Below are 57,671 nucleotides of genomic sequence, written 5' to 3'. Positions count from 1 at the left end.
GCCCGGTGACCGACCAGCTGACCTTCGCCGAGCTGATCACCTCGGGCCGCTACGACCGGCATGTGCGGCGCTGCCGGCTGCACTACCGGCGCCGCCGGGACCTGCTGGTCGCGGCGCTCGCCGAGCGGGCGCCGCAGGTCCGGGTCACCGGGATCGCCGCCGGGCTGCACGCCGTCCTGCAGCTGCCGCCGGGCTCCCGTCCGGAGGCGGAGCTGCTGGAGCGGGCCCGCGCGGCCGGCCTGGTGCTCACCGGGCTCGACTGGTACCGGGCCCGGCCGGACGCCGAACGGGCCCTGGACCTGTCCGCCGCACCGGACGCCCGGCCGGACGCCGCACCGCACAACGCATCCGACACCTCGCCGAACGACACACCGGGCGACGCACCGGACGCCCCGCCGGCCCTGGTCGTCGGCTACGCGACCCCGTCCGACCACGCCTTCCCGGCCGCCCTGGACGCCCTCTGCGGGATCCTCCGCGAGAGCTGAACCACCCTCGGCGGCGGGCTACTTGTTGCGGTTGCCCAGCTCGAAGAGGAGCAGGATGAAGCCGGCGAAGGCATGGGTGGCGACGGTGTAGATCACCAGGCGGACGCCGATGCGGCGGTTGGCCTGCTTGCCCGCGTCGATGGTCTTGGCCGGCTTCGCGCGCACGGCCGCGGGTGCGGGCACCGCGGCGGCGGCGGGGGCGGGGGCGGGGGCAACGGCGGCGGGGGCGGACACGGCCCCGGTCTCGGTGGTGGTGGGATCGGCCATGGGGATCTCCTCCGGATGTCCTGACGTCGGGTCAGTGGTGCGGGGCGGCGGGGCCGCCGCCGAGGCAGAGTTCGCCGCCGGGGCTCTGCAGCAGGGTGTGCATGAAGAGCAGCTCGACCCCGGACGAGGAGTCGGCGGCGATGCAGTGCGGGGTGAGCGAGTCGAAGTGCGCCGAGTCGCCCTCGTCGAGCAGGTGGACCCGCTCGCCGAGGGTCAGCCGGAGCCGGCCGCGGAGCACGTACAGCCACTCCTCGCCCGGGTGGACCCGGACCACCGCGTCCTGCACGCCCGGGGGGACGTGCACGCGCAGCGCCTGCATCGCCCGGCCGGGCGCGCCGGCCCGCCGGTAGCCCCAGCCGCCGGCCCGGCCCGGTTCGATCGCGCCGCCGCGCACCACCGGGTCGGGCTCGGTGAACGCCTCGCCGAGCAGACCGGAGACGGAGGTGCCGTACGCGCGGGCGAGGCCGAGCAGGACGGGCAGGGAGGGCTGTCGGCGCCCGGTCTCCAGTCGGGACAAGTAGGCTGGGGAGAGACCGACCCGGGCGGCGGCGACCTCCAGCGTGAGGCGGCTGCCGAGCCGGTGCTCACGCAGCCTCAGGGCGAGGCCGGCCACCTCCGGCGTCTCGTGGTCGTCCGCGGGGGCGACCGGGACGGCGGCGGCGGGACTACCGGGTTCGGCGGGAGCGCCGGGGTCGGCGGGCGGACCGGCTGGGCTGGTGGTCATGTGCCCAGTGGACACCTCTTGTGCCGCCCGGGCAAACTTTTTGCCCAAGAGGCAAAAGGCCCCGGAGTCGAGGGCTACGGCCGGGGGATGTTCCGCAGATTGGACCGGGCCAGGTCGATCATCCGCCCGACCCCGCCCGCCAGCACCGTACGGCCTGCGGCCAGCGCGAAGCCCTTCAGCTGGGCCGCGGTGATGTGCGGCGGCACGGACAGCGCGTTCGGGTCGGTGACCACGTCCACCAGGGCCGGGCCGGGTCGTTCCAGCGCCTCCGCCAGGACCTCCCGCACCCGCGCCGGCTCGGTGACCCGCTTGGCCGGGATGCCCATCGCCCGGGCGATCCCGGCGTAGTCGACGTCCCCGTTGTCGACCTCCGACTCCGGGTAGCCGGAGACCAGCATCTCCAGCTTGATCATGCCGAGCGCGCCGTTGTTGAAGACCACGGTCTTCACCGGCAGCCGGTGCCTGGCCACCGTGAGCAGCTCGCCGAGCAGCATCGACAGCCCGCCGTCGCCCGACATCGCCACCACCTGCCGCCCGGGGAAGGCGAGTTGGGCGCCGATCGCGTGCGGGAGGGCGTTGGCCATCGACCCGTGCAGGAAGGAGCCGATCACCCGGCGGCGCCCGTTGGGCTGCAGGTAGCGGGCGGCCCAGACGTTGTTCATGCCGGTGTCGACGGTGAAGACCGCGTCCTCGGCGGCCACCTCGTCCAGCACCGAGGCCACGTACTCCGGGTGGATCGGCAGGTGCTTCCCGATGTCCCGGGTGTAGGCGCCGACCACGTCCTCCAGCGCCCGGTAGTGGCGGCCCAGCATGTCGTCGAGGAAGGTCCGGTCGGTCTTCCGCTCCAGCAGCGGCAGGACCGCCCGCAGGGTGGCCGGGACGTCGCCGTGCACCGCGAGGTCCAGCGCCGTCCGGCGGCCGAGCCGGGTGGCGTCGTGGTCCACCTGGACGGTGCGGGCCTGGGGCAGGAAGGAGTCGTAGGGGAAGTCGGTGCCGAGCAGCAGGACGAGGTCGGCGGAGTGCAGGGCCTCGTGGCAGGCGCCGTAGCCGAGCAGGCCGCTCATCCCGACGTCGTACGGGTTGTCGTACTGGATCCACTCCTTGCCGCGCAGGGAGTGCCCGACCGGCGCGCACAGGGTGGCCGCGAGCTCCATCACCTCGGTGTGCGCCTCGCGGACGCCCGCGCCGCAGAACAGCGCCACCCTGGGCGCGGCGTTGAGCACCCGGGCCAGCTCCTGCACCTGGGACCAGGGCGGGGCGGCGACGGCCCGTTCGGTGAGGAATTGGCTGCTGCCGGTCGGGGCGGCGGCGGACAGCGCCGCCACGTCGCCGGGGAAGGCCAGCACCGAGACCTCCCGGGCGCCGAGGGCGTGCTGGATCGCGATCCGCAGCAGCCGGGGCATCTGGGCGGCGGTGGAGAGCATCTCGCACCAGCCGCTGCAGTCGGTGAACACCCGCTCGGGGTGGGTCTCCTGGAAGAAGCCGGTGCCGATCTGGCCGGACGGGATGTGCGAGGCCAGGGCGAGCACGGGCACGCCGCTGCGCTGCGCGTCGTAGAGGCCCTGGACAAGGTGGGTGTTGCCGGGGCCGCAGGAGCCGGCGCAGACCGCGAGGCGGCCGGTCAGCTCGGCCTCGGCGGCGGCCGCGAAGGCACCGGCCTCCTCGTTGCGGACGTGCACCCAGGCGATGCCGTCCGTCCGGCGGATGGCGTCCACCACCGGGTTCAGGCTGTCGCCGACCACGCCGTAGACCCGCTCCACACCGGCCTGCCGGAGCACCGCCACCATCTGCTCGGCCACACTCACCACGGGGATCTCCTGCCGTCGGGGACTGCCGGGGACGCACGACACCAGCACCCTCCGCCGCCCCGCCGTCCCCCGCACCCGGGAGTGGCCCGTTCGGGTGAGGGGGGCGGGGGGAAACGCCAGAACGCCGGGCCTACTCGGCGGCGAGGTGGTCCGGGCCGGAGGAGATGCGACCGCCGGGCACGCCCGCCTGGGGCTGGCGGCGGGCCGGTTCGCGGCCGGGCGGCTGGGCGCAGCGCTCCTGCGCGGGCGGCGCGGTGGTCGGCAGCGAGACCGGCTCGCCGGCCTTCACCTGCACCGGCTCCCCGTCGTGCCGCAGGTGGATCACGTCGCCCCGGCGCAGCGTGTACGTGGTCTCGTCGTGGTCGATCCGCACCTGCAGCAGCTTGCCCCGGATCAGCAGCGAGAAGCCGATCCGGGTCAGCCCGGAGGGCAGCCTGGGCCGGAACCACAGCGCCTCGCCGTGGTCCCGCAGTCCGCCGAAGCCCGCCACCAGCGCGATGCAGGCCCCGGCGAGCGAGGCCATGTGCAGGCCGTCCCGGGTGTTGCCGCCGAGGTCGTGGAGGTCCATCAGGGCGGCCTCGGCGGTGTAGTCGTACGCGAGGTCGAGCTGCCCGACCTCGGCGGCGATCACCGCCTGGGTGCACGCGGAGAGCGAGGAGTCGCGGACGGTCAGCCGCTCGTAGTAGGCGAAGTTGCGGGCCTTCTGCTCGTCGGTGAACGCGTCGCCGCGGACCTGCATGGCGAGCACCAGGTCGGCCTGCTTGACCACCTGCTTCCGGTACAGGTCGAAGTACGGGTAGTGCAGCAGCAGCGGGTAGTTCTCCGCCGGGGTGTTCTCGAAGTCCCAGACCTGGTGGTCGGTGAAGCCGTCGGCCTGCGGGTGGACGCCGAGGTTGGCGTCGTACGGGACGAACATCGCCGAGGCGGCGTCCCGCCAGGCCGCCGTCTCCTCGGTGTCGACGCCGAGCGCCGCGGCCTCGCGCGGGTGCCGGGCGGCGGACTCGGCGGCGGCCAGCAGGTTCGTCTGCGCCATCAGGTTGGTGTAGACGTTGTTGTCGGCGACGGCGCTGTACTCGTCGGGGCCGGTCACGCCCTCGATCCGGAACCGGCCGGCGGCGTCGTGGTGGCCGAGCGAGCGCCACATCCGGGCCGTCTCGACCAGGAGTTCGAGCCCGTACTCGCGCTCGAACTCGACGTCCCCGCTGGTCCGGACGTAGCGGGCGACGGCGACCGCGATGTCCGCGCCGATGTGGAACGCGGCGGTGCCGGCCGGCCAGTACCCGGAGCACTCCTCGCCGCGGATCGTCCGCCAGGGGAACACCGCCCCGGCCAGGCCGAGCTGGACGGCGCGCTCGCGGGCCATCGGCAGGGTGGTGTGCCGCCAGCGCAGGGCCTGGGTGACGGCGGAGGGCAGGCAGTAGGTGAGCACCGGCAGGACGAAGGCCTCGGTGTCCCAGAAGCTGTGCCCGTCGTAGCCGGGGCCGGTCAGCCCCTTGGCCGGGATGGCGCGCTCCTCGCTCCGGGCGCCGGCCTGGAGGACGTGGAAGAGGGCGAACCTGACGGCCTGCTGGAGTTCGACGTCGCCGTCGATCTCGACATCGCTGGTCTCCCAGAACTCCCTGAGGTATTCGGCCTGTTCGGCGACCAGGTCGTCCCAGCCGGTGTACCGGGCGGCGGTGAGCGCGGCCTCCACCTGGTCCCGGACGGCGGGCAGCGAGCGGGTCGCGGACCAGCCGTAGGCCATGAACTTCACCAGCCGCAGCCGCTCGCCGGGGCGGAGCACGGTGGTGACGCTGATCCGGCAGTGGTCGTCCTCCGCCTCGGCGACGGTGTCCAGCCGGTCCGGCCCCTCGATCACATGGTCCATGCCGGCGGCGACCCGGATGCCGCTGTAGCGGGTGCGGTGCACCAGCACCGCCTTCGTCCCGCCGGCGTGGTTGGCCTCGGCGATCAGCGGGGCCTCCAGGACGGCGGCGGCCCGCGGGTCGCCGTCGGCGCCGCCGGGCAGCTGCTCATTGGCCACGAGTTCGCTCTGCAGCACGATCCGGACCGGGGCGTCCACCGCCTCCACGGTGTACTCGATCGCGGCGACCGCCCGCTGGGTGAGCGAGACCAGCCGGGTGGAGTCGACCCGGACGGTCCGCCCGGCCGGGGAGGTCCACTCGGCGGACCGCCGCAGCAGGCCGTCGCGGAAGTCCAACCAGCGGCGGTGGCTGACCAGTTCGCCGTACCGGAGGTCGAAGGGCTCGTCGTCCACCAGCAGTCGGACGATCTTGCCGTTGGTCACGTTGATGACGCTCTGGCTGGACTCCGGGTAGCCGTAGCCGCCCTCGCCGTACGGCATCGGGCGCAGCTCGAAGACACCGTTCAGGTAGGTGCCGGGCAGGCCGTGCGGCTCGCCCTCGTCGAGGTTGGCGCGCAGCCCGATGTGGCCGTTGGAGAGCGCGAACACGGATTCGGCGCGGGCCATCGAGGTGAGGTCGAGGCCCGGTTCGACGACCTGCCACGGGTCGACGACGAAGGGCTGCTCCTGGCCGCTCATGCCGGTGTCTCCTCGGGCTTGCCGGGGGCCTGCGGCCCGGGGTCGGGGATCAGTTCGGCGAGGTCCTGGACCACCACGGTGGCGCCGTCGCGGCGCAGTTCGGCGGCCTGGCCGACCCGGTCCACCCCGACCACCGCGCCGAAGCCGCCGGCCCGGCCGGAGGCGACCCCGGCCAGCGCGTCCTCGAACACGGCGGCGTGCGCGGGCTCGACGCCCAGGGCCCGGGCGGCGGCCAGGTAGGTGTCCGGCGCGGGCTTGCCCGGCAGTCCGTCCCGGGTGGCGACGAGGCCGTCCACGATCACGTCGAAGTAGCCCTCGATGCCCGCGGCGCGCAGCACGTCCCGGCAGTTGGCGCTGGACGAGACCACGGCGGTGGGCAGGCCGAGCGCGCGCAGCCGGCGCACGTAGTCGACCGAGCCCCGGTACGGGGCGACGCCCTGCTCGCGGATCATCCGCAGCACGGTGTCGTTCTTGGCCCGGCTGATGCCCTGCACGGTGCGGGTGCCCGGCGGGTCGGTGTCGGTGCCCTCGGGCAGCTCGATCCCCCGGCTGTCGAGGAAGGCGCGGGTGCCGTCGAGTCTGGGCCGCCCGTCCACGTACGCGTCGTAGTCGGCGACGGCGTCGAAGGGGGTGAACGGCCCGCCGGTGCGCGCGGCTTCGGCGCGCAGGAAGTTGTCGAAGGTGTCCTTCCAGGCCGCGGCGTGCACCGTGGCGGTCTGGGTGAGCACCCCGTCGAGGTCGAACAGGAAAGCGCGGATGTCGTCCGGTAGCCCCAGCATGGGTGCAGTCTTACCCCGCAGAGCGCGTTCGACCGCCCATTCCCGGCGGCGCGTCGCGGGAACGGGCGGCCGGGGCGGCACGGGCGGGACGCCCGTCGCCCGGGAGGCGTCCGGGGCCCAGGAGATGTCCGGGCCCCGGGGGGAGCGTGGGGCTCAGGGTGAGTCCGGGGTGGAGGTGAGCGCGAAGACCGCGCCCTGCGGGTCCCGCACCACCGCCATCCGCCCGGCCTGCATGTCGAACGGCGGCTGGACCACCGAGCCGCCGGCCTTCACCAGGGCGTCCACCGTGGAGTCGGTGTCGTCCACCGAGAAGTAGGTCATCCAGTGCGAGGGGGTGCCCGGCGGCAGGTACTCGGCGACCGGCTGCATGCCGCCCACCGTGTGGTCGCCGACGTTGAGCGAGTAGAAGCCGTCCATGCCCTGGACCGTGGCGGGGCGCAGGCCGAGCGCCTGCTGGTAGAACCGGCCGGCCGCCCCGGTGTCGGTGGTGTTGAGCTCGTTCCAGACCAGCGCTCCGGGCTCGTTGACGACGCCCGCGCCGATGAACTCCAGCTTCTGCCAGACGCCGAAGACCGCACCGGTCGGGTCCGCCGCGACCAGCATCCGGCCGGTGTCGCCCACGTCCATCACCGGGTAGAGGATGGTGCCGCCGGCGCCGGAGATGGCCTGCCCGGCCGCGTCGGCGTCGTCGGCGGCGAGGTAGGTGGTCCAGGAGACCGGGGGCAGCGGCTGCCCCTCCGGGCCGGAGCGGGCCATGATCCCGGCGACCGGCCTGCCGTTGAGCGAGCACACGGCGTAGCCGCCGAACTCGGGCGGGCCGACTTCGCCCTGCCAGCCGAACAGGTCGCGGTAGAAGTCGAGCGCGGCCTGCTGGTCGCTCGCCATCAGGTCCACCCAGCACGGGGTGCCGGGCTTGTACGGTGCGGTGACTACGGGCATTCCTGGGCCTCCAAGCGATGGTCCTCCGCCGGACGGGCCACCGGGCGCAGGCCCGCTCGGGCCGCGCGGCCGGACGGCCGTACACCGCCCACGATCGCCGTGCCTCCGCGATCCCGCCACCGGACGGCGTCCCACCGCCTCCCGCCGCCGCCTCCGGCCCCGCCGCGGGGCCGGGGCCGGGGCGGGTCAGCCGCCGGAGCCGTAGGTGGTGTTGTCGCAGATGTTGTCGTCCGCCGAGCGGGCGTCGGCGACGATGCTGCTGGGCAGCGGCTGCGGCACGGCGGGGGCGGACGGGCCCGTCGCCGGGGCGCTGCCGGAGGCACCCGGGGTGGTGGCGCCGTTGGCCGCCGCGAAGTCCTGGCCGACGATCACGGTGATCCCGGCCGAGGTGCTGGGCTCGACCACCGCGCCGGGGAACACCGCGGCGACCTTCTCCGCGTTCGCCTTCTGCCCGGAGCCGTACTGGACCATCGTGGTCGTGTACTTGAGGTTGTCGGCCCGGCCGACGGCGGTGGCGGTGAACTTGGCCGCCTTCAGCTGCTCGGCCGCCTTGCCGGCCATGCCGGTGGCGCTGGTGCCGGTGTAGACCGACACCTTGATGCTCTTGGTGTCGGCGAGCGGGGAGCCGGCCGCGGCGGCGTGGGCCGCGGCCGCCGGGGTGGTCGCGGTGGTCGCCGCCACGGCCGGCGGGGCGGTCGGGGACGGGGCCTCCGCCGGCTGCTCGCCGGTGGCGTTCTGGCCGTCGATGGTCTGGTCGGCCTTGAGGGTGGCCCAGAGCTTCTTGGCGTCCGCGTCGACGATGTCGATGTTCTTGTCCACGGTGCGGTAGCGCCAGGGCAGGGTGACGAACTTCAGGTCGTGCAGGTCGATGTTGCGCAGCGAGAGGCCGAAGGACATCAGCTTGTCGGCGCTGTCGAGCCCCGGGTCCACGGTGAGCGAGCTGGTGGCGGCGTTGGCGAGCGGCAGCAGGGTGGTCGGGTTGAGCCCCTGCTTCTTGATCTTGCTCGCCAGCGAGCTGATGAAGGCCTGCTGGCGCTTCATCCGGCCGATGTCGGAGCCGTCGCCGATGCCGTGCCGCAGCCGCACGTAGTCGAGCGCCTGCTGACCCTCCACCTTCTGCGGACCCTTCTTCAGGACCACGGCGCCCTTGGCGGGCAGCTTGTCGTTGAGGTCCTTCTCGTGGATGTCCTCGGGCAGGCAGACGTCCACGCCGTCGACCGCCTTGGTCATCGCCGCGAAGCCCTGGAAGTCCACCACCATGGTGTGGTCGACCCGGATCCCGGTGAGCTTCTCCACGGTGTTCTGGGTGCAGGCGGGGTTGCCCTCGTCGGTGCCGCCGACGGAGAAGGCCGCGTTGAACAGGTCGCTGTTCGAACCCTTGGTCCACTTGCCGTTGGGCAGCTTGCAGGACGGTATCGCCACCATCGCGTTGCGCGGTATCGAGATGCCCACGGCGTGCTTGTGGTCGGCGTAGACGTGCAGCAGGATCGTGGTGTCCGAGCGGGCGCCACCGTCCTCGCCGCCGCCGAGGTCGGAGTTGTTCTTGCCCCGGCTGTCGGAGCCGATCAGCAGCAGGTTGACAGGCTTGTTGCCGTCCGCGTCGGCCTGCGCCTCCGGCGGGCGGTCCTTCGCTATCGCGTCCGCGTCGAAGGACTTGATGTTGCCGTTGAGTTGGTAGTAGATCAGCCCGCCGGCACCCGCCAGCAGCACCAGCACGCCGGCGGCGGACCAGGCGACGATCTTCTTGACGTCCCGCTTCGGCTTGCGGGCTGCGGCCCTGGCCGCGGCCCGTCCGCCGCCACCGGCCGCGGCCGCACCGGCCTGGGCCGGACCCGCCTTGGCCGGACCCGGCTTGCCCTGGGCGGCCCGCCGGGCCTCGGCGCGGCCGCCGGGCCTGGGCCCGGGCACCGGGGCACCGGGTGCCCCGGACGCACCGCCGCCGGCACCGTCGGCCGTGAGCGCACCGGGCGCGTCGTCACCGCGAGCCGGACCCTCGCCCCACTGACCTGACATGCCTGAACCTTTCACCGGCGGACGCTGCGCCCTCTACGGCCGGACGCACTGCACACAGAGAGACGGTCGAGACCGCTCCCGGGTTGCATGTACGACGGTCGCAATAACCGACGAACACCCCCGGCTGCGCCGTCCGCGGCCCTCCGTGCGGGTCCGATGTCCCCCAACGGACCCGGCTTGGATCATACAAACCGATCGTCAGAACGCATCGTTCGCATGCTCTGCGTCACCGGCCGCGCCCCGTTCGCCGCCGGTGGAACGACGAAGGCCCGGGTCGGAGGTCTCCGGCCCGGGCCTTTCGCGTCGGTGGGGCGCCAGGGGCTCGAACCCTGAACCTACGGATTAAAAGTCCGCTGCTCTACCCATTGAGCTAGCACCCCGACACCGGGGACATCATGCCAGACCGGGCCGTCCCGTGCCGCCGAATACCACCCCGCGTCCGGGGCCCCGGGGCCGGGCGGGGGGAGCGTGACCCAGGTCACTTTCCGGGGGCCTTGGCCGGCGGGCGGGGCGCGTGTCACTATTTCTGCACGCCCACCCTGCCCAAAACCCGTTCCGGGGGCGGGTGTTGAGTGCCAGAACCGCCGGTCCGCGCAGGTCGGACCAGGTCTTCGGTCGGCACGGCAGTGATTCCCCTCGGTTCGTCCGTCACCCGCGTGTGCCTCGGCGTACGCACCCGCCCGGTGTCCGGTGCGGGTGTCCGGCCCGCGGCTGACGGCTGTGCGACGTCGCGGCGTGCACGACCCCCGCGACGAACCCCCCAGATCCACGCAGACGCCACGATTGGACAGGTGGAAGAAGAATGTCGGAAAGCGCCTTCCTGGAGAACTTCTACGCGGCCGTCGAGGGAACCGCCCGTGTGGTGGACGTGCCCTTCGAGCGCGAGACGGTGTGGCCGATCCTGACCGCCTACCAGGACGTGCTGCCGGAGTCGGTGATCTCCTTCCGGGTGCAGAACAGCCCACTCGGTGCCGATGACCTCGACTGCCGGTTCACCATGCTCCCCCGGGGCCTCGACCCCTACGCCGTCGCGCTGGCGAACGGCCTGGCCGAGAAGACCGACCACCCGGTCGGCAAGCTGCTGGCCGAGGTCCACGGCGAGCTCCCGATCGACAGCTGCGGCGTCGACTTCGGTGTCCGGGCCGGGTTCACCAAGACCTGGTCCTTCCCGACCATCGAGCGGCTGCTGACGGTCCGCGAGGTCGCCGCGCTGCCGTCGGCACCGGAGGGCATCACCGCCAACCTGGAGCTGTTCGACCGCTACGGCCTGTCGGACATCGTCAGCACCGTCGGCATCGACTACGGCAGCCGGACCGTCAACCTCTACTTCGGCGGCGGGGCCTCCGGCCGGGTGCCGCGGGAGACCTTCGCGCCCGAGGGCGTCCGCTCGCTGCTCGCCGAACTGGGCCTGCCGGCCCCGAGCGAGGAGCTGCTGACCTTCAACGAGAAGGCGTTCGTCATGTACGCCACGCTGAGCTGGGACTCCCCGAAGATCTCGCGGATCACCTACTCGGTCATGACGCCCGAGCCGCTGGCACTGCCGGTGACCGTCGCCCCGCAGATCGTCCGGCTGGTCCAGGACGCCCCGTACAGCACCGAGGGCCGCAACTTCGTCTACGGCGTGACGGTCACGCCCAAGGGCGAGTACCACAAGATCCAGTCGTACTACCAGTGGCGCCGGCCGGTCGAGAAGATGCTCGTCGCCGAGTCGTAACCCGTCGCGGAGTCGCAACCCGCGACACCCGCGGCACCCGCACCACCTGCGGCACCAGCACCACCCCGGGCCTGCCGGGGACCCGAACAGGGTCCCCGGCAGGCCCTTTTCCGTCCCGCCACCGGATTCCTTCCTTCCGAGAACTCTGGATGAGCGATCTCCATGCAGAAACGAAACGGGGAGCTGAGTTCGTTGTCCCTACCCGCCGCACCCGAGGGGTTGTCGGAGAACCGCGGCGCCCGGCCGGTCGGCACCGGCCGGGCCCGGGCCAAGGCGATCGTGCTGGGTGAGCACGCGGTCGTCTACGGAGCCCCGGCGCTCGCCCTCCCGCTCCCGCAGCTGGGCGTCACCGCCACCGCCGGGTACTCCGCGCAGTCCCCGGCCGACCCGGACGACTTCTCCCTCACCATGACCGGCTCCGAGTCCCGGCCCAAGCCCGCCCAGGCCTCCGACGGACTGCACCGGCTGACCGCCGAGTTCCGGGCCGCCATGGGCGTGCCCGACAGCCTGCACCTCGATGTGATCATCGACTGCGCGATCCCGGTCGGCCGCGGCCTCGGCTCCAGCGCCGCCTGCGCGCGGGCCGTGGTGCACGCGCTGGCCGACCTGTTCGAGCGCGAGGTCACCCCGCAGCTGGCGTTCGACCTGGTGCAGACCGCCGAGAACGTGGCGCACGGCCGGGCCAGCGGCGTCGACGCGATGGCCGTCGGTGCGACCGCGCCGCTGCTGTTCCGGGCCGGTCGGGCGGAGGAGCTGCCGATCGGCTGCGACGGCCTGTTCATCGTCGCCGACAGCGGCGTGGCGGGCCGGACCAAGGACGCCGTCGAGCTGCTCCGCGAGGGCTTCCGGCAGCGGCCGGGCACCCAGGAGGCCTTCCTGCGCCGGGCCTCCGAGCTGACCGGGACCGCCCGGACGGCACTCGCCGAGGGCCGGCCCGAGCAGCTCGGCGCCCAGCTCACCGACTACCACGAGCTGCTCCGCGCGGGCGGCCTGAGCACCGACCGGATCGACGGGATGGTCTCGGCCGCGCTGGCCGCCGGCGGCCTCGGGGCCAAGATCACCGGCGGCGGCATGGGCGGCTGCGTGATCGCCCTGGCCGCCGAGGAGTCGGCCGCGGAGGTCACCCGCGCGCTGCTCGCCGCCGGCGCCGTCCAGACCTGGTCCGTACCGCTGAGGGAGTACCCCGGCCATGGCCGCTGAGCAGCCGACCGCCACCACCCGCCCGCGTCCCGCCCCCGGCAGCGCCGCCGGGGACGCCACCGCGGTCGCCCATCCGAACATCGCGCTGGTCAAGTACTGGGGCAAGCGGGACGAGCAGCTCGTCCTGCCCTGGACCGACAGCCTCTCGATGACCCTGGACGTGTTCCCGACCACCACCCGGGTCCGGCTCGACCCCGGGGCCGGTGAGGACACCGTGACGCTGGACGGCGCGCCCCTGGAGGGCGAGCCGCGCCGCCGGGTGACCGCCTTCCTCGACCTGGTCAGGGAACGCGCCGGAAGCCCGCTGCGGGCCGTCGTGGACACCCGCAACACCGTCCCCACCGGCGCCGGACTGGCCTCCTCCGCGAGCGGCTTCGCCGCGCTGGCGACCGCCGCCGACGCCGCGTACGGACTCGGCCTGGACGCCACCGGACTGTCCCGGCTGGCCCGGCGCGGCTCCGGCTCGGCCTCGCGCTCCGTCTTCGGCGGCTTCGCGATCTGGCACGCCGGGCAGCCGGACCGCGGCGGCGACCCCGACCTCGGCTCCTACGCCGAGCCCGTCCCGGTGCCGGTGGCCGCGCTGGACCCGGCGCTGGTGGTCGCGGTGGTCGACGCCGGGCCGAAGGCGGTGTCCAGCCGCGAGGCCATGCGGCGCACCGTCGCCACCTCGCCGCTGTACCGGCCGTGGGCCGCCTCCAGCCAGGCCGACCTGGCCGAGATGCGGGAGGCGCTGCGGCGGGCCGACCTGGACGCGGTGGGCGAGGTCGCCGAGCGGAACGCGCTCGGGATGCACGCCACCATGCTGGCGGCCCGTCCGGCGGTGCGCTACCTCTCCGCGGCCACCCTGACCGTGCTGGACGCGGTGCTGGAGCTGCGCCGCGCCGGGGTGTCGGCCTGGGCGACCATGGACGCCGGACCCAACGTCAAGGTGCTCTGCCGGCGGTCCGAGGCGGACCGGGTGGCCGGGGTGGTCCGCGAGGCCGTCCGCGGCGGTTCGGTGCACATCGCCGGCCCCGGACCTGCCGCCCGGCTGCGGGACGCGGACGCGTGACCACCGGCCGCCCGCCGGTGGTCCGGCGCGCGCCGGGCAAGCTGTTCGTCGCGGGCGAGTACGCGGTGGTGGAGCCGGGCAACCCGGCGATCCTGGTGGCGGTCGACCGCCGGGTCACCGCGACCGTCACCGAGCCCTCCGGGGACGGGACGCTGGTCTCCTCCGACCTGCTCGCGGCGCCGGTGCGCTGGCTCCGCCGGGGCGACCGGCTCGACCCGGTCGGAGTCGAGGACGCCGACCGGGCCCGCCGGGAGCTGGCCCATGTGCTCGCCGCGCTCCGGACCGTCACCCGGCTGCTGGCCGAACACGGCCGTCCGGCACCGGAGCTGGACATCGCCGTCAGCAGCGAACTGCACCGGGACGGGGTCAAGTTCGGCCTCGGGTCCAGCGGTGCGGTGACCGTGGCGACCGTCGCGGCCGTGGCCGCCCACTGCGGTCTGGCGCTGTCGGCCGAGGAGCGGTACCGGCTGGCGCTGCTGGCCTCGGCCGAACTCGACCCCAAGGGCTCCGGCGGCGACCTGGCCGCCAGCACCTGGGGCGGCTGGATCGCCTACCGGTCGCCCGACCGGGCCGCCGTGCTCGACCTGGTCCGCCGGCGTGGCGTGGCCGGGGCGCTGGCGGAGCCCTGGCCGGGCTTCGAGGTGCGCCGGCTGCCGCCGCCCGCGGGGGTGGCGCTGGAGGTCGGCTGGACCGGCACCCCCGCCTCCACCACGGAGCTGGTGTCCGGGCTGCACCGCCGGTTCGTGGCCGCCAGCGCCGACCTGGTGCGGGCCGCCGCCGACGCGATCGAACACGGCGACCGGGCCGCGCTGCTGGACGGCGTCCGGCGCGCCCGCCGGGAGCTGGCCCGGCTCGACGAGGAGGCCGGGCTCGGCGTCTTCACGCCCGCCCTGACGGCGCTGTGCGACGCCGCCGAGGCCGTCGGCGGCGCGGCCAAGCCCTCCGGCGCGGGGGGCGGTGACTGCGGCATCGCCCTGCTGGAGCTGCCGGACACCCGCGCCCGCCCCGACACCCCGGGCGTCGCCGACGCCGCCGACGCCCCCGACGCCGCGGACACCCGGACCGCCCCGGGCACCGCGCCGTCCAGCAACTCCCGGGCCGGGGCCACCGCCGCCCCGCCGGACATCGACCACCTACGCGAACGGTGGACCGCGGCCGGGGTGCGACCCCTGGACCTGCGACCCGCCACGGAAGGGAACGAGGAATGATCTCTCAACGCAAGGACGACCACGTCCGGCTCGCGGTCGAGCAGCAGCACGGCCACGTCGGACGCAACCAGTTCGACGAGGTGACGTTCGTCCACCACGCCCTGGCCGGGATCGACCGTCCGGACGTGTCGCTGGCCACGGAGTTCGCCGGCTTCTCCTGGCCGGTCCCGCTGTACATCAACGCCATGACCGGCGGCAGCGAGATGACCGGCAGAATCAACCGCGACCTCGCGATCGCCGCCCGGGAGACCGGGGTGCCGATCGCCTCCGGCTCGATGAGCGCCTACTTCAAGGACGAGTCCTGCGCCGGCACCTTCAGCGTGCTGCGCGAGGAGAACCCGGACGGCTTCGTCCTGGCCAACGTCAACGCCACCGCCTCGGTCGACAAGGCGCGCCGCGCCGTCGACCTGCTGAAGGCCGACGCGCTGCAGATCCACATCAACACCGTCCAGGAGACGGTGATGCCGGAGGGCGACCGCTCCTTCTCCGCCTGGGTGCCGCAGATCGGCCGGATCGTGGAGGGCGTGGGTGTCCCGGTCATCGTCAAGGAGGTCGGTTTCGGCCTCAGCGGGGACACCGTCCGGGTCCTGCGCGACCTGGGCGTCCGGGTGGCCGACCTCGGCGGCCGGGGCGGCACCGACTTCGCCCGGATCGAGAACGGCCGGCGCGACCTGCGCGACTACACCTTCCTGGAGGGCTGGGGCCTCTCCACGGCCGCCTGTCTGCTGGACAGCCGGGACGTGGGCCTGCCGGTGCTGGCCTCCGGCGGTGTGCGCCACCCGCTGGACGTGGCCCGCGCCCTGGCGCTCGGCGCCCACGGCGTCGGGGCATCCGGCACCTTCCTGCGCACCCTGATGGACGAGGGCGTGGAGGCGCTGGTCACCCAGCTGTCCAGCTGGCTGGACCAGTTGGCGGCGCTGATGACCATGCTCGGCGCGGCCACCCCGGCCGCGCTGACCGGCCGGGACCTGCTGATCCAGGGCACCCTGCGCGAGTTCTGCGCCGACCGCGGCATCGACACCGCGCAGTTCGCCCGGCGCTCCGCCGCCGCGCCCACCACCACCGGAGGCATCCGATGACCGAGGACCACGCCATCGCCGGCGTCCCGATGCGCTGGGTGGGTCCGGTGCGCATCTCGGGCAACGTCACCACCACCGAGACCCATGTCCCGCTGGCCACCTACGAGTCGCCGCTGTGGCCCTCGGTGGGCCGGGGCGCCAAGGTCTCGATGCTCGCCGAGCAGGGCATCGTCGCCACCCTGGTGGACGAGCGGATGACCCGCTCGGTGCTGGTCGAGGCGACCGACGCGGGGACGGCGCTGGCCGCCGCCCGGAGCATCCGGGACCGCTTCGCGGAGCTGCAGGAGGTGGTGCGCGGCTGCAGCCGGTTCGCCGAACTCGTCGGCGTCCGGCACGAGATCAACGCCAACCTGCTGTTCGTCCGGTTCGAGTTCACCACCGGCGACGCCTCCGGGCACAACATGGCCACCCTCGCCTCCGACGTGCTGCTGCAGCACCTGCTGCAGACCGTCCCCGGCATCTCCTACGGGTCGATCTCGGGCAACTACTGCACCGACAAGAAGGCCACCGCGGTCAACGGCATCCTCGGCCGGGGCAAGAACGTGGTGACCGAGCTGCTGGTGCCGCGCGAGGTCGTCACCGGGGTGCTGCACACCACCGCGGCGAAGATCGTCCAGCTGAACATCCGCAAGAACATGCTCGGCACCCTGCTCGCCGGCGGCATCCGCTCGGCGAACGCCCACTTCGCGAACATGCTGCTCGGCTTCTACCTGGCCACCGGCCAGGACGCGGCCAACATCGTCGAGGGCTCGCAGGGCGTCGTGATGGCCGAGGACCGCGACGGCGACCTGTACTTCGCCTGCACCCTGCCGAACCTGATCGTCGGCACGGTCGGCAACGGCAAGGGGCTCGCCTTCGTGGAGACCAACTTGGCCCGGCTGGGCTGCCGGGCCGACCGCGAGCCCGGCGAGAACGCCCGCCGGCTCGCCGTGATCGCGGCGGCGACCGTGCTCTGCGGCGAGCTGTCGCTGCTCGCGGCGCAGACCAACCCGGGCGAGCTGATGCGCGCCCACGTCCACCTGGAACGCGGCAACACGGAGAAGGTCGGAGTATAGGTATGTCCAACGGGGCCACTGTCGGAATCCACGATCTGTCGTTCGCGACCACCGAGTTCGTGCTGCCGCACACCGCGCTCGCGGAGTACAACGGCACCCCGGTCGGCAAGTACCACACGGGCATCGGCCAGCGGTCGATGAGCGTGCCGGCCGCCGACGAGGACATCGTCACCCTGGGCGCGACGGCCGCCGCGCCGATCGTCGCCCGGCACGGCACGGACGGGATCCGGACCCTGGTGTTCGCCACCGAGTCCTCGATCGACCAGGCGAAGGCCGCCGGCGTGTACGTGCACTCGCTGCTCGGCCTGCCGTCGGCGACCCGGGTGGTCGAGCTCAAGCAGGCCTGCTACGGGGCCACCGCCGCCCTGCAGTTCGCCCTCGGCCTGATCCACCGCGACCCCACCCAGAAGGTCCTGGTGGTGGCGAGCGACGTCTCCAAGTACGAGCTGGACAGCCCCGGCGAGGCGACCCAGGGCGCGGCCGCCGTGGCGATGCTGGTCACCGCCGACCCGGCGCTGGTGCGGATCGAGGACCCCTCGGGCCTGTTCACCGCGGACGTGATGGACTTCTGGCGGCCGAACTACCGCGACGCGGCGCTGGTCGACGGCCAGGAGTCCATCGGCGCCTACCTCCAGGCGGTGCAGGGCACCTGGAAGGACTACTCCGAGCAGGGCGGCCGGCCGCTGGAGGACTTCGGCGCCTTCTGCTACCACCAGCCGTTCACGAAGATGGCCTACAAGGCGCACCGGCACCTGCTGAACTCCGCCGGGCGCGACACCGACGAGGCCGCCGTCGAGCGGGCCCTCGGGCGCACCACCGGGTACAACGCGGTGATCGGCAACAGCTACACCGCGTCGGTGTACCTGGGCCTGGCCGCGCTGCTCGACGGGGCGGAGGACCTCGACGGGCAGGCGGTGGGCTTCCTCAGCTACGGCTCGGGCAGCGTCGCGGAGTTCTTCGCCGGGACGGTGGTGCCCGGCTACCGGGAGCACCTGCGGACGGAGGCGCACCGGGAGGCGGTCGAGCGGCGGCAGCCGATCGGCTACGACCGCTACCGCGAGCTGCACGAGTGGGGCTTCCCGACCGACGGCGGCGACCACCCGACCCCGGCCGGGACCACCGGGCCGTTCCGGCTGGCGGGCATCGGCGGGCACAAGCGGATCTACGAGAAGCGCTGACAAGCGAAGGGGCTGGGGCTCTCCGAGCAGGAGAGCCCCGGCCCCTTCGCCGGCGCACCGGCCGCCGTGGCGGCCGGTACCGGAGCTCCCGCGGATCCGTTGACGGGCGGTGTTCCCGCCCGCCCGGCAATGGATCCGCGGGGTTGTCGCACCGGGTCGGCACCGGCTACCGGCTACCGGTCGGAACCGGGTCAGGACCGGCGGCGCAGGGCGATCTCGGTGAGTTCCTGGATGTCGAACTCCGAGCGGCCCGGTGTGCCGTAGCGGGTGATCTTGCCGCGGCTGACCCACTTGCGGATGGTCGCCTCCGAGACGCCCGCGGCGAGCGCGGCCACGTTCGTCGGCACGAGCCGGTGTCTGGGCGGCCGGCTCAGACGGCCGCCGTTCGCGGTTGGTCCAAGAGGTGCCGTAGCGTGAGCCATTCGCGTATCCCCCATGAATGTCCGGACGAGCAGCCGACGCTGGTCCGTCCCCCGTTGTGGTGCTGCGGTGAGGCGTCGATCGTCCCGGGGCAGCCGTCCACCACGCAGGCCCGGGTGGGCACCGCGCGGTCGCCGGCCTCGGGGTCGATCGCGTTGAGCAGTTCGAGCCGCAGGTCCTCGATCTCGTCGGCGAAGTCGGCGGCCGGCGGCTGTGCGGTGAGCCAGTCCAGGTGGCGGTCGAGGAACCGGGTCAGGTGCGGCACCGAGCGGATCACCGCGGTGGTGCCGAGCCGCTCGGCGGCGAACCGCGACCAGGACTCCAGGATCGCCACGATGTTGTTGCGGGCGTCGATCGCGGACAGGTTCAGCCGGTCCCGGCGACGGCTCCCGGAGACCCGGGTCGGGTTGCGCCGCCGGGGCTCGGTCTGGATGTGGTGCAGGCACTCCTGGTGCAGCTCCGGGAGGGCCCGCAGGGTGTGTTCCAACTGCCTGATGCACGGGCCGCAGAGGACGGACCCCGCGGCCGCGGGGACCTCCCGTCCGTGGTTCCTGGGACACGAGTGGAACTCCATCGAATCTCCTTCGCGCGCGCGTCCGGCACCCGGACTCCCTGCCCGACGGGTCAGTCGGTGGGAATCCAGTCCCGCCTGATGTGCGGGGTCTCGATGCCGAGCGACTTCATGTGCTCGATCGGGTTGGTGTACTCGCGGCTGGCGGCGATGAGGCCGTCCCGGAGCGTGAATCCGTGGATGAAGTGGTTGCGGTAGTGGCCCTCCGGATAGCCGGGGAAGCGGATGGTGCCCTCGCCGTCGCACTCGACCATGACCTGGCCCGGGTCCTGGGTCTCGTACACGTGGACGTCGAACCACCGCCAGTCGGGCAGGACTTCGAGCGAGAGCTCGTTGTGCCGCTTGAGCTTCTCCCGGCCGGTGACGACGATCGGGCGGCCGATGTCGGTGTAGAAGAGCGCGGCGGTGCCGTCCTCGGTGTAGAGGGTGTAGCGGCGCAGCCGGGCCTCCGGGCCGGTCTCCAGGTACTGCTCGACGGCCCGGCGGTTGCGGGCGCGCAGGTCGTGGTGGTCGGTGAAGATCTGTGGCGAGGTCATGACATCTCCTCGGGGGGTAGGGCCGGTCGGGGTGCGCGGCGGGCCGTGCGGGGGGTCAGGGCTGGAGCCGGCTGATCCCCCAGCCGTCGGCGGTGCGGTCGTAGCGCAGCCGCTCGTGCAGCCGGTCGGTGCCGTCGGCCCAGAACTCCAGGGCGTCGGGGACGAGTTCGAAGGCCACGTAGGACGCGGGGCGGGGCAGCGGCTGCCGCGGCCGGCCCAGCTCCAGCGCCTTCGCCCGCAGCTCCTCGAAGTGCTCGAGGTCCTCCACCGGCCGGCTCTGCCGGGACACCGTGGTCATCGGGTGGGTGAACACCGCCCTGGCCGCCCACAGCTCCTCCGCCGTGGCGTCGGGCAGCTGGCGCACCGGCCCGGCCAGCACGATCTGCTGGCTGGTCTCGCGCCAGTACAGGACGCCGGACGCCCACGGGTTCTCCGCCAGCTCCCGGCCCTTCTGGCTGTCGGCGTGGGTGGCGAAGACGATCCCGGTCTCGGTGATCCGGTTGATCACCAGGATCCGGGACGAGCTGCGGCCCCGGGCGTCGGCGGTGGCCAGCGCGAGCGCGCGGGGCTCCCGCACGCCGTGCTCGGCCGCGGCCGCCAGCCAGGAGTTCAGCAGGCCCATCGGCTCGGCCGGCGGGGTGCGGAACTCCGGGAAGTCGAGCGCGACGGTGCCGGTCAGCGACTCGGACCGCTTCCGCTCGGCCGGTACGGGCCGTACGGGCTCGGCGGCCCGGACGGGCTGGTCGGACTGGTCGGGCTGGTCAGACATGCAGCACTCCTTCGATGGTGACGACACCGTGGCCCGAGACCTCGACGCTGTCGACGCGGTCGCCCTCGCCGTGCACCAGCGCGCCCATCGGCGAGGGGCGGCCGATCTCGACGCCCTGGGTGATCTCGATGCGGCGCCCGTAGGCGCCCAGGCCGTGCCGGGCCAGGTGGATGGCGATGGGACCGGCGGCGGAGCCGGTCGCGGCGTCCTCCACGACCCCGTACGCGGGCGAGAACATGCGGTTGCGCCAGGTGGTCCCGGAGCCGGCGATGCAGTTGGTCGCCATGTCCGGGAAGCGGGCCAGCGCGCGGTGGTCCGGGTCCACCTTGGACAGCGCCTCGACGCTCTCGAAGCCGACCAGGACGTGCCGGGGGCCGTTGCGGTAGATCTCGACCGGCAGCGTCGAGGAGGTGACGCCGAGCGCCCACAGCAGCTCCTCGGCCCGCTCGAACGGCTCCCAGACCGGCACCGGCTGGCGCATGCTGGTGGCGACGGTCCGGCCGTCCACCCGCTCCAGGTCGAACGGGATGACGCCCATCGCGGTCTCGATCCGCAGCGTGTCGGCCTCGGTGTGCCCGCCCAGCGCGATCGCCGTACCGAGCAACGGGTGCCCCGCGAAGGGGAGTTCGTTCACCGGGGTGAAGATCCGGACATGGTGGTCCGCGCCCTGCTTGGGGGTGAGGACGAAGGTGGTCTCGGAGAGGTTCATCTCCCGGGCGATGCGCTGCATCTGCTCACCGGACAGGTCGTCGGCCCCGAAGAAGACCGCCACCGGATTGCCGGTGAGGGGCCGGCGCGCGAACGCGTCGACGACGACGTACTTGTGCATGGGTCCTCCCGCTCTCGTTCTCGTCATGGGGACTGCGGGCCGCGGCTCGGCGGCGGGGGTGTGCCGCACCCCGGCGCCGGGCGCGCGGGTGCGGTCCGGCCGGAGCACGCGGGTGCGCCTCGTTCGGACGGCGCGGGTGTGCCTCGTTCGGACAGCGCGGTGCGCCGGGCCGCGCGCCGGATCGCGACGCGGCCGCGGGCGGGCAGGGGGAGCCGGACCGGCACTCACGGGGGAGAGCGCCGGTCCGGCGGTCCCGGGGCGGCCCGGCCGCCCGACGTCGGTGCCGGGCGGCGGGCGGCTCAGGCGGGGTCGGGGACCCGCGCCGGACCGAGCAGTCCGGACAGGGTGGTGGCCACGATCCGCGGCCCCTCCCTGGTGAGGACGGACTCGGGGTGGAACTGGAGCGAGGCGAAGCCGGGACCGCGCAGCGCGTGGACCTCTCCGCTCTCCGGGTCCCGGCTCACCAGGACCCGGCCCACGCCCTCGGCGGCGAACTCCTCCGCCTCGGCGACCAGGGCGAAGGTGTTGTAGAACCCGACCCGCTCGGCGCCGCCGAACAGGTCGATCTCCTTCTGCACACCCTGGTTGGGCACCGCGCGGCGGCGGATCGGCAGCCCGAGCCGCAGCCCGAGCAGCTGGTGGCTGAGGCACACCGCGAGGAACGGCCGGCGCTCGGCCAGCAGGGTGTCGAGCGCCGCCCGCAGATGGCGCATCTTGGGATGCGCGGCCTCCTGCGGATCACCCGGCCCCGGCCCCATCACGACCAGGTCGTGACCCTCGAAGGCGTACTCCTCGTCGAACCGGCGGACCGTGACCCGCAGGCCCAGGGAGCGCAGCTCCTGGTCGATCATCGAGGTGAAGGTGTCCTCCGCGTCGATCACCAGCACGCTGCGCCCGGCCAGTTCGGGCCGGGCGGAGGCCCGGGACGCGGTCTCGGCGAGCCAGAAGTCGGCGATGGAGTCGTTGCGCGACTCCAGCGCCCTGAGCACGCTCGGGTGGCCGGCGAAACGCTGCTGCTGCCCGCCGTCGAGCGCGGCGACCAGCCCGGCCGCCTTGGCCCGCGTCTCGGCCGCCTCCGACGCCGGGTCGGAGTGCCGCACGATGGTGGAGCCGACGGCGATGCCGATCCGCCCCTGTGCGGAGATGTCCGCGGTGCGGATCAGGATCGCGGTGTCCATGACCCGCTCCCCCGCCGAGTCCCGGCCGATCAGCGCGGCCACCCCGCTGTAGTAGCCGCGGCCGCCCGGCTCGTACCGGTGGATGATCCGACAGGCGCTCTCCACCGGGCTGCCCGTCACGGTGGGCGCGAACATCGTCTCGCGCAGGATGTCGCGCACATCGCGATCGGTCCGGCCCTCGATCAGGTACTCGGTGTGCGCGAGCCGGGCCATCTCCTTGAGGTAGGGACCCACCGCCCGGCCGCCGTCCGGACAGATCCGGGCCATCATCTTGAGTTCCTCGTCGAGCACCATGTAGAGCTCGTCGGTTTCCTTGCGGTCCGCCAGGAACTCCAGCACGCCGGCGAGGGTCGGCCCGGACGGCGGGTAGCGGTAGGTGCCGCTGATCGGGTTCATCACCGCGGTGCCGTCGCGGAGGCTGACGTGCCGCTCCGGCGAGGCGCCGACCAGGGTCCGTTCCCCGGTGTGCACCAGGAAGGTCCAGTAGGCGCCGCTCTCGTGCTCCAGCAGCCGGCGGAACAGCGCAGGCGCGCTCAGCGGCCCGAAGTCGGTGATGTCGGCGACGAAGGTGCGCTTGATGACGAAGTTCGCGCCCTCGCCGGTGCCGATCATCTCCTTGACGATGCGGCCCACGACCTCGCCGTAGGCCTCGTCGTCGACGTCGAAGGCACCGCCGGCCAGCGGGGTCGCCACGTCCGGGATCCGGGCCAGCGCCCGCTCCAGCGGCAGCCGCTGCTGGCCGGTGACGGTCATCGCCACCAGCGGGGTCCCGTCGTCGGCGGCCTCGAAGCCGCGCTCGGCGAGCTGCCGGTAGGGGACCACCACGAGCACCTCGTGCCGGTCCCCGACCACGGGTGCCGCGGCGGCGGCCTCCTCGGCGCCGGGCAGCGGGATGCCGGCCAGCGTGGCGGGCAGCGCGACCGAGCCGGTCAGCACCTCCACCACCGGACCGGTGTCCCCGGCCGCACCGGGCCGGTGCAGCAGCGCGAAGGCCTCCGGCCGGCCCGCCAGCACCTCGGCGAGCAGGTCGGGCCCCAGGTCGGGGCGGTTGTCGGGGCGGTTGTCGGGGCCGAGGTCGGAACCGCTGTCGGGCCCGGGGGTCCCGGGCAGGTCGCGGGTCATCCGAACAGCCCCTTGACGGTGGTGACCAGGGCGCACCGCTCGGCGGCGTACTTCAGCGCGGACCGGTGGTACTCGGCGGAGAAGTCCGCCGTGGCGTCGGCGACGAAGAACACCTGGATGTCGTTGGTGAAGGCCTCGATCGCGGTGGCCAGCACGCCGACATGGGCGTAGACGCCGCACAGCACCAGCTGGTCGCGGCGGGTGTCGCGCATCCGCTCCAGCAGGTCGGTCCGGAAGAAGGCGCTGTAGCGCCACTTGGTGAGCAGCCAGTCCTGCGGGGCCGGCGCCAGCGCGTCGACCACCTGGCGGTCCTCCGGGGCGGGGCGCATGCCGGGCCCCCAGAAGTCCTTGAGGAGGCCGCGCTGCTCGTCGGTCATGCCGCCCGGCTGGGCGGTGTAGGCGACCGGGACGCCCAGGGCGGCACAGCGGTCGCGCAAGAGCGCCGTGTTGCCGACGAGTTCGTTCCTGGTGCGCTCGGGGATGGACTCCAGGAAGTACCGCTGCATGTCGTGGACCAGGAGGACCGCGCGGTCCGCCTCGGCGGTCCAGGACACGGTGGCCGGCGGGAGCTCGCCCTCGGCCGGTAAGGGGTACGACTGAATGGGGGGTATGCCGGTCATGGCTCCGGTTCTTTGCTTGATGCGCGGGCGGGTGTGGGGCGCGCAGAGCGGTGCGGAGGATGTGGCGCGGTGACGGCCGACCGATCGGACGATCAGACGGTCCAGGCCGACACCACGGCGACGGCCTGGGCCGGGTTGAGCCGGGGGTCGCAGCACGAGGTGTACCGGTCGCCGACGGAGCCGAGGTCGGCCTCGGTCGAGGCGCACTCGGTCACGTCGTCCGGGGTGGTCTCCAGGTGCAGCCCGCCGGCCACGCCGCCCGCGCCGCGCACGGCCTCGACGAACCGCGACACCTCCAGCGACACCGTCTCCACCAGGCGCGTCTTGTACCCGCCGGGCGCCGTGACGGTGTTGCCGTGCACCGGGTCGCTGAGCCAGACCACGGGGTGGCCCGCGCCGCGGACCGCGTCGACGAGCTTCGGCAGCCGGTCGGCCACGTTCTCGGCGCCCATCCGCGCGATGAGCGTGAGCCGGCCCGGATCGCGCCACGGGTCGAGCTTCTCGCACAGCGCGAGCAGTTCGTCGGGCTCCATCCCGGGGCCGACCTTGCACGCGACCGGATTGGCCACCTGCGACAGCAGCGCGACGTGGGCGCCCTCGACCTGCCGGGTGCGCTCGCCGATCCACGGCCAGTGGGTGGAGCCGAGGAACAGCCGGCCCTTGTCGTCGACGCGCAGCATCGGCGTCTCGTAGTCGAGCAGCAGCGCCTCGTGGCTGGTCCACACGAGGGGTTCGACCACGTCGCGGCCGGCCGCGCGGTCGCGCCAGCCGAGGTGCTCGACGATGTCACCGGCCGCCATGTAGCCGGTGAGGATGCGCAGCGGATCGGGCCGGCGGATCTCCGGGTCCGGCTCCGGTCCATTCACCATGTGCCCGCGGAAAACCGGAAGTTCGACCCCGTCGATGACTTCGGTGGGCTTGGAACGGGGCTTGGCGAACTGCCCCGCGATACGGCCCGCGCGCAGGACCGGCTTTCCGGTCCGCAGACCGAGGGTCCCCGCGAGCAGATCGAGCAGCGCGGACTTCCGCGCCACATGTTGACGTGTGCACTCCTGCGGATCTTCGGCGCAGTCCCCGGACTGCAGCACGAGCGCTTCTCCGAGCGCGACTTTTCCCAGCAGGGTTCGCAAGGTCGCAAGGTCGTCCGGCTGGACCAGGGCGGGGCGAGAGGCCAGTGCCTCGCCCACCCGATTGACCTGGGGTAGGTCGCTCCATTCGGGTTGTTGCAACGCCCCGCGGATACGAATCTCCCGTATAACGTCTTCCACGACGTACTCCGATCCGGCGGTCTATTTATTGATTTCTCAGGTGGGTATACCGGTCCGCTTGATCTCGGGGACCGGAATGCCCAGGGCACGCAGCTGCTGGAACGGATTCATGAACTCCCGCTGCAGCGTTATCCGCCCGTTCTCCAGTTCGAACGAGTGGATGAAGTGGTTCTCGTACCAGCCTTCGGGATAGTCACCGAAGACGATCTTCCCGCGGCCGTCGCACTCGACCCAGAAGCGGTTCGGGTCCTGGGTCTCGAAGATCTCGACGTTGTACCACTCCCAGTCCGGGAAGCACTTGAGCGACCAGACGGCGTGCTCGCCGAGGCGGTCCCGGCCGTGCGTGGCCACCGGGGAACCGGTGTCGGTGGTCCACAGGCCGCCCACGCCGTCCTCGGTGAAGAGCTCGTGCCGGCTCAGCCGGTCCTGGCCGAGGGTCTTCATGTACCGCTCGACGACGGCCCGGTTGAGGCGGCGCAGCTCGGCCTCGTCGGTGAATCCCTGCGGGCTGACGGATTCAGGCACGGTGGTATCCCCTGTTTGTTATTCGGACGAGTGAATGAGCAAGCAAGCGATCTTGTTTGAATCCTGCCTCACCGGCAGATGTTTCCGCAACAGCGGCTTATGAACTAACTGTGAAGGTTCGGACCCGGCGGGCCCGCCCCGGGCATGGCCGAAAACCGTCCGGGGATAAAAAAACGGTTGTTCTTCGGCCGCACTTTTGAAAGCAGTGGGGCCAATGTTTTCGGAATCCTTTGTTCCGTTGCCGGGCGCCCGCGCCGCGGTGCGGCGGCGCGGGCGCGACAGAGGCGCAGGCCGGGCCCGGCCCGGCGAGTATCGGCCAACCGGACGTCCGGTCAGCCCACGGGCACGGCGGGCTCCCCCCGGTGGCTCGCGAGGTGCTCCCGGAGCGTGAAGCCGGGGGCGGCGGCCTCGGCCGGGTTCAGCGGAATCCCCCGGTCCAGCAGCTGCCGGGACGCCAGGTGGTCGGTGGGCCGGTTGACCGACTCCACCGCCTGCAGCTCGCCACCGCGGAACAGCAGCACCGAGAACGCGTCCGGGTCCTCGCCGAGCACCACCTCGGTGTCGTGGCCCTCGTCCAGGCCGGCGATCTGCACGGTCGTCGCGAACTGGTCGCTCCAGAACCACGGCAGCTCGCGGTAGCCCCGGCTCTCGCCGGTCAGCCGCGCGGCGACCAGCTCGGCGTGCCCCACCGCGTTCTGCACGGACTCCAGCCGCAGCCGGTTGCCCGAGCGCACCTGCGGGAACGCCGCGCAGTCGCCGATCGCCGAGATGTGCGGATCGCTGGTCAGCAGACGGGCGTCGACGACGATGCCGCCGCTCACCCGCAGCCCGGCCGCGGCCGCGAGACCGGTGCGCGGGATCACCCCGATCCCCGCCAGCACCAGGTCGGCCGGCAGCCGGGCGCCGTCGGCCAGCTCCACCGCCGCGACCGCGCCCCGCTCGTCGCCGTGCAGGGCGGCGACCCCCTGGCCGAAGACCAGCCGGGAGCCCTCCCGCCGGTGCAGCCGGGTGAAGTGCTCGGCCGTGCGGGCCGAGACCACCCTGGCCAGCGGGCGGTCGAGCGCCTCGACCACCGTCACCTCGCAGCCCGCCCGGCGGGCCGCCGCGGCGAACTCCAGGCCGATGAACCCGGCCCCGACCACCACCGCGTGCCGGGCCGCACCGAGCGAGGTACGCAGGGCGGCGGCGTCCTGCGCGGTGCGCAGGGTGTGCACGCCGCGCAGCCCGGCCCCCGGCACGCCGAGCGTGCGCGGGGTGGCCCCGGTGGCCAGCACCAGGTGGCCGTACTCGTACTCCGAGCCGTCGGCCAGCCGGACCGTGCGGGCGGCCGGGTCGACCGCCGTCACCGACCCGGCGACCAGTTCGATCGACTGCCGCGCGTAGTAGCCGACCGGCCGCAGCCAGAGCTGTGCCTCGTCCGCCTCCCCCTTGAGGTAGGCCTTGGACAGGGGCGGTTTTTCGTAGGGGAGTTCGTCCTCGGCGTCGATGAGGACGAGCCGTCCGCGGTAGCCGTGCTCACGCAGCGAGGCCGCCGTCTGGTAGCCGCCCTGGCCGGCGCCGACGATGACGACCGAGTCGGGGTGGGCTCCCTCGGCCATCACTTCTGCCGCTCGGGCAGGTGCACGATCAGGCCGTCCAGCGCCTCGGTCACCGTGAGCTGGCAGCTGAGACGGCTGTTGGGACGGCGCGGGCAGGCGGTGAAGTCCAGCATCTCGTTCTCGTTCGGCTGGATCGGCTCCGGCTTGTCGAGCGTCGACTCGTCGACGTAGACGTGGCAGGTGGCGCACTGCAGATTCCCGCCGCACTGGGCGACGATGCCGTCGATGTCATTGAAGACGGCCCCGCGCATGACGCTGGTGCCGGCCTGGACGTCGATCGTGCGCTCGGCCGCGTCCACGGCGACATACGTGATCTTGGGCATGACGGAACTCCTCGATGGCGCCCGGGCGCGCGCACAGGGGCACGCCGACACATGGCACCGGTCAAGTGGGTGAATGGAGGAAGGACGGCGCCGCCGGTGGTTGCCGCAGGAACGTCGATCCTGCCAACCCGCCATCTCATACCGGCCATTCGGACACGCGAAGCCCTCGGCCAGGACACGGCAGCGCTTTTGAGCGTAGCAAAGGAGTCCGGGGCACGCCAGGATCGATCTTCGGGGCGCCGGCGCGGCTCAGACCGACTCCCGGCCGAGCCTCGGATCCGGCCGACGGTGCGTCATGAGCGGCCTGCTGACCGTGAATTCGCGGAACCGGCGGGCCGCCTCGGACTGGTAGGCGTCCCGGTTCCAGACCAGGGTGAGCACCCGGTAGCAGTTCGGCGCGGCCACGTGCACCCAGGCCACCGGGACGTGCGAGTCGGTGCCCGCCAGCCGGGACATCGCCGGGATCAGGCCGATGCCCAGCCCGGTGCTGATCATGTCCTGGCTGGCCCCCGGCTCGTCGCCCTCGCAGGACAGCTTCGGGGTGAGCCCCTCGGTGGCGAACAGCCGCTCCAGCAGGGCGCGTTGCCAGTTGCCCCGCCGGGTGGTGACGAACGGCTCGTCGGCGATCTCGGCGATCGTCACGCTCTCCCGGCCGTCCAGCCAGTGCCCGCGCGGGACGGCCAGCAGCACCTCCTCCCGCAGCAGTTCGACCGAGTCCAGGTTGGCGGCGGTCAGCGGCTGCGAGGCGACGCAGAAGTCCACCTCGCCGGCCCGCAGTTGCCGGTCCATCTCCTCCACGTTCGACTGGAAGAGCCGCACCTCGGCGCCCGGGAAGGCGGCCCGGAAGCTGCCCATCAGATGGGCGACGGTCAGCAGGGTCTCGGAGGCGACACCGACCCGGCCGAGCCCGGTCTCCCTGGCCTCGCGCAGCGCCCGGCGCCCGTCGTCCAGCTCGCTCAGCGCCCGGTCGACGTGGCGCAGGAACACCACGCCGTACTGGTTGAGCCGGATCCGCCGGCCCTGCCGGTCGAAGAGCGGCGAACCCAGCTCGGCCTCCAGCCGGGCGATGGTGCGGCTGAGCGAGGGCTGGGCCACGTTCAGCTCCTCGGCGGCCCGGCTGATGTGCTCGAAACGGGCGACGGCCTGGAAGTAGCGGAGTTGCAGCAAATCCACGGTTCACCTCTGCTCATGTCCGGCGGGTTATGCACACATAGCAAAACCGGTCTTGGAAGGCATAAGCAATCCTCGCCTACCGTCAGCGGCGGGGTTCGTCGCGCAGGTGGCGGGCAGCGATGCCCGCCACCTGCACACGCGAGCGAGGAACCCTCCCCTTCCCAGCGTCCGCTCCCCGCGTCCGCTTCCCCGACTCCCTCATCCGTCCGCCGACCCGGAGGCCAACCGCCCCCCAGGAAGGTCGCATCATGAGCGCTGCGGATCTGGCCCGACTCCAGTTCGCGGCCACCACCAGCGTGCACTGGCTGTTCGTCATCCTCACCATGGGGCTGGTCCCCATCGTGGCGATCATGCACACCCGGGCCGCGTACACCCGCGACCTCGCCAAACGCGCGGTCCGGGAGCGCATGACTCGCTTCTGGGGCCAGCTCTACGTCATCAACTACGCGGTCGGCATCGTGACCGGCCTCGTCATGGAGTTCCAGTTCGGACTCAGCTGGAGCGGACTGAGCAAGTTCGCGGGCAATGTCTTCGGCGCGCCGCTGGCCCTGGAGACCCTGATCGCCTTCTTCGCCGAGTCCACCTTCCTCGGCATGTGGATCTTCGGCTGGGGCCGGATGCGGCGCGGCATCCATGTCGCGCTGATCTGGCTGGTCGCGCTGACCGCCTACCTCTCGGCGTTCTGGATCCTGGTCGCCAACGGCTTCCTCCAGCACCCGGTGGGCTACGAGGTGCGCGACGGCGTCGCCTACCTGACCGACTTCTGGGCCCTGGTCACCAACGCCAACGCCCAGGTGGCCCTCGCCCACATCGCGCTCGCCGCGCTCACCACCGGCGGCATCTTCGTGGCCGGCATCAGTGCCTGGCACTTCGCCAAGGGCACCAAGGAGACCGAGCTCTTCCGGAGTTCGCTGCGCCTGGGCGTCTGGGTGAGCATGCTCTCCTCCTTCTTCGTCATCATCGTGGGCAACCTCCAGGTCCCGGTCATCGAGAAGACCCAGCCGATCAAGGCCGCGATCCTGAACGGCACCGACCTCGCCGCGGCGCAGGCCCAGGAGGTCGCCGCGCACGGTCCCGGGGACTACCTGCCCTGGACGTCCTGGGTGAAGAACTCGATGGACCTGATGACCATCCTCGGCAACACGGTCTCGACCATCACCTTCATCGCCGTCTTCCTGCTGCTGAAGGACCTGCTGGTGCGCAAGCGCTGGCTCGCCTACCTGATGACCGCGATCATTCCGCTGCCCTTCATCGCCTCCGTCGGCGGCTGGGTGGTGCGCGAGATCGGCCGCCAACCGTGGCTCGTCTACGGCCAGTTGACCGTCGACGACGCCGTCTCGAACGTGAGCAGGGGCTCCCTGGTGGTGTCCTGCGCGGTGTTCATCGCCATCTTCCTCGCCCTCGCGGTGACCAACTGGACGCTGATCACCCGCTTCGCCCGCCGCGGCCCGGACGGCGCCCAGCTCGGCGCCGGCGACCCGCTCCCGGACGACCTGCCCGGTGCGGGCGGCGCCGACGAGAAGCAGCCGGTCCCGGCCTTCTGAGCGGGCCGAGCGCTCCCGCACCGCGATGAACTCCTCTGACGTGACGGAAGGTTGGGCTAAATGAGCCTGGAGACCCTCTGGCTGGCCCTCCTCGGCCTGCTGCTCGCCGGCTACTTCGTACTGGGCGGCTACGACTACGGCGCCCAGATGCTGTCCCCGTTCCTCGGCTCCGCCGACGCGGGTCCCCGGCCCGACGCCGGTCCGGCCGCCCGAGCGGGGGCCGGATCCGGCATCGGCACCGGCACCGGACCGGACGGGCGGAACGCCGCGCTCGACGCGATCGCGCCGTTCTTCCTCGGCAACGAGGTCTGGCTGGTCGCCTTCGCCGGCGTGATGTTCGGCGCCTTCCCGCACCTGGAGGGCAGCCTGCTGTCCGGCCTCTACCCGCTGATCGTGGCGATCCTGGCCGGCCTGGTGCTCGGCAACGCCGCGATCCAGCTGCGCGGCCGCTCCCGCGGAGCGCGGGCGGCCAAGGTGTGGAACGCCCTGGTGGTGCTCGGCGGCGCGCTGCCCGCCGTGTGCTGGGGCATCGTGGTCGGCCTGCTGCTGCACGGCGTGCCCCGCCGGGCCGACGGGTCCTTCCACGTCGGCGCCGGCGACGTGTTCGGGCCGTTCGCGCTGACCTGCGGGGTGGCCACCGCCCTGCTCTTCGCCGGACACGGCGCGGCCTTCGTCGCGCTCCGCTCGGAGCCCGGCACCGCCACCGCCGCCCGGCGCCTGGGCGCCACCCTGCTCGCCGCGGCGGGCGCCGCCGGAGCCCTGGCGCTGCTGCTCTCGGTGTTCGGGGCCGGCGCCTCGATGACCAGGACGGGGACCTCGGTGGTCCTGTTCGCCCTGGTCGTGGCGGCCCTCGCGGCCGGCTGGTGGTTCCTCGGCCGGGGCCGCGACACCCTCGCCTTCACCGCCACCTGCCTGGCGACCGCGCTGCCGGTGCTGCTGATCGGGGCCGGCCAGTACCCCTACCTGCTGTCGGCCTCCGCCGGCGGCGGGATCACCGTCGACGACGCCGTCGCCGACGGGGCCACGCTGAAGGTGCTGATCGGGTTCGGCGTGGTGGTCGTCCCGCTGATCCTGCTCTACCAGGGCTGGAGCTGGTGGGCGTTCCGCGGCCGCACCGGCCGGCGCCACCCCAGCTACTTCTGACCGACCGCCGTCGGCCGGCAGCCCACCGCGGCTGCCGGCCGGCGGCGTCCGACCGCCTGGCGGACCACGGAGGGACCACGGGATGAAGCCGGCCGAACGCCGCCTGCGGCGCGAGATCCCGGCGCTCCGGCGCCACTTGACCATGTCCACCGCACTCGCCCTGCTGGGCGCCGGGCTGGTGCTCGGCCAGGCCGAACTGCTGGCCGACCTGCTCGCCGACGGCTTCGCCGGGCGCGGCCGGTGGACCGGCCCGCTGGTCGCGCTCGGCACCGTCCTCGCCCTGCGCGCCCTGCTGGCCTGGGCCCGGGGAGCCCTCGCCCAGCGCGCCGCCGCCGCGACCAAGCGGGACCTGCGCGACCGCCTCACCGCCCACCTGCGGGACACCGGCCCCCGGCGGCTGGCCGCCGGCCGGCACGGCGAGACCGCCACCCTGCTCACCCGCGGCCTCGACGCCCTGGACCCCTATCTGACGGGCTACCTGCCCACCATGGCCGCCACCGCCGTCGTCCCGCTGGTGGTGGTCGTCCGGCTCGGCCTCGCCGACTGGACCTCCGCGCTGATCGTGGTGATCACCCTGCCGCTGATCCCGGTGTTCGGCGCGCTCGTCGGCCTGCACACCGCGCAGCGCACCGCCCGGCAGTGGCGGCTGCTGGCCCGGCTGGGCGGCCACTTCCTGGACGTCGTCGCCGGGCTGCCCACCCTGCGCGCGTTCGGCCGCGAGCGGCACCAGACCCGGGTGGTGCGGGAGATGGCCGACGCGCACCGGCGGGCCACCATGCGCACCCTGCGGGTCGCCTTCCTCTCCTCCCTCGTCCTGGAGACGGTCGCCACCCTGTCGGTGGCGCTGGTCGCCGTCCCGGTCGGCCTGCGGCTGCTGGACGGCGCGCTCGACCTGCGCACCGCCCTGGTCGTGCTCTTCCTCGCGCCGGAGGCCTACCTGCCGCTGCGGGCGGCGGGCGCGGCCTTCCACGACAGCGCCGAGGGCATCGCGGTGACCGAGCGGGTCTTCGCGCTCCTGGACGACGCGGACGACACCGGCGGCGCGAACGGCGCGGGCGACCCGGACCGCGCGAACGGCGCGGGCGACCCGGACGACGCCGTCACCGCCCCGACCGCCCGGCTCCTGGTCAAGGACCCGGTCCCGGCCCCGGCCCCCGTCCCCGAGGCCCGCACCGCACGGCTGCGCCTCGAAGGCGTCACCGTCCACCACCCCGACCGCGCCGCACCCGCCCTCGCCGACGTCTCGCTCACCGTCCACCCCGGCGAGCACCTGGCCCTGGTCGGCCCGAGCGGCGCCGGCAAGTCCACCCTGCTCGCCCTCCTCCTCGGCTTCGTCACCCCCGGTGCGGGCCGGGTCCTGGTCGACGGCACCGACCTCGCCGCGCTCGACCCCGACGCCTGGCTCGCCCAGGTGGCGTGGGTCCCGCAGCGCCCGCACCTGTTCGCCACCTCGGTCGCCGACAACATCCGCCTCGGCCGCCCGGACGCCACCGACGCCGAGGTCCGGGCCGCCGCCCGGGCGGCCTGCGCCGACGGCTTCATAGCGGCACTGCCGCAGGGGTACGACACCGTCCTCGGCGAGCACGGCGCCGGGCTCTCCGCCGGCCAGCGCCAGCGCACCGCCCTGGCCCGGGCCTTCCTCAAGGACGCGCCCGTCCTGCTGCTCGACGAGCCCACCGCCCACCTCGACCCGGAGAGCGAGGCCGCCGTCACCGGGGCCACCGCCGAGCTGATGCGCGGACGCACCGCGATCGTGGTCGCCCACCGGACCGGCCTGCTGCCGCACGCCGACCGGATCCTCACCGTGCGGGACGGGACCGTCGGACCCGCCCCGTCCCGCCCGGCCGCCGCCGGCCTCACCGGGCTGGTCCGCTCATGACCCGCCCGGCCGCCGCGGACGCCGTCCCCCCGGCCGCCGTCCCCCCGGGCGCCGCCCCCGCGCCCCGACCGCTCGCCCCCGGAGCTCCGATGCCCGACCGCACCGCCCCCGGCTCCCACCCCACCCTCCGACTGCTGCGGCAACTGCTGCCGCACTGGCGCCGGCTGCTGCCCGCCGTGCTCGCCGCCGCCGGCAGCGAACTCAGCGGCGCCGCGCTGATGGCCACCGCCGCCTGGCTGATCACCCGCGCCGCCGAACAGCCGCCGATCGCCGCCGTCGCCGTCGCGATCGTCGCCGTCCGCGCCCTGGCCCTCGGCCGCGGCACCCTGCGCTACGCCGACCGCCTGCTCGGGCACGACGGCGTGCTGCGCGCCGTGGCCGACTTCCGCGCCCGGGTGTACGAGGCGCTCGTCCCGCTCGCCCCGGCCGGCACCCCCGCCTTCCGCGGCGGCGACCTGCTGACCCGGCTGGTCGACGACGTCGACGCCGCGCAGGACCTGCTGCTGCGGGTGCTGATCCCGGTCACCGCCGCCGTCCTGGTCGCCGCGGCCGCCGCCGGCACCGCGCTGGTGCTGCTCCCGCCGGCCGGACTGCTGCTCGCGCTGCTGCTGGCCCTCGCCGGGCTCGTGGTGCCCGCCCTGGTACTCACGCTGTCCCGCCGGGACGGCCGCGCCGAGAAGTCCGCGCGCGCCGAACTCGCCGCGCTCACCGTCGACCTGACCCGGGGTGCGGCCGACCTCGCCGCGTACGGCGCCCGGGGCCGCGCCCACGCCCGGACCTCGGCGGCCACCGCCCGGATCGCCGCCCTGGAGGAGCGCCGGGCGCTCACCACCTCGCTGGCCTCCGCCGTGGTCCTGCTGCTCCAGGCCGCCGCCACGGTCGGGGTCACCTGGCTCGGCCTGCGCGCGCACGCCGACGGTGGGCTGCCCGCCGTCCAGCTCACCGTGCTCGCGGTGCTCGCCCTGGTCTCCTTCGACGCCCTCGCCGGGCTGCCCACCGCCGCCCGCCGACTGGCCGACGTCTGGGCCTCGGCCCGCCGGCTCGCCGACCTGATGGACACCCCGGCCCCGGTCACCGACCCGGCCGACCCGGCCCCGCTCCCCCTCGACGGACCGCTCGGCGTGGAGATCAGCGGCCTGCGGGTGCGTCACCGCCCCGACGGCCCGGCCGTGCTGGACGGTGTGAGCCTGCGGCTGCCGCCCGGCCGCCGGGTGGCGCTGGTCGGCGCCAGCGGCTCCGGCAAGTCCACCCTGATCGCGGCGATGATGCGGTTCCTCCCCTACGAGGGCGGCAGCATCCGCGTCGGCGGGCGGGAACTGCGGGACTGCGCGGGCGCCGACGTCCGCCGGGCGATCACCGGCATGACCCAGGACGCCCATGTCTTCCACACCACCATCCGCGCCAATCTGCGGCTGGCCCGCCCCGACGCCACCGACGAGGAGCTCCGCGACGCGGCCCGCCGGGCCCGGCTGCTCGACTGGATCGACTCCCTGCCCGAGGGCTGGGAGACCATGCTCGGCGGGGACGGCGCCACCGTCTCCGGCGGTCAGCGACGGCGGCTGCTGCTCGCCCGCGCGCTGCTCGCGGACCCGCCGGTGCTGGTCCTGGACGAGCCGACCGAGGGCCTCGACCCGGACACCGCCGCCGCCGTCCTCGCCGACGTGCTCGACGCGACCCGCGGCCGCACCACGCTGCTGGTCACCCACGACCACGCCGCCCTGGACGCCGTCGACGAGGTGCTGACCCTGTGCGCCGGCCGGCTGGTGCCGGGCGCCGCACCGGCCGCGGCCGCGTCCTGACCCGCCCCGCCCGCCGGGGGGCGGGTGGGGTGCCGCGGGCGGCACCCGGCTCCCGCGCGCACCCGGGCCGGTCGCGTCCTCCCCGGTCGCACCCGCGCCGGTCACAGGCTCCGGGCGGCGATGTCGCCGTAGGAGGTGGTGGCGCGGATGTCGAGGGCCGTGGCGCCGTCGTTGCGCAGGCTGTTGCTGATCCGGCCGTGGCCGGTGCCGGCGTCCAGGGCGGCGGAGACCCCGGCCGCGGCGGCCACCTCGATGTCGCCGGACTCGGTGCGGAGCACCACCGCGCCGCGCACCGCCTCGGCGATCCGGATGGCGCCCCGGGAGGTGCTGATCTCGGCCGGGCCGTTGAGCCGGCCGACCTCGACGTCGCCGTCGACCGCGGTCAGCCGCACGCTGTCGGCCTCGTCGATCTTGATCCGGCGGTAGGCGCCCTGGACGACGACGTCACCGAGGCGGCCGACGGCCCGGAGCTCGGTGCTCTCGGAGGTCACCTCGATCCGGGACCCGGCCGGCACCTGGAGGGTGACCTCGACGGCGCCGGCGCCGACCAGTCGGCCGCCGGGCACGGTGTCGATCCGCAGGACACCGTCCTGGAAGCCGACGGCGGTCTGCTCGGCGGTGCGGACGTCGCGGCCGCGGCCGGCCTCGGCCGGCCGCACCTCCACGGTGGCGTCGGCGCGGTCGGCGGCGATCACCTGGACCCGGCCGGCCGGCAGGTCGACGACGGCGGTGATCGGGGCGGTGGTGGCGAACTTCTCCATGATGCTGCTCTCCTGCGTGGTCGCTGTGTCCGTGCTGCTTTCTGACATCACGAACGCTACGTTGCGTTCGCACATACATCAATAGCCTTGTTGCGTAAAACTGCCATTGCCGCAGGCCAGAGAGTGAATATCGTTGCAACGAATCCCATTTCAACGCAACGTCAGCACGATGGATCGTTGCATTGACGGTGCATGAACGCTATGCTGCGGAGGCCGGGGACCACACGAAGGGAGACCGCGGTGCCGGGAGGCAGACTCACCCAGCAGGAACGCCAGCAGATCGCACTCGGCGTGGCCGACGGCCTCGCCTACGCGGAGATCGCCAGGCGCCTCGACCGCCCCACCTCGACGGTCACCCGCGAGGTGATGCGCAACGGCGGCCCCACCGCCTACCGCGCCGACGTGGCCCACCGCGCCACCGAGCGCCGCGCCCACCGGAGCCGGCAGGCCGCCCCCCGCGGGCCGCAGCCGCCCGAGCCGGCCGCGCACGGGCGCGACCCGGAGGCCGTGCGCGCGTACGAGGAGGTGTTCACCACCCTGGTGATGCAGCAGGGCCTGCCCAGGATGATGGCCCGCGTCCTGACCTGCGTGTTCACCACCGACGAGGGCAGCGTCACCGCGGCCGAACTCGTCCGGCGCCTCCAGGTGAGCCCGGCGTCCGTCTCCAAGGCGATCGCGTTCCTGGAGGCCCACGGCCTCGTCCGCCGCGAACGCGACGAGCGCCGCCGCGAGCGCTACGTCGTCGACGGCGACGTCTGGTACCAGTCGATGGTCGCCGCCGCCCAGGCCCACGCCCGGTTCGCCGAGACCGCCCGGGAGGGCGTCGGCGTCCTCGGCACCGGCACCCCGGCGGCCGTGCGCCTGGAGAACATCGCGCGCTTCATGGACTTCGTCGGCGAGAGCATCAGCCGCTCCGCCGAACAGGCCCGCGACGTCCTCCACACGGGTGCGAACCCGGCCCCGGCCGCCGCCGCCCCGCTCCCGGCCCCGGTCGCCGCCTCGGCCCCGGCCTCGAAAGCGCCCGACACGGACGATGGGATTTGACGCTCGTCTGACAAGGTGAAACGCCGTCACCCGCCCTCGCGTCGCCCGGCCGTGTGACGAACGGTCGGATCAACTGTCCGGTATGCGTATTCCCTTCCGGACCGGGCGGATCGTCTCGGTTCTCGCCCTCCTAGGAGGAACCCTCCTGGGCAGCGGCCTGATCGCCCCACCGGCGCAGGCCGCCATCTCCTTCACCAAGAGCGTGGACAAGGCGACCGTCTCCCCGGGGGAGAACGTCACCTACACCCTCCGGTACACCTGCTCGATCAACGAGTGCACCGGCGGTCAGATCCTCGACACCCTGCCGTCGAACATGCAGTTCGTCGGCTGGACCCCCGACCCCTCCTCGGTCGACCAGGCCGCCTCCACCGTGCCCGCGACGGGCGCGATGGGCGGCACGATGGACATCAAGCTGCAGAACCTCAGCCCCGGCACCACCGCCACCATCACGGTGGTCATGAAGTACCCCAACTTCTCCACCGCCAACGGCACCACCTCCACCAACTCGGCCACCATGAGCGCCACCGGTGAGACCTCGCAGAACGCGAGCGCCAACACCAAGGCCGAGGTCCAGCCGCAGTACACGGTGACCAAGGGCATCCAGACCAGCAGCCAGGACGGGCGCACCGTCACCTACCAGTTCAGCCCGTGCGCCACCGACAACGTGCCCAACGTCGACCTGGACACCAGCCGCCTGCTCGACACCCTGCCGCCCGGCGCGGTGGTCGACACCGGCCGCTCGCCCGGCTGGACCCAGGTCGCCCCCGGCCCCAACACCTGGGGCTACGACATCGGCCCGTTCGTCTCCGGCAACGGCCGCGGCGGCTGCCGCAACCCCGGCGCGCTGGTGGTGTACTACCCGGAGGCCGACTTCCCCAGCGGCACCACCTCCACCAACAACGTGGACCTGCTGGGCGACCCGCTCGGCGCCGACCCCGAGACCACGCTGGACTCCGCCTCCGCCACCACCGGCCAGTTCCAGCCCCCGGCCACCGGTGTCGCGGTGACCGCCAGCAAGGTGTGGCGCGACACCGTCGTCTCCGGCGACCTCAACAGCTTCAGCCTGTCGGCCACCAACACCTCGGGCCCGGCCACCAGCCTGACCATCACCGACCCGGGCGCCGGCACCACCGAGGGCCTCTACAACTGGATCTTCCCCCAGTCGCTCCAGCTGGAGCCGTGGAACCCCACCAGCATCCAGCTGACCTTCCAGTACCGGCTCAACGGTGACCCGACCTGGCTGACCTTCAGCCCCGGCACCCCGTTCAACGGCGCCGCCAACCGCCGGATCACCTTCGCGGAGGGCGCCGGCGACCCCGCCAACGACGTCCTCGGCATCCCCGCCGGCCGCTGGCTCGACGGCCTCCAGTTCGTCTGGAACGGCCCCATCCCCACCGGCTGGAGCCCGGGCAACGCGGTGCAGCTGGTCACCCAGGTCGCCACCCCCGGCCACGACGGGCGCGCCGCCCCCGTCCCGCTGACCAACTGCGTCGACACCTCCGCGACCGACGGCACCAACAACGCCAACGCCAACTCCTGCGCCAGCACCACCATCACGCAGGCCACCAACCTCGGCGCGGCCAAGACCACCGTCTCCGGCGAGCTGTCCGCCCCCGGCGGCACGGCCACCTTCCAGGTCATCCCCTACAACCGCAGCGCCCGCGACCTGGACCGCCCGCTCGTCCTGCTCGACCTGCTGCCGCCCGGCGTCGTCTACATCGACGGCTCCGCCCGCCCGGACCCGAACTACCCGGACGCCAAGGCCCCCGAGTCGATCACCGTCACCCCCGGCCCCGACGGCCGCCAGCTGCTGAGGATGCAGTGGCCGGCCGGCGCGCCCGACTCCACCTACCTGCACGACCCGCTGGCCTACCGGATGCTCTTCGACGTCCAGGTCGCCAGCAGCATCCGCTCCGGTGAGCTGACCAACGACGTCTACGTCACTGTTGATCAGCCGACCAACCCGGTCTCCTGCATGTTCTCCGGCTCCGACAGCGGCAGCACCCCGGACGTGCTCGACCTCAACGGCAACGGCAACACCACCGAGCTGCTCTGCCACGCCTCCTCCAAGATCCAGGTGGACGTGCCGAGCGTGCTGCGCTCGTTCAAGGAGGTGAAGGGCGACCTCGACTCCGACTACCTGAGCATCGGCACCGCCACCCCCGGCGGTCACATCTCCTACCGGATGACCGTGCGCAACGACTCGCCGGACCCGGTCACCGACTTCATCGCCTACGACAAGCTGCCCGCCCCCGGCGACAACTACGTCCTCACCCAGGACGCCCAGCGCGGCAGCACCTGGATGCCGTCGCTGAGCGAGCCGATCGTCAGCAGCGACCCGACCGTGGTGATCGAGTACACCACCGACCCCAACCCCTGCGTCGAGAGCGTGCTCGTCGACAGGACCGGCTGCAACACGAACGCGGTCTGGAGCGCCACCTTCCCCGCCCCGGGAACGGCGACCTGGTTCCGCGTCCACCGCGCCGGCGCCATGGCCTCGGGCGAGTCGTTCACCCTGACCTGGCCGATGGTCGCCCCGTTCGACGCGCCGGAGACCGAGTACGCGTGGAACAGCTTCGCCTTCACCGCCACCGACAACGAGGGCCGGCAGCTGCTGCCCGCCGAGCCGGCCAAGGTCGGCGTCGCGGTCAAGCGGGTCACCGAGCCGAACAACGCGATCGGCGACTTCGTCTGGGTCGACAAGGACGGCTCCGGCATCCAGAAGCCCGGCGACACCGGCGTCCCCGGCATCAAGGTCAACCTCCTGGACGAGAACGGCCAGCCGGTGCGCGACAAGGCCGGCCAGCCGGTCACCACCACGACCGACGCCAACGGGCTCTACCTCTTCGACAACCTGCCCGACGGCACCTACCAGGTGCAGTTCGACCTCACCACCCTCCCGCAGGGCGCCAAGGTCACCGTCCGGGGCGCCGGTACCGACCCGACCAAGGACTCGGACGCCGACCCCACCACCGGTCTGACCCAGTCCGTCACCCTCTCCGGTGGTCAGCGCTACCTCGACCTCGACATGGGCATCGTCCTGCCCCCGCCGCCGGCCAACAACGCGCTCGGTGACTTCGTCTGGGTCGACAAGGACGGCTCCGGCATCCAGAAGCCCGGCGACACCGGCGTCCCCGGTGTGAAGGTCAACCTGCTGGACGGCAACGGCCGGCCCGTCGTCGACGCCAACGGCCGCCCCATCACCACGACCACCGACGCCAACGGCCTCTACCTCTTCGACAACCTGCCCGACGGCACCTACCAGGTGCAGTTCGACCTCACCACCCTCCCGCAGGGCGCCAAGGTCACCGTCCGGGGCGCCGGTACCGACCCGACCAAGGACTCGGACGCCGACCCGACGACGGGTCTGACCCAGTCGGTCACCCTCTCCGGTGGTCAGCGCTACCTCGACCTCGACATGGGCGTCGTCCTCCAGACCTCGTCCCCGTCGCCGTCGCCGTCGCCGTCCCCGACGTCCTCGCCGTCGCCGACCTCGTCGCCGTCCCCGACTGCCTCGCCGTCGCCCACCTCGTCGCCGAGCCCGACCGCCTCGCCGTCGCCGACCGCGTCCCCGACGTCCTCGTCCCCCTCCGCCACGACCACGACCACCGCGTCCACGGTCCCGACCCCGACCCACCGGCCGACCCACAGGCCGACCGGCGAGCCGCTGCCGAACACCGGCAGCTCCGCCGCCGACGGCCTGATCGCGGCACTCGGAGGGCTCGCCGTCCTCGGCGGACTGCTCCTGTGCCTGGTCGCCTACCGCCGCCCGGGACGGCACAGCTGATCCACCGGTGAACAACTGAAGAGCAGGACCACCACCAGTGGCGTCGCCCCCTCGGGCGGCGCCACTGGCGCGTCCGCCCGGGCCCGGAACGGTGGCGGGGCACCGGTCGGAAGCGGGCCGGAAGCGGCGGTGTCTTTCGCCGGAAGCGACCGGACTGGTGTGCTGTCACCCGGAGGCGGGGCGGACCGCGGCGCACGGGGGACGGCAAGGTCCGCTCCCGCCCACCACCACGGCGGGAGGAGCAGCATGCGAAGGCGCGGGCCGCGGAACGCCGCCGTACCGGCCCGGTCGTCACCCCCGCCCGTACGGGTCCCGCAGGAAGCGCTCCAGCTCCAGCAGGTCCGTGCGGCGCAGATCGTCCGGGTGCACGACGAGCCGCAGCTCGGGCGCGACCGGGGTGCCGTCCGCACAGGCCCGGACGAAGGACTCCACGATCATCCTGGCGAGCCGGCCGCGGTCGAGGTCCACGATCCGCGCGAGGCCGGAGCCGAGCATCGGCACCGCGACCGGGCGGTACCGCCCGTGCAGGGCGACCGCCTCCCAGAGCCGCTCCAGGGCCGACGCGAGGTGCTCCGGACGCGACCGGGCCACCATGTCGTTGCCCAGCCGCGAGTACGCGGTCGCGAAGACCTGCCGACGGCCGTGCGGCACCGCCACCGTCGTCCCGATCGGATAGCGCAGCCGGCGCCCGCGGGGCTTGTCCCGGCTCCGCTCCCGCTCGACCACCGACACCGGCCGCAGCGCCCGTTCCAGCTCGGCGTCCAGTTGCTCGTTGCGGCCGTCGAACAGCCGTTCCACGAGCTGCCCCTGGATGCTCGAGCGGCTGATCACGACATCCTGGTCGATCTCGGTGTCGAAGGTGTCGGTGAAGCCCGCGACCAGGTTCGCGTCCTCCTGGTCGAAGAGGTCGCCGCAGACCACCACCACCTCGACCGCCCGGTCGGGCAGTGCGGCGCGCAGCAGTTCGTCGTCCCAGCGGCCGCGCAGCCTGGTGCGCAGCCGGCCGAGCTCGGAAGCCCAGGACGGGTCGTCCGGACGTTCCCGGACCGCCGCCTCGGCGACCGGGAGCGCGAGCTCCGGTCGACCGAGTCTGACCCGGCAGGAGATCAGCTCCCGGCGGGCGGTGTCCTGGAGGCCGGTCAGTCGGCGGATCAGCGGTTCGGCGAACTCCTCGCCGGCGGCCTCCGCCAGCGGTCTGCCCCGGACCAGGCCCAGTGCCTCCTCCAGGCGCCAGGCCGCCATCGCCGGTCCGACCCGGAAGGACTCGTTGACCAGTTCGGTGAAGCGGGTGCAGTCGAGCTCCGCCGACGCGAGGCTGAGCCGGTAGGCGGTCTCCGAACCGCGTGCGGTCGACAGCTGCTCGGTGTGCAGGAGCCGCGCGCCGGAGACCGGGTCGCCCCCGCCGAACGCGCGCCGCAGTTCGACCACCCTCTTGTGCACCTCGTTGCGCCCCCGGGCGCCCTGCCCCGGGAGGTCCGCCTGCCGGCCCCACACGTCCCGGCGCAGCCGGTGGACCGGCACCGCCTCGCCGTCCGCCGCCACCAGCCGGACCAGCAACCGCCTGGTCAGCGGGGTGAGCCGGACCGGCACCCCGTCGGACTCCACCCGCACCGGTCCCAGCACGCTCACCCGGACACCCGTCATCGGAACCCCCAGCTGCCTCGGCCCCGGCCGGAAGCCGCCTCCCCCGGAGCACCGAGCAGGATAGCAACTGCCTTGTTGAGCAGGCCGGTTGATGATCGGCGTGTCGTATGATCCGACGGCTTCCGGGTGCTGCGAGAGTGCCCCGGCGCACCACGGGCGCATTCCTGCGCCACACCGCGACCGCCTTCGGCGGGGTGGCGGTGGCGGGCCAGCTCGCCGGACCGCTCTTCCCCCACGGTCTGCCCGCGCCGGGCTGGGTGACCGCGGGTTCGGCCGGGGTCTGCGTGCTCTGGGGCGCGTACCGGGCGCGTCCGGTCCCGGTGGTGCGCCAGGAGTTCCGGCGTCCCGACACCACCGTGGTGGTGGAGGCCGGTGACCTCTTCGCCGCTCCGGGGCACCTCGTGGTCGGCTTCTGCGACACCTTCGACACCGCTCCGGCGGACGGGCGGCTGATCCACGAGGACAGTGTGCAGGCCCAGTTGCTTCGGCGGCGCTACGGCGGGGACCTCGACCGGCTGGACGCCGAACTCGCCGCCGCCCTGGCCCCGGTCGCCCCGCAGTCCCGCGAGCTCAGGACGGACAAGCCGCTCGGCAAGCTCGACCGCTACCCGCTCGGCACCGTGGCCGTCCTCGGCGCCCCGCCCCGGCTGGTCTTCGCCACCGCCTACAGCAGGCTCGGCCGCGACCTGGTGGCGTCCTCCGGCGTGGAGGACCTCTGGTTCGGCCTCAACCGGCTCTGGGACGCCGTCGACCGGCGGGCCCGGACCGACTCGGTGGCGATGCCGCTGGTGGGGTCCGGGCTGGCGAGGATGGACTACCTGGACCAGGACAGCCTGCTGCGGCTGATCCTGATGTCGTTCGTCGCACGGTCCCGGGAGGGCGCGGTCTGCCGGGAGCTGCGGATCGTCCTGCGCCCGGCGGACCTGGCGAACGTCTCCGTGCCGGAGGTCCGGGCGTTCCTGCGGAGCATGGCCGAGGGCCTGGCCGGGCGCTGACAGCACCGGTGCCGGTGCCGGTGGGGCACGGCACCGGCCCGTACCGCGGTGCTGCACCGCGGTACGGGCCGGTCCCTCCCCCGCCGGGTCAGCCCCGGCGGCGGTAGGCCCCGAGGTCCCGGAACGGCTCGGTGTCCAGCCAGTCGTTGCCCCGGTCGTCCACCGGGCAGCCGGCCACCTCCAACCGCTGCGCCACCTTCCGCAGTGCGAAGACGGGGTTCCCCTCCGCGGTGAACCGGATCACGTTGCGGCCCGCCAGGTCGGAGGCCGGCCGGACGTCCCCGAACTCGACGATCACGGTCCGCTCCGGATAGGCCATCAGCACCATGCCCAGCTCGATCAGCACGTTCTGGCGCGGCTGGCCGGAGGGGGTCCGCTCGTGCGGCGGCTCGGCGGGCCCCTTCAGGTCGTCGTGGAGCACGGCGACGTCGTCCGGGGTGAGCAGCACGAGCGCGGCCCCGGCCACCGAGGGCGCGTGGGCCACCACCTCGCCGATGAACGGGGAGGCCAGGCCGGTCGCCCCGACCAGGTGCTCCCACTCCAGGGGGTTCAGCCCCAGTCTGCGCAGCAGACCGAACATCTCGCGCCGGACCTGTTCGTCGCGGCCGTGGACCACGAACACGTTGCGGCTCGGTTCGGGCCCGACCGTCGCCCGCGCGCCCGTCGCCCCCTCGGTGGCCTGCCGGGCACCGCCCCGGTTGACGGTCTTGCCGGTGGAGAGGTCGATGTTCCCGTTGCCGAAGTGGTTGCCGTAGAGGGCCGCGTCGCGGCCTGTTCCCTGGTCCGTCATGGGGTCGGATGTCCTTGTCCTCGGTGTTCGTGCGGGGGCCGTCGTCGCGGCCGGCCAGGCGGCGGCGCGGGGATCAGTTGTGGTTGACCTGCTTGTTGCGCGAGAGGTCGATGTCACCGGTACCGAAGTGGTTGCCGGTCAGGACGTTGGTCTGGTTGCGCCGGTGGTCCGCCAGGTCCACCTGGTGCTCGCGCAGGAAGCGCTCGACGAGGTGCAGCAGCCGACGTTCCACGATCCGGGTGTACTTGTCGGCGTCCGACTCCTGGAAGTAGTGGTGGTACTCGTTGCTGCAGGCCAGTTCGCGGATGCTGGTGCGCGCGCCGCGGTTCACCGCGAGCGTCGCGTACCGGCCGAGGCGGAACTCGCTGCTGTCCGCGACCCCGACGAGCTCGACCTCGAAGCGCCGGCCCTCCCGGTAGTGCCGCCGCAGCCGGGCGAACGCCGCGACCAGCGGGCCCAGGGGCAGCAGGACCTGCCAGGACCGGCCCAGCACATGGCGCAGGGAGTCCCGGGCCGCCCGCAGCAGCAGCCGCCCGTCCAGCCGCTCCGGCAGCCGGTCGACCAGGTGGAACTCGGAGATCACCGGGGTCAGCACATGGCTGTGGAACTCGGTGTGCAGGGTGTTCCCGCGGATGTCGAACCCCACGAACAGCGAGGTGACCAACTCCTCGTCCCAGGAGCCGATCCGGGCGCACAGGTACTCGCGGGACGCGCCGTAGCCCTCCGCCCAGTGCTCGCCCCCGGCCGCGCCGATCGCGGGCAGCGCGGTCCAGCCCTCCCCCGCGGACCGGTCGTGCACGGTGACCGCCCGGGCGTAGCTGCGGCGTTCCACGGTGAGCGTCGCGATCCGCTCGGACTCCCTCGCCTCGTCCCGCAGTTCGGCGGCGATGTGGTGCTGGACGAAGGCGGCCAGATCCGCGACGTCGAACGGTACGACGGGCCGGCGCCTGGTGACGACCGGAACGAGGGGCTCCTTGGGTCCGACCGGGTCCGTCCGGCCGGCGAGCCTGGAGACCAGTTCCGCCAGGTCGTCCCCGTCCTCCGGGGCGCCGAGCAGCAACTGCGCGTTCGACCACCGGCGCAGCCGCGCACCCGCCCCGACGAACGGCCGGTAGCCACCGAAGTAGGCGAGGCCGTCCCGGGCCGACTGCTCGCGGTCGATCTTCCCGACGAGTTCGTCGTCGAGGAGGGCAACCGACGGACGGCCGCCCTCGAACCCGCCCGGCCCGCCACCCGGCCCGCGCTCCTTGAGCCGGGTGATCAGGGTGTGCAGCGTGGCCACCCGCCGCAGGTAGTCGGCCGACCACCACAGCCAGAGGACGAGCAGGAGGAAGGAGGCGAAGTCGATCACGCCGGTGCCGGCGAGGACGAACAGAAGGGCGGCCCCGGCCCCGGTGTACACCCAGGCGTTGCGCTGCAGCGCGCGGGCCGCCAGCGCGTGCGCGAGCACCGGAACGGCGTCGTAGCCGAACGAGGGGGCCACTGCCCTGGCCCGGTTGGTCAGCAGCTCCCTGATCACCGCGCGGCGGTAGTCCGGGGAGAGGTAGGTGCCCGCCGCGAGCAGCCGGGTGGCCCGGCTGCGGGCGTCCACCCCCGGAGGTCCGGCGGGCCCGTCCTGGCCCGGGGACGGGGGTGGCGGCGGTGCGGCGAGGGAGGCGCCGTGGATGGTCATCCGTCGTTCAGAGCTCCTGTCGTGGAGGGTCCGGTCCTGCCCCGGCCGTCGGGCGGCCGGGGCGTCTTCGCGCCCGTGCCGACCCACCGTCATCCCGTCCGGGTGACGGTCGCCCTGGTGATGGCACCGTCGGTGACGGTGTAGACGCCGCGGAAGTGCCGGACCGTGCCGTCCGTCTGCCGGGCCTCCAGCGTCGCGGTGACCGCGGCACCGTCGACCGAGAGCACGGTCACGATGGTGGAGATGGTCTCGTCGAAGCCGGCGACGAAGGTGTCGTAGTCGCCGGCGAGGTTGCGCCCGCCGAGCTGCCAGGCCGTGCGGAAGGCACCGGTGTTGACCGCCGTGAAGTAGGCGCTCAGCACCGCGTCGGGGCGGGTGGGCCCGGTGGTCGTGGGTGTGGCCGTGGGCGTAGCTGTCGCCGTCGTTGTCGCCGTCGCGGATCCGGACCGCGAAGGTGACGGTGACGGTTCCCCGTCGAACCAGGACGACGACGGCGAGACCGAGGACGAGACCGAGGGCGTCCGGGTGATCGTGGCCGTGGGCGTGGCCGAGGGCGTGCGGGTGCGGGTGGCTGTGGGAACCGTGCGCGAGGGCGTCGGCGGCTCGTCCCACCACCCGGACCCCCCGGCCGGAGCACCGGTGAGCCGGCTCCCGTCGATGCCGCCCCCGTCGTCCGTCCCGAACGAGATGCCGCCGCCCAGCCCGATCAGCAGGACGAGCACCGCCAGCGAACCTCCCGCGACGGCCAGCACCCCCGTGCGGATGTTCCCGGGCGGGGGCAGCAGCGACGGCGGCGGGTGAACGGGCCGGGCCGCCCCCGGGACCCGGATCCGTGCGTCCGCCGGGAGAGGCGGCTCCGGGATCTTGTCGTTCAACGCGGACCTCCTGTGCGGTCACCGACGGATCGGGGTACGGGACCCGGCACGTCCTGCCGTGCGCCCCGGCCGTCCTGCCCTCGACCCGGGCCCGCGGACCCACCGGTCACCGCCCCCGGGTCGATCCGACCAGGCACCCTGCTTCCGCGGCCACAACCGGAGCTCTTCCGATCCGCTTCCGATGCGCTGGTGGACCCGGTGACGGGTGCGGCGGCGGATGCGGCGCCGCACTCCCCCGACGACGCCCGCGCACGACGAAGGGGCCCGCGCCGGCGTGTGCCGACGAGGACCCCCAGGGTGTGGCGCGGTGCTACTCGGTGGAGTCCGGTGCGGGTGTCCAGTGGGTGGCGCGGACGCGGTGCAGCCAGGCTTCGGCGGGGCGCTCGTCGGGGTGGTCGGGGAGGACGCCGGGGAGGTCGAGGCGGTCGGTGGCGGCGGCGAGCAGGCGTTCGGCGTGGGCGGGGTCGTCGGCGATCCGCTCGCCGAGGGCGCGGACGCGCTCCGGATCGGGCAGCCGGACCAGGTTGTGGCCGGACTCGTGCAGGTGGACGGCCTGTTCGAGCAGCCGGACCAGGTGCCGGGCGTGCTTGGCGGCCCGGGCCCGGGTGACCGGGTCGGAGGTGTCGCGGGTCAGCAGCTTGCGGAACTGCTGGGTGGCGTAGCCGAGATAGGCGTTGCGGACGCCCCGGGCGCTCAGGAAGGAGCGGCGGATCGCTATCAGCTCCTCGCCGAGCGGGCCGCGCACCTCGTAGAGCTCGTCGGGCAGCCAGACCAGCTCGGTGGCGGTGGGATTGCAGCTGAGCGCGAGGCGGCACCACTTGGCGGCCTCGTGCAGGGTGCGGTCCGGCTTGGTGGAGACGTGCGACTCCGCGGGGCGGTGCAGGCCGTGGAAGCCCTCGGTCGGGGCGGCGAACAGACCGAGCCGGTCGATGTCGGAACCGGCGTGCGCCAGTCCGTAGGCGGTCGAGCCGACGATGCCGGACAGCAGCACGGTGCCGGGCAGCTGGACCGTGCCGGGCGGGGAGTCGGGCCGGGTGGTCATCGGGGCTCCTCTCGTCGGCCGGTCCGCAGGAGTCTGCCGGGTCGGGCCGCGCCGGGCCAGCGAATTCCGGGGCCGAGCGGGCCCACGGGCCGATACTGGGCCGCATGGCGAGGGCGAACGGCGGTCCGGCGGCGGGGCCGGGCATCGACACGGCGAAGCTGCGGGCCTGGTGGTCGCACCGGCAGTGGCTGGACGGCACGCACCCGGAGGCGTCGGCCGGGGAGGTGCTGGCGGCCACCGGGTGGGCCAGGTCGGTGGGCGGGGCGGCGCCCTACCTGGGCCTGTTCGCCCGGGCCGGGCTGGGCCGGGCGGCCGTGGACGCGGCGGTGGCCCGGCTGGAGGTGCACGAGCTGCCCGCCGCGCGCGGCTGCACCTACATCGTCCCGGCCGAGGACTTCGCGCTCGCCCTGGCGGCCGGGGCGGCGGTGCCCGAGGGCGAGGTGGCGGCGGCCGCGAAGCACCTGGGGGTGACCGCGGGCGAGGTCGAGCGGCTCTGCCTGGCGGTGGACCGCGCGCTCGCGGAGGCGCCGGGGCCGCTGGACCCGGCGGCGATCCGGGTGGCGGTCGGCGAGGCGGTCCGGTCGCTGGGCGAGCCGGGGCGCAAGCGCGGGCTGTCCACCACCCTGCCGCTGGCCCTCGGGCTGATGCAGTCGCGCGGGCAGCTGCGCCGGGTCCCGGCCAACGGCCGCCTGGACCAGCAACGGTACGGCTACGCGCGGTGGGACCAGCCGGTCGGCGGCGGTACGGCGGACCTGGCCCGGCGCTACCTGTCCTGGGCCGGCCCGGCCTCGCTGAAGCACTTCCGGTGGTTCTCCGGTTTCGGCGCCGCCACCGCCCGGCAGGCGTTCGCGGAGGCGGGCGCGGTGCCGGTGGCGCCCGGTGCGGAGCTGCTGATGCTGCCCGAACTCGTGGACGCCTTCGCCGCGTTCACGGTGCCGGCCGAGCCGCACTACACGCTGCTGGCCGGGATCGACGGCATCCACCTGCTGCACCGCGAGCTGACCCGGCTGGTCGACCCGGCCGACGCGGCCCGTCCGCTGCCGGCCGGCCGGGCCGGGCGCAGCTTCGGCACCGAGGCCGACCCGCAGACGCACATCGTGCTGGACCGGGGGCGGATCGTCGGCTTCTGGGAGTACGACACCGAGCGCGCCGAGATCGTCCACCTGTCCTTCGTGCCGTCGAACGCCGAGCTGCGGTCGGCGGTGGCCCGGACGGAGGAGTTCGTCCGGGCGGAGCTGGGGGACGCGCGCGGCTTCAGCCTCGACTCGCCGAGGAGCCGGGTGCCCAAGATCGAGGCATTGCGGGCGAGTTCGGGCGAACAGACGTCCCGGCCGGACCGCCGGGGGTCGGCATAGAGTACGAACCATGTCGACTTCGAACGAGTTCGCCCAGCCGCACGGGTCCGACCCGGCCGGTGTACTGCTGATCACCGGCGCCGGTCGCGGCATCGGCGCCGCGACCGCCCTGCTGGCCGGACGGCGGGGGTACCGGGTCTGCGTCAACTACCGCTCCGACGAGGCCGCCGCCGCCTCGGTGGTGGACGCCGTCCGGGCCGAGGGCGGGGTCGCACTCGCCGTCCGCGCCGATGTCACCCGCAGTGCCGAGGTGGCCCGGCTGTTCACCACCGTCGACGCCGAACTGGGGCCGCTGACCGGGCTGGTGAACAACGCCGGGACGCTGGAGCGGCAGGGCCGGCTGGAGGACATCGACGAGGAGCGGCTCAACCGGATCTGGGCCGCCAACATCACCGGACCGTTCCTGTGCGCCGCGCAGGCCGTCCGCCGGATGTCCACCCGGCACGGCGGGCGGGGCGGCGCGATCGTCAACGTCTCCTCCGCCGCCTCCCGGCTGGGCTCGCCCAACGAGTACGTGGACTACGCGGCGGCGAAGGGGGCCGTCGACTCGATGACCCGGGGGCTCGCCCTGGAGGTCGCCGACGAGGGCATCCGGGTCAACGCCGTCCGACCCGGCCTGATCCACACCGGCATCCACGCCCTGGGCGGGGAGCCCGGGCGGGTCGACCGGGTCGCGCCGAACCTGCCGATGAAGCGCGGCGGGCAGCCGGAGGAGGTCGCGGAGGCGATCCTCTTCCTGCTGTCGCCGGCCTCCTCGTACACCACGGGCGCCTTCCTGGACGTCGCCGGCGGGCGCTGACCCGGGCGGGCGCCGGTCCGGCGGTCGCCGGTCGGGCGGGTCGGTGGCGCCGGCGGTCGCGGGTCGGTGGCGTCGGCGGTCGCGGGTCGGGCGGAATGCGGGATTCCTTCCCCTGGCCCGGTCCGCGACCTTACGGTGGGGCCATGACCGACGACCTGCCGGACCGTGAAGCCGACCTGCCGTCCTCTTTCATCGACATCCCCGGAGTGCGCAACTTCCGCGACGCCGGCGGCGTCGGTGCGCTCCGCCGGGGCGTGCTGTTCCGCTCCGGCTCCTTCCACACCCTCGCCCCGGAGGGCGCCCAGCGGCTGAAGGCCCTGGGCCTGCGCACCGTGATCGACCTGCGCAGCCCGGTCGAGATCGAGGTCTGGCCGGACCTGCGGCACGGCCTGGACCACGAGGCGCTCAGCCTCCCCACCCTGCCCGCCGACCGGGAGGACACCGACCGGCCGTGGCCCGCGGGCCAGGAGGAGCTGTACCCGTTCATGGCCTCCACGGCCGGCCCGTCACTGGTCGCCGCGATCCGCCGGCTCGGCACCCCGGGCGCCCTGCCGGCGGTCGTCCACTGCGCCGTCGGCAAGGACCGCACCGGTCTCACCATCGCGGTCGTGCAGACCCTGCTGGGCGCCTCCGAGGACGACATCACCGCCGACTACCTGCTCTCCAACGCCGGCCTCGGCCTGCTGGACGGCCCGGCCCCGTACATCGACGAGACCGGTGCCGAGCGGATCTCCCGCCCGATCTCGGAGGAACTGCTCGCCTCCTCCTTCGCCTGGATCCGGGACCACCACGGCACCGTCCCCGCCTACCTGCGCGCCCACGGCAGCACCGACGAGGACCTCGCCGCCCTCCGGGCCAACCTCTCCGCGTAGGGCGAGCCCCTCGGCCCCCTCGGCCCCGGACGGCACGCGGGGACGCGGTCGGCCGGGGCCTACTGGCGTTCCAGGTGCCACCACTGGGTCGGGGAGTCGGTGTCCTCCCACTGGTGGACGGGGTCCGGCGGGGCGGCCGGGTCGGACGGGGGCGGCGGGGCGGTGAGGGCCTTGCCGCTGACGAAGCTGGTGAGGGTGCAGGTGCCCGGGGCGTCGAGATGGTGCTCGACCAGCCACTCCTGCGCGCCGAATGCGTTGGCGGACCACTGCTGCACGGGCACGCCGTTGTCGGTCGCGGCGCCGGTGACGTCCAGCCGCTTGCCGCCGGCGACGTTCTCGAGGTGGAACAGCGCACCGCCCGGATGGACGGCGGTCAGGCTCCAGAGCTGGGCGTCCGAGCCGTCCTCGGGGGCGAGCAGGACTTTGACGCCGCTGCGGCGGCTGCCGCCGGGGACCTCCAGCAGCAGGCCGGTCGCGACGTTCCGGATCCGGTAGCGGCCGTCGGTGATCTTGTGCTCGGTCACCCGTGGAGTGTCCCACCGGGCACCGACAGTCCCGCCCGCCGCGCCGAGGTCCGCTGCTCCCAGCCGAAGGCCGCGCCCAGGGCCAGCACCACCGCCGCCACCTCCGCCAGGGCCGAGACCGTGGTGCCGAGCAGGGTGCCGGCCGCGACCGCGGCGGCGGCGAGCAGCCGCGGCAGGTTGGGCCCGAGGGAGAAGGTGCGGCGGACGGCGGTGTTGACGGCCAGGAAGACCGCCACGCCCCCGGCCAGGGCGGCCGCCTGGGCGGCGGTGATCGGCGACCCCGGATGCGCGACCGCCGACTTCACCCCGGCGGCGAACAGCAGCACCCCGAGCAGCAGCCCGTAGTGGCCCAGGTTGTAGACGCTGACGGCGAGCCGGTTGCGCCGGTCGGAGGGCAGCGAGGCCATGTGGTGCTCGGCGCGGGCGTCGTCGTCGTGCCCGAAGTACGCCCACCAGAGCCCCACGCAGACGGCCAGGCTCAGCAGGGCGACACCGATCAGGGGGGCACTCGGCTCGGCGGTGCCCGCGCCGACGCCGATCGCGATCACCGACTCGCCGAACGCGATGATCACCACCAGCCCGTGCCGCTCGACGAAGTGGTCCGCGCGCAGCTGGAAGCTGGGCAGGTCGACCAGCCGGGGTATCGCGAACTGCAGGGCGAAGGCGGCCGCCCAGAAGGTCAGCTGGACCGAGCCCGTGAGGTAGCCGCCGGCCACCACCAGCCCGGTGTTGAGCAGATTGAGCCCGCCCATCCGGAGCACCGACCGCAGCGGCACCCCCGACATCGCGAACATGCCCGTGTGCACGGCCACCACCAGCAGGTACGCCCAGCCGAAGGCGACACCGCTGCCCTCGAAGGCGTGCGGCACGGAGAGCGAGATCACCAGGAAGCCGGCCATCGCGAGCATCAGCAGGAAGCGTCGGCCGTGGGTGCTCGGCGGCATGGCGTTGGTCAGCCAGATGAAGGCGTCGTACATCCACCAGATCACCGCCAGCATCACCAGCACCTGGGTGAGGCCGCCAGGGGTGAGGTGGTGGGCCAGGCTGCCGGTCAGCTGGGTGACGGTGAAGACGAACACGAGATCGAGGAAGAGCTCCAACGGCGCCGCCCGGAGCGAGGGCTCGGCGGTCGCGTCGAGGAGAACGGGCGCGGGAGTGGGGGCGGTGGCTCCGCCGGCGGCGGAGGTACTGGTCGCGATCACCCGCGCGAGTATGGGGGACGACGGCCCGTTCCCGCCGGGGTTTCCGCCGGCCGGGCGGCGATCCGACGCCCGGCCGACACCGGCCGGACGCCGCCCGGCCACCGGTGCGCGCGGGAGGCGGTGCGCGCGGGAGGCGGTGGTGGGCAGCGGCGGGTGTCGGTGGGCGCCGACCCGGGCGGGGCCGGGGGACGGCGGGCGCCTATGCTGCCGCGAATGGTGTTCGACCCTCATTCCGCGCAGGACGGCCGCCCCACCGGGCCGTCGGACCGTCAGCAGTCCGCCCTCCTCGGGGCGGTGGCCGCCCTGGAGGCCGCCGTGGCCGGACTGACCGAGAATCCGGACGGCGGTGGTGAGCGCTTCGACACGGCGCTGCGCCGGCTGGGCGGACTGCTCGGGCCCGCCGGGGAGGCGGAGTCGGCGGCCGTAGGCCCCCGGCTGGCCGCGCTGCTGCTGGACACCCCGCTGTTCCCCCGGGCGCACCTGGCGATGATGGTCGGCGCCTGTGTGGAGCGCGGGGCCGACCCGGTGGCCTGCGCCGACGGCGTCCTCGCCGGGTTGCGCGAGGCCCTGAGCGGCGCCCTGCTGCTGATCGAGCGGTGGGCGGAGACCGGGGCGGACGCGGACCGGAGCGCCGTGCGGGACGGCGGTGACGTGCGGGACGGCGGTGACGAGGACCAGGACCAGGACGCCCTGCCGGATCCGGACCGGGAGGACCCCGGCCGCGCCCGGGCGCGGATCACCGAACCGGGGCGGACGGACGGATGGCACGCCCACCGGGCCGTGGCCGGCTGGTGGACGCTCCAGCTGTGGCAGCAGGCCGCGTTCGCGCTCTGCACGCACGCCACCGTACGCCGGGCCGCCCGCGACTCCGGCGTGGGCGGCGTGCTCACCGAGCTGATCGACCGGTACCGCGAGCGGTCCGACCGGCACGACCTCAAGGGCCTGCGGTACCTGGCCGCCGCCCTCGACGACGAGCCGCTGCTCGTCCTGCACCGCGCGAGCGGCACCGGCTATCTGCTCCGGATGGACGGTCTGACCGACAACTTCCAGTTGCACACGCTGCTGATCGAGGTCCTGGTCGGCGGCGGCCACCTGCCGGGCACCCGGCCGGACCCCGAGGTGGTCGCGCTCAGCCGGACCCGGTGGCTGGACGGTCGCCGGTTCATCGCGACGGGCGCGTTCAACCTGGTGGCGCCGGACGGCGGATGGATCTGGAACGAGGGCATGCCGGAGGACATCCCGGTGGTGGACGGCGTGCGGACGCTCGTCCTGGACCCGCAGCCGTACGAACGGAGCTGGGCCGCCGGGCGGTTCGTCGAGCAGGTGCCCGGTGACCTGCGGCTGGAGCGGGTGCTGGAGCCGGCCGAGGCGGCGGCCCGGCTGGCGGCGGCCGCGCCCGCGCTCCCCTTCGAGCAGGCGGTGCGGTAGCAGGCGGTGCGGTAGCGGGCGGTGCGGCAGCCGCCGGTGGGCCACCGGGGCGCCGGGTTATGGTCGGAGCTCCGGGGAATCCGGGGCCGGGCGCCCCGCGGTCCCGAGGAATCCGCCGCGGGTCCGCACCGGATCCGCCTGGAGTCGAGGAGTGGAACCGACGATGGCGAGGATCCCGAACACGCTCACGGCCACCGCACCCGCCGCACTGACGGCGGCGGGTGGTCTGGTCGGCGGCTACGGCGTCGCCCGGTGGAGCGGCAAGCGGCAGCTCGGCGGTGCCGTGCTGGCCGTGGCCGGCGCGGGCGCCGCCGCACAGTGGCACCGCCGCTCGGGCGCGCCCGCCGCGGCCGCCCTGACCGGGCTCTATGTGGCGGCCTTCGGCGGCTCGCACCCGCTGGCGAAGCGGATCGGCGCCTGGCCCGCCGTCCTCGCCGTCACCGGGGTGGTCGCCGCCGCCTCGGCCGCCACCACGGTGCTCGTCACCCGGAAGAGCTGAGCGGCACCACCTCACCCCGCTCCCCTCACCCCTCACCGCACTGCCCTCACCCCTCTTCCCCGCCGCCGAACCGGGCCTCGAACGCGGCCCGGTTCGGCGAGACCGGCGTCCGGTCCCAGACCGCGAAGACCACCCGGTCGAAGGCCGCCCCGTACCGGGCCAGCGCCAGCTCGAAGGCCTCCGCGACCTCGGCCGGGTCGTTGCGGAACACCCCGCAGCCCCACGCCCCCAGCACCAGCGCGCGGATCCCGTGCCGCGCCGCCGCCGCGAGCACGCGCTCGGCCCGCTCCGCGAGCACACCCCGGACGTCCACCCGGCCGCCCTCGGCCCGCAGCGCGAGCTGGCCGGCGTTCGGCGCGGGCGAGGTCAGGAACGTCACCGGGTACGGCCGTGCCAGCAGCCCGCCGTCCTCGCCCCGGATCACCGGCACCCCGGGGGAGACGATCACCCGGTGGCTGTACCGGAGGTCGCCGGAGGCGCGGTGCGCCTCGTAGTAGTCCGGTGCCTCCACCAGGGAGGTGTAGAGGAGCGCGCTGCGGCAGAGGTCCTCCTCCTGGGCCCGGGCTCCGCGCAGATAGCCGCCGCCGGGGTTCCGCGCGGAGGCGAAGTTCAGCACCCCGACCGGCCCCGCCCCCGCCTCGAACAGCCGACGGGCCGCCTGGACGCTGCCCTCGGCCGTGACCTCGACCGTGCCGGACGCCGCTGTCGGCCCCGGGCCGCCCGCCGCGACCAGCGCGTCGAGACCGGCCGGGTCGTACGACACCGTCCCGGCCCTGGCCGCCGCCAGGCGCTCGGCCAGATCCACGGGCTCGCCCCCGGACGCGCGGTAGCTCCCCCGCTCGGCGATGCCCTCGTTCACCGCCGCCACATCACGCAGTCTGCTGCTCATGCGGCCGACCGTAGGCGACGGGGCACGCACCGCGCCACTGGTTATTCTCAGCAGTAGAACAACGGTCGCGGGGACTCCGGCGCACGGGAACGCCGAACGGCCACGGGCCCGCTCCGATGCTGCGGAGCGGGCCCGTGGCCGTGGTGCGATGCGCGAGTACTAGCCGGCGTCAGTTCTTCCAGCGCGGCTTGCGGTCGTCGCGGTTGAAGCCGGCGTTGTAGCCACCGGAGGAACGGCCACCGCGCTCGTCGCCGCGGTCGCGGTTGAAGCCGCCACCGGCCTGCGGGCGGCCACCGGAGCGGTGGTCGTCACGGCGGGCGAACGGACGGTTGTTGCTGCCGCCGCGCTCGTCGCGGTCACGGCCACCGAAGGCCGGACGGTCGCCGAAGGAACGGGCCGGACGGTCACCGAAGGAACGGCCGCCACGGTCGTCGCGGTCACGGTTGAAGCCGCCACCCTGGCCACGGTCACGGTCACCGAAGGAACGGCCGCCACGGTCGTCACGGTCACGGTTGAAGCCGCCACCCTGGCCACGGTCACGGTCGCCGAAGGAACGGGCCGGACGGTCGTCGCGGTTGAAGCCGCCGCCGCGGTTGAAGCCGCCACCCTGGCCGCGGTCACGGTCACCGAAGGAACGGCCGCCGCGGTCGTCGCGGTCACGGTTGAAGCCGCCACCCTGGCCGCGGTCACGGTCACCGAAGGAACGGCCACCGCGGTCGTCGCGGTCACGGTTGAAGCCACCGCGCTCGCCGCGGTCACGGTCACCGAAGGAACGGCCACCGCGGTCGTCACGGTCACGGCCGGAACCGCCGCGCTCGCCGCGGTCACGGTCGCGGTTGAACGCCGGACGCTCGGTGCGCGCCTCGCGGTACGACGGCGTGCGCTCCTCGGTCGGCTCGGCGGCGGCCGCCGGCTCGGTCACGGTCGCGGCGGCGGTCTCCTCGCCCTCGGCGGCCGGGGCCTCGTCCACGATGCCCAGCTCGGCCCGCTCGCGCGCGGCCCGCGAGGCCAGCCGGTCGGCCTCCTCGCGCAGCTCGGTGGCGCGGCGCTGCGCGCGCTCCAGCTGACGGGTCATGTCGGCGATCTCGCGCTCGGCGGCGCCGGCGATGTTCGCCGCGCTCTCGGCCTGGACCTCGACCAGCGAGCGGGCACCGGTGATCCGGGCCACCTCGGCGTCGAAGGCGTGGTCGAGGATGTGGCGGCCGGCGTCGACGCCCGCGTCCTCCATCAGGCGGAAGACGCTGCGGCGCTGGTGCGGCAGCACCAGGGTGACGACGGTGCCGGAACGGCCGGCCCGGGCGGTGCGGCCGGAGCGGTGCAGGTAGTCCTTGTGGTCGCCGGCCGGGTCGACGTTCAGCACCAGGTCGATGCCGTCGACGTGGATGCCGCGGGCGGCGACGTCGGTCGCGACGACGACGTTGACGTAGCCGTCCTTGAAGTCGCCGAGCACCCGGGTACGGGCGCCCTGGGTCATGCCGCCGTGCAGCGCGTCGGCCTTCACACCGGCCTCGAGCAGCTGCTCGGCGACGCGGTCGGCACCCATCTGGGTGCGGACGAAGATGATCGTGCGGCCCTTGCGGGCGGCGATCGCGTTGGTGATCGGCGCCTTGTCCTTGGGCTTCACCACGAGGATGTGGTGGGTCATGGTGGTCACGGCGCCGGCCGACGGGTCGACCTCGTGGGTGACCGGGTTGTTCAGGTAGCGCTTGACCAGGGTGTCGATCTCGTTCTCCAGGGTGGCGGAGAACAGCAGGCGCTGGCCGCCGGCCGGGACCTGGTCGAGGATCTCGGTGACCTCGGGCAGGAAGCCCATGTCGGCCATCTGGTCGGCCTCGTCGAGGACGGCGACCTGGACGTCGTCGAGCTTGGCGGAACCGCGGTTGATCAGGTCGCGCAGACGGCCGGGGGTGGCCACCAGGACGTCGACGCCGCGCTCCAGCGCGTAGATCTGGTTCGACATCGAGGTACCGCCGCAGACGACCTTGAGGCGCAGGCCGAGCACCGAGCCGAAGGGCTCCAGGGCGTCGGCGACCTGCATCGCCAGCTCGCGGGTCGGGACCAGGATCAGACCGCGCGGGGACTTGGCGCGGGTGCGCTCGCCGGCGGCGAGGCGGGTCAGCAGCGGCAGGCCGAAGCTGAGGGTCTTGCCGGAGC

49 protein-coding genes and 1 tRNA gene (1 of these 50 cut by a window edge) are annotated in these 57,671 nt (G+C 73.8%); 20 read left to right on the top strand and 30 right to left on the bottom strand.

The annotated features are described in order from the left end of the window. Positions 1–485, top strand: partial view of a PLP-dependent aminotransferase family protein gene (locus tag BI06_RS10770; protein WP_082558407.1) — the 3' portion only. Its footprint begins 1,252 nt before the window's first position; only the last 485 of its 1,737 coding nucleotides appear in the window; its start codon lies beyond the left edge, outside the window; the stop codon is at positions 483–485. An 18-nt stretch (positions 486–503) separates the two neighbouring features. Here the strand turns inward: BI06_RS10770 and BI06_RS52330 are convergent, their stop codons facing one another. The 8 genes from BI06_RS52330 to BI06_RS10730 all read right to left on the bottom strand — a co-directional run bounded on the left by BI06_RS52330 (position 504) and on the right by BI06_RS10730 (position 9,937). Continuing rightward, complete coding sequence (locus BI06_RS52330; protein WP_043467205.1) at positions 504–752, bottom strand: DUF6126 family protein; 249 nt, start codon at positions 750–752, stop codon at positions 504–506. A gap of 31 nt (positions 753–783) precedes the next feature. Beyond that, positions 784–1,476 carry a helix-turn-helix domain-containing protein gene (locus tag BI06_RS10760; protein ID WP_082558405.1) on the bottom strand — a complete coding sequence of 231 codons (693 nt, stop codon included), beginning with the start codon at positions 1,474–1,476 and terminating at the stop codon, positions 784–786. 74 nt (positions 1,477–1,550) lie between these two features. After that, complete coding sequence (locus BI06_RS10755) at positions 1,551–3,290, bottom strand: pyruvate dehydrogenase (RefSeq protein ID WP_107113317.1); 1,740 nt, start codon at positions 3,288–3,290, stop codon at positions 1,551–1,553. A 124-nt stretch (positions 3,291–3,414) separates the two neighbouring features. Then, positions 3,415–5,826 (bottom strand): glycoside hydrolase family 65 protein, encoded by a 2,412-nt coding sequence (locus BI06_RS10750; protein ID WP_043467202.1) that lies wholly within the window; start codon positions 5,824–5,826, stop codon positions 3,415–3,417. After that, positions 5,823–6,605: an HAD family phosphatase gene (locus BI06_RS10745; protein WP_037782434.1), complete on the bottom strand. Its 783-nt coding sequence runs from the start codon at positions 6,603–6,605 to the stop codon at positions 5,823–5,825. Before BI06_RS10745 ends, BI06_RS10750 begins: the two co-directional genes overlap by 4 nt. A gap of 153 nt (positions 6,606–6,758) precedes the next feature. Beyond that, complete coding sequence (locus BI06_RS10740; protein ID WP_030397808.1) at positions 6,759–7,544, bottom strand: VOC family protein; 786 nt, start codon at positions 7,542–7,544, stop codon at positions 6,759–6,761. 186 nt (positions 7,545–7,730) lie between these two features. Further along, positions 7,731–9,452 (bottom strand): LCP family protein, encoded by a 1,722-nt coding sequence (locus BI06_RS10735; protein ID WP_043467199.1) that lies wholly within the window; start codon positions 9,450–9,452, stop codon positions 7,731–7,733. 412 nt (positions 9,453–9,864) lie between these two features. Continuing rightward, positions 9,865–9,937 (bottom strand) — tRNA-Lys (locus BI06_RS10730). Positions 9,938–10,359: 422 nt separating this feature from the next. On the opposite strand from BI06_RS10730, the gene BI06_RS10725 reads away from it, so the two are divergent. From BI06_RS10725 to BI06_RS10695, 7 genes are all read left to right on the top strand, one after another. Continuing rightward, a complete protein-coding gene (locus BI06_RS10725; RefSeq protein WP_030397806.1) occupies positions 10,360–11,271 on the top strand; it encodes an aromatic prenyltransferase in 912 nt (303 codons plus the stop codon). A 162-nt stretch (positions 11,272–11,433) separates the two neighbouring features. Next, a complete protein-coding gene (mvk, locus tag BI06_RS10720; protein ID WP_078880597.1) occupies positions 11,434–12,471 on the top strand; it encodes a mevalonate kinase in 1,038 nt (345 codons plus the stop codon). Beyond that, a complete protein-coding gene (mvaD, locus tag BI06_RS10715; protein ID WP_037782429.1) occupies positions 12,461–13,522 on the top strand; it encodes a diphosphomevalonate decarboxylase in 1,062 nt (353 codons plus the stop codon). The genes mvk and mvaD overlap by 11 nt, the downstream gene beginning before the upstream one ends. Next, a complete protein-coding gene (locus BI06_RS10710; protein WP_063794950.1) occupies positions 13,519–14,730 on the top strand; it encodes a phosphomevalonate kinase in 1,212 nt (403 codons plus the stop codon). The genes mvaD and BI06_RS10710 overlap by 4 nt, the downstream gene beginning before the upstream one ends. Beyond that, positions 14,727–15,809: a type 2 isopentenyl-diphosphate Delta-isomerase gene (gene fni, locus BI06_RS10705; RefSeq protein ID WP_037782427.1), complete on the top strand. Its 1,083-nt coding sequence runs from the start codon at positions 14,727–14,729 to the stop codon at positions 15,807–15,809. The genes BI06_RS10710 and fni overlap by 4 nt, the downstream gene beginning before the upstream one ends. Then, positions 15,806–16,864 carry a hydroxymethylglutaryl-CoA reductase gene (locus BI06_RS10700; protein WP_030397801.1) on the top strand — a complete coding sequence of 353 codons (1,059 nt, stop codon included), beginning with the start codon at positions 15,806–15,808 and terminating at the stop codon, positions 16,862–16,864. The genes fni and BI06_RS10700 overlap by 4 nt, the downstream gene beginning before the upstream one ends. Before the next feature lie 2 nt (positions 16,865–16,866). Further along, positions 16,867–18,042, top strand: coding sequence for a hydroxymethylglutaryl-CoA synthase (locus BI06_RS10695; protein ID WP_043467196.1), 1,176 nt, complete (start codon positions 16,867–16,869; stop codon positions 18,040–18,042). 191 nt (positions 18,043–18,233) lie between these two features. Here BI06_RS10695 and BI06_RS50530 read toward each other — a convergent pair whose 3' ends face one another. The 12 genes from BI06_RS50530 to BI06_RS10640 form a co-directional block, all read right to left on the bottom strand. Continuing rightward, a complete protein-coding gene (locus tag BI06_RS50530) occupies positions 18,234–18,389 on the bottom strand; it encodes a hypothetical protein (protein WP_157855447.1) in 156 nt (51 codons plus the stop codon). Positions 18,390–18,412: 23 nt separating this feature from the next. After that, complete coding sequence (locus BI06_RS10690) at positions 18,413–18,949, bottom strand: hypothetical protein (RefSeq protein WP_233290090.1); 537 nt, start codon at positions 18,947–18,949, stop codon at positions 18,413–18,415. A gap of 137 nt (positions 18,950–19,086) precedes the next feature. Beyond that, complete coding sequence (locus BI06_RS10685) at positions 19,087–19,569, bottom strand: PhzA/PhzB family protein (protein WP_030397798.1); 483 nt, start codon at positions 19,567–19,569, stop codon at positions 19,087–19,089. A gap of 55 nt (positions 19,570–19,624) precedes the next feature. Next, positions 19,625–20,338, bottom strand: a complete 714-nt coding sequence (gene phzG / locus BI06_RS10680; protein WP_082558403.1) for a phenazine biosynthesis FMN-dependent oxidase PhzG — start codon at positions 20,336–20,338, stop codon at positions 19,625–19,627. Beyond that, a complete protein-coding gene (locus BI06_RS10675) occupies positions 20,331–21,167 on the bottom strand; it encodes a PhzF family phenazine biosynthesis protein (RefSeq protein ID WP_030397796.1) in 837 nt (278 codons plus the stop codon). The genes phzG and BI06_RS10675 overlap by 8 nt, the downstream gene beginning before the upstream one ends. Before the next feature lie 299 nt (positions 21,168–21,466). Beyond that, the gene (locus BI06_RS10670) at positions 21,467–23,467 is read right to left on the bottom strand and encodes an anthranilate synthase family protein (RefSeq protein WP_082558402.1); all 2,001 of its coding nucleotides are present in this window, start codon (positions 23,465–23,467) and stop codon (positions 21,467–21,469) included. After that, positions 23,464–24,087 (bottom strand): isochorismatase family protein, encoded by a 624-nt coding sequence (locus tag BI06_RS10665; protein WP_030397794.1) that lies wholly within the window; start codon positions 24,085–24,087, stop codon positions 23,464–23,466. Before BI06_RS10665 ends, BI06_RS10670 begins: the two co-directional genes overlap by 4 nt. A 92-nt stretch (positions 24,088–24,179) precedes the next feature. Next, positions 24,180–25,355: a 3-deoxy-7-phosphoheptulonate synthase gene (locus tag BI06_RS10660; protein WP_030397793.1), complete on the bottom strand. Its 1,176-nt coding sequence runs from the start codon at positions 25,353–25,355 to the stop codon at positions 24,180–24,182. A 36-nt stretch (positions 25,356–25,391) separates the two neighbouring features. Further along, positions 25,392–25,880, bottom strand: a complete 489-nt coding sequence (locus BI06_RS10655; protein WP_030397792.1) for a PhzA/PhzB family protein — start codon at positions 25,878–25,880, stop codon at positions 25,392–25,394. A gap of 332 nt (positions 25,881–26,212) precedes the next feature. Beyond that, a complete protein-coding gene (locus BI06_RS10650; protein ID WP_030397791.1) occupies positions 26,213–27,478 on the bottom strand; it encodes an NAD(P)/FAD-dependent oxidoreductase in 1,266 nt (421 codons plus the stop codon). Beyond that, on the bottom strand, positions 27,478–27,801 hold the full coding sequence (locus BI06_RS10645; RefSeq protein ID WP_030397790.1) for a 2Fe-2S iron-sulfur cluster-binding protein: 324 nt from the start codon (positions 27,799–27,801) through the stop codon (positions 27,478–27,480). Before BI06_RS10645 ends, BI06_RS10650 begins: the two co-directional genes overlap by 1 nt. Positions 27,802–28,050: 249 nt before the next feature. After that, positions 28,051–28,974, bottom strand: coding sequence for a LysR family transcriptional regulator (locus BI06_RS10640; RefSeq protein ID WP_043467193.1), 924 nt, complete (start codon positions 28,972–28,974; stop codon positions 28,051–28,053). 248 nt (positions 28,975–29,222) lie between these two features. Between BI06_RS10640 and BI06_RS10635 the strand changes: the two genes are divergently transcribed. The 4 genes from BI06_RS10635 (at position 29,223) to cydC (ending at position 35,339) form a co-directional block, all read left to right on the top strand. Next, complete coding sequence (locus tag BI06_RS10635) at positions 29,223–30,518, top strand: cytochrome ubiquinol oxidase subunit I (protein WP_043467190.1); 1,296 nt, start codon at positions 29,223–29,225, stop codon at positions 30,516–30,518. Between the two features lie 60 nt (positions 30,519–30,578). Beyond that, positions 30,579–31,661, top strand: coding sequence for a cytochrome d ubiquinol oxidase subunit II (locus BI06_RS10630; protein ID WP_051740642.1), 1,083 nt, complete (start codon positions 30,579–30,581; stop codon positions 31,659–31,661). 82 nt (positions 31,662–31,743) lie between these two features. Continuing rightward, entirely contained in the window at positions 31,744–33,540 is a 1,797-nt protein-coding gene (cydD, locus tag BI06_RS10625) for a thiol reductant ABC exporter subunit CydD (RefSeq protein WP_051740641.1), read from the top strand. An 89-nt stretch (positions 33,541–33,629) separates the two neighbouring features. Next, positions 33,630–35,339 (top strand): thiol reductant ABC exporter subunit CydC, encoded by a 1,710-nt coding sequence (gene cydC, locus BI06_RS10620; RefSeq protein ID WP_037782455.1) that lies wholly within the window; start codon positions 33,630–33,632, stop codon positions 35,337–35,339. Positions 35,340–35,440: 101 nt separating this feature from the next. On the opposite strand, the gene BI06_RS10615 is transcribed toward cydC, so the two are convergent. Continuing rightward, positions 35,441–36,100: a DUF4097 family beta strand repeat-containing protein gene (locus BI06_RS10615; protein ID WP_030397784.1), complete on the bottom strand. Its 660-nt coding sequence runs from the start codon at positions 36,098–36,100 to the stop codon at positions 35,441–35,443. A 240-nt stretch (positions 36,101–36,340) separates the two neighbouring features. On the opposite strand from BI06_RS10615, the gene BI06_RS10610 reads away from it, so the two are divergent. Both BI06_RS10610 and BI06_RS10605 read left to right on the top strand, forming a co-directional pair. Next, positions 36,341–37,144 carry a helix-turn-helix domain-containing protein gene (locus tag BI06_RS10610; RefSeq protein WP_043467187.1) on the top strand — a complete coding sequence of 268 codons (804 nt, stop codon included), beginning with the start codon at positions 36,341–36,343 and terminating at the stop codon, positions 37,142–37,144. Between the two features lie 82 nt (positions 37,145–37,226). Next, on the top strand, positions 37,227–40,931 hold the full coding sequence (locus BI06_RS10605) for an SdrD B-like domain-containing protein (RefSeq protein WP_051740639.1): 3,705 nt from the start codon (positions 37,227–37,229) through the stop codon (positions 40,929–40,931). 291 nt (positions 40,932–41,222) lie between these two features. On the opposite strand, the gene BI06_RS10600 is transcribed toward BI06_RS10605, so the two are convergent. Further along, on the bottom strand, positions 41,223–42,560 hold the full coding sequence (locus BI06_RS10600; protein WP_030397780.1) for a macro domain-containing protein: 1,338 nt from the start codon (positions 42,558–42,560) through the stop codon (positions 41,223–41,225). Between the two features lie 152 nt (positions 42,561–42,712). Between BI06_RS10600 and BI06_RS10595 the strand changes: the two genes are divergently transcribed. After that, entirely contained in the window at positions 42,713–43,570 is an 858-nt protein-coding gene (locus BI06_RS10595) for a macro domain-containing protein (RefSeq protein WP_043467184.1), read from the top strand. 88 nt (positions 43,571–43,658) lie between these two features. Here BI06_RS10595 and BI06_RS10590 read toward each other — a convergent pair whose 3' ends face one another. The 4 genes from BI06_RS10590 to BI06_RS10570 form a co-directional block, all read right to left on the bottom strand. Continuing rightward, positions 43,659–44,360 carry a TIR domain-containing protein gene (locus BI06_RS10590; RefSeq protein WP_030397778.1) on the bottom strand — a complete coding sequence of 234 codons (702 nt, stop codon included), beginning with the start codon at positions 44,358–44,360 and terminating at the stop codon, positions 43,659–43,661. 73 nt (positions 44,361–44,433) lie between these two features. After that, positions 44,434–46,032, bottom strand: a complete 1,599-nt coding sequence (locus BI06_RS10585) for a hypothetical protein (RefSeq protein WP_051740635.1) — start codon at positions 46,030–46,032, stop codon at positions 44,434–44,436. 89 nt (positions 46,033–46,121) lie between these two features. Continuing rightward, a complete protein-coding gene (locus BI06_RS49355) occupies positions 46,122–46,907 on the bottom strand; it encodes a hypothetical protein (RefSeq protein ID WP_149030324.1) in 786 nt (261 codons plus the stop codon). 310 nt (positions 46,908–47,217) lie between these two features. Next, entirely contained in the window at positions 47,218–47,949 is a 732-nt protein-coding gene (locus BI06_RS10570) for a DNA polymerase beta superfamily protein (RefSeq protein WP_051740632.1), read from the bottom strand. A 104-nt stretch (positions 47,950–48,053) separates the two neighbouring features. Here BI06_RS10570 and BI06_RS10565 point away from each other — a divergent pair, with 104 nt between their 5' ends. From BI06_RS10565 to BI06_RS10555, 3 genes are all read left to right on the top strand, one after another. Beyond that, the gene (locus BI06_RS10565) at positions 48,054–49,304 is read left to right on the top strand and encodes a DNA glycosylase AlkZ-like family protein (RefSeq protein WP_063794949.1); all 1,251 of its coding nucleotides are present in this window, start codon (positions 48,054–48,056) and stop codon (positions 49,302–49,304) included. Positions 49,305–49,314: 10 nt separating this feature from the next. Continuing rightward, a complete protein-coding gene (locus BI06_RS10560; RefSeq protein ID WP_051740630.1) occupies positions 49,315–50,103 on the top strand; it encodes an SDR family oxidoreductase in 789 nt (262 codons plus the stop codon). 143 nt (positions 50,104–50,246) lie between these two features. Further along, positions 50,247–50,975, top strand: a complete 729-nt coding sequence (locus BI06_RS10555; RefSeq protein ID WP_051740628.1) for a tyrosine-protein phosphatase — start codon at positions 50,247–50,249, stop codon at positions 50,973–50,975. 59 nt (positions 50,976–51,034) lie between these two features. Here BI06_RS10555 and BI06_RS10550 read toward each other — a convergent pair whose 3' ends face one another. Together BI06_RS10550 and BI06_RS10545 are read right to left on the bottom strand one after the other, a co-directional pair. Beyond that, positions 51,035–51,499: an RICIN domain-containing protein gene (locus BI06_RS10550; RefSeq protein WP_051740626.1), complete on the bottom strand. Its 465-nt coding sequence runs from the start codon at positions 51,497–51,499 to the stop codon at positions 51,035–51,037. Continuing rightward, the gene (locus BI06_RS10545) at positions 51,496–52,701 is read right to left on the bottom strand and encodes a low temperature requirement protein A (RefSeq protein ID WP_051740625.1); all 1,206 of its coding nucleotides are present in this window, start codon (positions 52,699–52,701) and stop codon (positions 51,496–51,498) included. The genes BI06_RS10550 and BI06_RS10545 overlap by 4 nt, the downstream gene beginning before the upstream one ends. 213 nt (positions 52,702–52,914) lie before the next feature. Between BI06_RS10545 and BI06_RS49350 the strand changes: the two genes are divergently transcribed. Both BI06_RS49350 and BI06_RS10535 read left to right on the top strand, forming a co-directional pair. Further along, positions 52,915–54,129 (top strand): hypothetical protein, encoded by a 1,215-nt coding sequence (locus tag BI06_RS49350; protein ID WP_063794957.1) that lies wholly within the window; start codon positions 52,915–52,917, stop codon positions 54,127–54,129. A 163-nt stretch (positions 54,130–54,292) separates the two neighbouring features. Beyond that, on the top strand, positions 54,293–54,628 hold the full coding sequence (locus BI06_RS10535) for a hypothetical protein (protein WP_051740623.1): 336 nt from the start codon (positions 54,293–54,295) through the stop codon (positions 54,626–54,628). Positions 54,629–54,674: 46 nt separating this feature from the next. On the opposite strand, the gene BI06_RS10530 is transcribed toward BI06_RS10535, so the two are convergent. Together BI06_RS10530 and BI06_RS10525 are read right to left on the bottom strand one after the other, a co-directional pair. Further along, positions 54,675–55,517: a TIGR02452 family protein gene (locus tag BI06_RS10530; protein WP_043467176.1), complete on the bottom strand. Its 843-nt coding sequence runs from the start codon at positions 55,515–55,517 to the stop codon at positions 54,675–54,677. Positions 55,518–55,686: 169 nt separating this feature from the next. Next, positions 55,687–57,671: DEAD/DEAH box helicase (locus BI06_RS10525; RefSeq protein WP_043467173.1), on the bottom strand; the 1,985-nt coding region annotated here is incomplete at its 5' end.

Origin of the sequence: Kitasatospora sp. MBT66, assembly GCF_000710405.2 — a bacterium.
GTDB classification, from domain to species: Bacteria; Actinomycetota; Actinomycetes; order Streptomycetales; family Streptomycetaceae; genus Kitasatospora; species Kitasatospora purpeofusca.
The sequence above is the reverse complement of the archived record's forward strand: the minus strand, read 5'-3'. Positions and strand labels throughout refer to the sequence as shown.

Bases quoted from the DNA above. Each gene is read 5' to 3' on its own strand.
- BI06_RS52330 (WP_043467205.1), bottom strand. From the start codon at position 752: ATGGCCGATCCCACCACCACCGAGACCGGGGCCGTGTCCGCCCCCGCC.
- BI06_RS10760 (WP_082558405.1), bottom strand. From the start codon at position 1,476: ATGACCACCAGCCCAGCCGGTCCGCCCGCCGACCCCGGCGCTCCCGCC.
- BI06_RS10750 (WP_043467202.1), bottom strand. From the start codon at position 5,826: ATGAGCGGCCAGGAGCAGCCCTTCGTCGTCGACCCGTGGCAGGTCGTC.
- BI06_RS10745 (WP_037782434.1), bottom strand. From the start codon at position 6,605: ATGCTGGGGCTACCGGACGACATCCGCGCTTTCCTGTTCGACCTCGAC.
- BI06_RS10740 (WP_030397808.1), bottom strand. From the start codon at position 7,544: ATGCCCGTAGTCACCGCACCGTACAAGCCCGGCACCCCGTGCTGGGTG.
- BI06_RS10725 (WP_030397806.1), top strand. From the start codon at position 10,360: ATGTCGGAAAGCGCCTTCCTGGAGAACTTCTACGCGGCCGTCGAGGGA.
- mvk (WP_078880597.1), top strand. From the start codon at position 11,434: ATGCAGAAACGAAACGGGGAGCTGAGTTCGTTGTCCCTACCCGCCGCA.
- mvaD (WP_037782429.1), top strand. From the start codon at position 12,461: ATGGCCGCTGAGCAGCCGACCGCCACCACCCGCCCGCGTCCCGCCCCC.
- fni (WP_037782427.1), top strand. From the start codon at position 14,727: ATGATCTCTCAACGCAAGGACGACCACGTCCGGCTCGCGGTCGAGCAG.
- BI06_RS10700 (WP_030397801.1), top strand. From the start codon at position 15,806: ATGACCGAGGACCACGCCATCGCCGGCGTCCCGATGCGCTGGGTGGGT.
- BI06_RS10695 (WP_043467196.1), top strand. From the start codon at position 16,867: ATGTCCAACGGGGCCACTGTCGGAATCCACGATCTGTCGTTCGCGACC.
- BI06_RS10685 (WP_030397798.1), bottom strand. From the start codon at position 19,569: ATGACCTCGCCACAGATCTTCACCGACCACCACGACCTGCGCGCCCGC.
- phzG (WP_082558403.1), bottom strand. From the start codon at position 20,338: ATGTCTGACCAGCCCGACCAGTCCGACCAGCCCGTCCGGGCCGCCGAG.
- BI06_RS10675 (WP_030397796.1), bottom strand. From the start codon at position 21,167: ATGCACAAGTACGTCGTCGTCGACGCGTTCGCGCGCCGGCCCCTCACC.
- BI06_RS10670 (WP_082558402.1), bottom strand. From the start codon at position 23,467: ATGACCCGCGACCTGCCCGGGACCCCCGGGCCCGACAGCGGTTCCGAC.
- BI06_RS10665 (WP_030397794.1), bottom strand. From the start codon at position 24,087: ATGACCGGCATACCCCCCATTCAGTCGTACCCCTTACCGGCCGAGGGC.
- BI06_RS10650 (WP_030397791.1), bottom strand. From the start codon at position 27,478: ATGGCCGAGGGAGCCCACCCCGACTCGGTCGTCATCGTCGGCGCCGGC.
- BI06_RS10645 (WP_030397790.1), bottom strand. From the start codon at position 27,801: ATGCCCAAGATCACGTATGTCGCCGTGGACGCGGCCGAGCGCACGATC.
- BI06_RS10635 (WP_043467190.1), top strand. From the start codon at position 29,223: ATGAGCGCTGCGGATCTGGCCCGACTCCAGTTCGCGGCCACCACCAGC.
- BI06_RS10630 (WP_051740642.1), top strand. From the start codon at position 30,579: ATGAGCCTGGAGACCCTCTGGCTGGCCCTCCTCGGCCTGCTGCTCGCC.
- cydD (WP_051740641.1), top strand. From the start codon at position 31,744: ATGAAGCCGGCCGAACGCCGCCTGCGGCGCGAGATCCCGGCGCTCCGG.
- cydC (WP_037782455.1), top strand. From the start codon at position 33,630: ATGCCCGACCGCACCGCCCCCGGCTCCCACCCCACCCTCCGACTGCTG.
- BI06_RS10615 (WP_030397784.1), bottom strand. From the start codon at position 36,100: ATGGAGAAGTTCGCCACCACCGCCCCGATCACCGCCGTCGTCGACCTG.
- BI06_RS10605 (WP_051740639.1), top strand. From the start codon at position 37,227: ATGCGTATTCCCTTCCGGACCGGGCGGATCGTCTCGGTTCTCGCCCTC.
- BI06_RS10590 (WP_030397778.1), bottom strand. From the start codon at position 44,360: ATGACGGACCAGGGAACAGGCCGCGACGCGGCCCTCTACGGCAACCAC.
- BI06_RS10585 (WP_051740635.1), bottom strand. From the start codon at position 46,032: ATGACCATCCACGGCGCCTCCCTCGCCGCACCGCCGCCACCCCCGTCC.
- BI06_RS10570 (WP_051740632.1), bottom strand. From the start codon at position 47,949: ATGACCACCCGGCCCGACTCCCCGCCCGGCACGGTCCAGCTGCCCGGC.
- BI06_RS10565 (WP_063794949.1), top strand. From the start codon at position 48,054: ATGGCGAGGGCGAACGGCGGTCCGGCGGCGGGGCCGGGCATCGACACG.
- BI06_RS10560 (WP_051740630.1), top strand. From the start codon at position 49,315: ATGTCGACTTCGAACGAGTTCGCCCAGCCGCACGGGTCCGACCCGGCC.
- BI06_RS10555 (WP_051740628.1), top strand. From the start codon at position 50,247: ATGACCGACGACCTGCCGGACCGTGAAGCCGACCTGCCGTCCTCTTTC.
- BI06_RS49350 (WP_063794957.1), top strand. From the start codon at position 52,915: ATGGTGTTCGACCCTCATTCCGCGCAGGACGGCCGCCCCACCGGGCCG.
- BI06_RS10535 (WP_051740623.1), top strand. From the start codon at position 54,293: ATGGCGAGGATCCCGAACACGCTCACGGCCACCGCACCCGCCGCACTG.
- BI06_RS10530 (WP_043467176.1), bottom strand. From the start codon at position 55,517: ATGAGCAGCAGACTGCGTGATGTGGCGGCGGTGAACGAGGGCATCGCC.